This is a genomic window from Aquamicrobium sp. LC103, assembly GCF_001014615.2.
Taxonomy (GTDB): Bacteria; Pseudomonadota; Alphaproteobacteria; order Rhizobiales; family Rhizobiaceae; genus LBCQ02.
Genome location: NZ_LBCQ02000002.1, coordinates 396569 through 450711, shown reverse-complemented (window position 1 = coordinate 450711; position 54143 = coordinate 396569). Strand labels below are relative to the sequence as shown.

The following is a 54143-nucleotide window of genomic DNA, read 5'->3' as shown; positions in this document are numbered from 1 at the left end:
ATTATTACGACAATGGCTGGAACATGAGGGCGCTGGTCGCCTTCTTCATCGCGGCCGTCTTCTCGGTCGCCTCGGTATGGGTGCCCGCCCTCGCCGATCTCTCCGGCTTCGCCTGGCTCATCGGCGCGGCGCTCGGCGGCGGCCTGCACTACGTCCTGATGCGCGGACACACCGTCCTGGCGCCCGCGCAGTAAATCAGGTCGGGCCGGCGGGGAGTTCCCTCCGGCCCCTCTCCCGTCAATTCACCGAAACGGTCAGCTCAGGCTTGGTGTTGATCGTCTGAAAGACCACGCAATAGCGCTCCGTCAGCTTGAGGAGCGTGTCGATGCGTTCCTGCGATTCGTCAGTGTCGAGATCGAACGACAGACGTATCGCCCGGAAGCCGACCGGCGCGTCCTTCGCCACGCCGAGCGTGCCGCGAAAATCGAGGTCGCCTTCCGCCTCGACGCTGGCATTGCCGAGCTTGAAGTCGAGCGCCGTCGCGACCGCCTTCAAGGTGACGCCGGCGCAGGCGACCAGGGCTTCGAGGAGCATGTCGCCCGAGCAGAGTTCCAGGCCCGAGCCTCCGGTCGCCGGATGAAGACCGGCCACCGCGATCGCCTTGCCCGTCTCCACCTTGCAGGCGATCGCCTGTTCGTCGAGCGATCCCCTGGCGCGCAGGGTGACGAGCGCGCTTCCCGCATCCTCGCGATACCTGTCCTTGATCGGGCCCTGCATGGCCTTCAGTCCGTCGGCGTCCATCGGCTTCCTCCTCGTTGACGACTTAACCTTGTTAACACATGCGCCGTCGCCGGGCCGAAGCTTTTTGCCGGCCACGGCTGGCTGAATCGATGGATTTGCGTGGCGTAGCGCTGCGCCTCGGCGGCGGGCGTAATGTGCGCCGAATTCCCGCAGACAAGCCCGCCGGCCACGGCGCTCCCAGGATCGTCCGCAATGGCAGACACCACGATCGATACCGGCGAGAAGATCATGGCGGGGATTCTCCTGACCAGCTTCGCCTATTTCCTCTTCTCCGTGCACGACGCCGTGGTCAAGCTGCTCGTGGTCTCCGTCTCGGTGTGGCAGGTGATGTTCTTCCGCTCGACGACGATCCTCGTCGGCTGCGGCCTGATCGGCGGACGCAAGCTCTTCCGCGAATCAGTCGCCTCGCCCATCGTCAAATCCATGCTGCTGCGCTCGTTCCTGATCCTCGCGGCGTGGCTTTGCTTCTATACCGCCGCCCGCGACCTCCAGCTGGCCGAGCTGACGACGATCTATTTCGCGGCACCCGTCATCGTCACGGTGCTTTCGATCCTCATTCTCGGCGAGCAGGTTCCGGCGACGCGCTGGGTGGCTGTGCTGACCGGCTTCGTGGGCGTCTTCATCGCCTGCAACCCGCTTGATCTCGGCTTTTCCGGACCGGTCCTGCTGGTGCTCGCGGCCGCGGCCTTTTGGGCGCTGTCGATCGTGCTCCTGCGCCGCATCGCCACGCGCGAGCGCACCCTCGTCCAGCTCGTGCTGAACAATCTCTTTTTCGTCGTGGTCGCCGGCATCGGAACCGCCCTCACCTGGCATACGCCCGACCTTGGCGAACTCGCGCTGCTGCTGGGCGCCGGCATGCTCGGCGGCGTCGCCCAGTTCGCGCTCTTCGACGGCATGAAGCGCGCGCCGATCTCCATCATCGCGCCCTTCGAATACACGTCGCTGATATGGTCCTTCGTTCTCGGCTACCTGATCTGGAGCGATCTTCCGCGAACCGAGGTTTTCTACGGCGCGGCCCTCATCATGGCGGCGGGGTTGATCATCATCCTCGGCGAGCGGCGAAGACGGGCGGCCTGAGGTTCTCACGAAAGCTTTCATCCGCACATTGACGTAGAGCGCGCATCCGCTACCCTTTAGAGCTTGTCGGTGGCTTGGACCGCGGCGGACGAAATAGCTGGGAGGAGCAGCATGATCCTAGCCGGGACGATCGTGGCCGGTATCGCGGCGCTGTGGCTGGCCTGCGCGACCGTGCTGAAATCGAGACACGGGATTTCGCTGCGGCAGGCATTCTTCCTTGCCCCGCTTTCGCTTGCCTACCGCGTCGACGCCGCCGCGCTGCGCGACAAGCGCAACGAAAAGTCGGTCATATATGCGGTCTCGCACCAGTCGCGGCTCGAACCGGCACTGATGCTGAGCCTGCTGCCGGAAGACACGCTGCACATTCTCGACGAATATTCGGCCAAGGCGATCTGGCTCGAACCCTGGCGCGAGCTGGCGCGCACCATCGCCTTCAACGCGACCCATCTTTTCGTCAGCCGCCGCCTCGTCCGCCATCTGCGCGGCGGCGGAAAGCTCGCGGTCTATTTCCCGCCCGAGGTCGAGCCGGACCAGCGCACCTTCAGGCTCTATCGCGCGGTCGCCCGCATCGCGCTCAAGGCGGACGCTAAGATCGTGCCGATCTTCGTTTCAGGGTCCCGCAACTCCGTCCTTTCGCTCGCCGCGCGCGAGGATGCCCCGCGGCACCTTTTCCCGCGCCTTGCCGTCCATGCGCTCGAGCCGAGGACCATCACCGAATTGATGGAGAGGGCGGCGCCGGTTCCGATCACCGCCTCCAACGCGCTTTTCGACCGGGTCATGCAGACCCGCTACGAGGCGGCGGAGCGGTCGCGGACGCTGTTCGACGCGCTGCGCTCGGCAGGCAGGCTGCATGGCGGGACGCGCATCGTGCTGGAGGACACGCTCGGCGCCTCGATGAGCTACCGGACGATGCTGACCGGCGTGCGGGCGCTGGCGAAGCGTTTCGCACGGATCGGCGGCGACGGCGATGCCATCGGCCTCCTCTTGCCCAACGCCGCCCCCACCGCCATCGCCTTCTTCGCGCTCGGCTCGGCCGGCCGCGTCGCCGCGATGCTGAACTACACGGCGGGGCCCGCCAACCTGGCGGCGGCGATACGCACCGGCCGGATCGGAACGATCGTCTCCTCGCGCGGCTTCGTCGAAAAGGCCCAGCTCTCCGACGAGATCGCCGCCGTGGAGGCGGCCGGCGCGACGATCCTCTGGCTGGAGGACATCCGCGCCGAGATCGGCGGCATGGAAAAGGCCCTCGCCTATCTCCAGCGCAGGCGGGCCGTCGGGCGGCGCGATCCGGACCAGGCCGCCGTCATGCTGTTCACCTCGGGCTCCGAGGCGACGCCGAAGGGCGTGCTGCTGTCGCACGGCAACCTGCTCGCCAATGTGGCGCAGATCGAGGCGCGCGTGGAGTTCTCCCCGGCCGACAAGCTGCTCAACGTCCTGCCGGTCTTCCATTCCTTCGGACTGACGGGCGGGATGATCCTGCCGCTGGTATCGGGCGTGCCGCTCTACCTCTATCCCTCGCCGCTGCACTACAAGGCCATCTGCGAGACGGCGGCAAGGATCCGCCCGACGGTCCTGCTCGGCACCGACACCTTCCTTGCCGCCTATGCGCGCGTGGCGAAGGACGACGACTTCGCCAGCCTGCGGCTGGTGGTGGCGGGCGCGGAGCCGGTGCGCGGCGAGACGCGCCGCGTCTGGCGCGAGCGTTTTGGCACCGAGATCCTCGAAGGTTTCGGCATGACCGAGGCCGCTCCCGTCATCGCGCTCAATTCGGCGACGCATTCCCGCGACGCAACGGTCGGGCGTCTCCTGCCGGCCATGCGCGTGCGGATCGAGTCGGTGGAGGGCATCGAGGACGGCGGGCGGCTGCTCGTCGCCGGTCCGAACGTGATGATCGGCTACGCGGACCCGGCCGACGCGCCGGATGCCACCGAAGGCTGGCACGACACCGGCGACATCGTCCGCTTCGACCGCGAGGGCTTCATGACCGTGCGCGGCCGCGTGAAGCGCTTCGCCAAGATCGCCGGCGAGATGGTGTCGCTGGGCGCCGTCGAGATGCTGGCGCATGATCTGTGGCCGGACGCCAAGCATGCGGCGATCGCCGTGCCCGACGATCGCAAGGGCGAGCGCATCGTGCTTCTGACGACGGCCGGCGAAGCCGACAGGAACGCGCTGCGGCAGGCGGTCAGGAAGGCCGGCGCCGCGGAGGTCGTCACGCCGTCCGACATCGTGAAGGTGGAGGAGATACCCGTGCTCGGCACCGGCAAGACCGACTATGCCAGGGCGAGGCAGATCGCGCTCGACAGCCTCGGCCTCGATGAGGCGGCCGCCTGACCTACTCCGGCCCGGCCTCGCCGGAGGCGGCTTCCTCGCGCGCCGCCCGCCGCGCGAAGGCGCGGGCGCTGAACGGCAGGAAGATCAGATAGGCGATCGCGCTCGCCGCCATCGTGTGCCAGGTGTAGCTGAACAGCAGCGCGACATAGAGGACGATGGCGAGCATCAGCGGCATGACGATGTCGCGGCGGATGCGGATGCCGGACTTGCCGGAGTAGACCGGCAGGCGGCTGACCATCAGGAGCCCCACCCCGACGGCGAAGATCGCGGAGGCGACGGCGAAGCCGACGCCGAGCGGAACGCCGAGGAAGCCGATATAGATCGGCAGCATGACGAGCAAAGCGCCGGCGGGAGCCGGCACGCCGACGAAATAGTCGGCCTGCCAGGCCGGCCTGCTCGGGTCTTCCAGCATCACGTTGAAACGCGCCAGCCGCAGACAGCAGGCGATCGCGAAGAGGAGAGCGGCGATCCAGCCGATCGCTCCGGCGCCGTCGAGCACGAAGGCGTAGAGCACGAGGGCCGGCGCCACGCCGAAATTGACGATGTCGGCGAGCGAATCCATCTGCGCGCCGAATTTCGACGAGGCCTTGAGCAGGCGCGCTATGCGGCCGTCGACCGCGTCGAGCAGTGCCGCGATCAGCACCATCGCCACCGCGATCTCGAAACGCTGCTCGAAGGCGAGCCGGATGCCCGAAAGTCCGGCGCAGATGGCGAGCACGGTGATCAGGTTCGGGATGACGAGGCGGACCGGGATGCCGCGCAAACGCCTGCCCCGCTTGACGCCGTGAGGTTCGAACGGGGGGAACGGGGCCACGTTGCCGCCTTACGACACGCGCACGAGCGGCGAGGCGGCGGAGCCTCCGAATTCCGCGATGACGGTCTCGCCGGCCACTGCCGTCTGGCCGACGGCGACGCGGGGCGCGGCGCCTTCCGGCAGATAGACGTCGAGCCTGGAGCCGAAGCGGATGATGCCGAAGCGCTCGCCGATCGCCAGATCGTTGCCGGCGTCCGACCAGCAGACGATGCGGCGCGCGACGAGGCCCGCCACCTGCACGGTCGCGACAGTGCCGTTGGGGCTCTCGATGAGCAGGCTGTTGCGCTCGTTCTCGGAGCTCGCCTTGTCGAGGTCGGCGTTGAGGAACTTGCCCGGCCGGTATTCGATCCTCGAAATGCGGCCGCGCACCGGCGAGCGGTTCACATGGCAGGAGAAGACGTTCATGAAGACCGAGACGCGGGTCATCTCGGCTGAGCCGAGCCCCAATTCCTGCGGCGGCACGGCGGGGCCGACCATCGAGACCACCCCGTCGGCGGGGCTGACCACCAGACGGTCGTCGACCGGGGTCACCCGTTCGGGATCGCGGAAGAAATACGCGCACCAGCCGGTGAGGATGAGCCCGATCCAGAAAAGCGAGGTCGAGAAGATGCCGAGGACGATCGTGACGGCGGCGAAGCCCGCGATGAAGGGATAGCCCTCGCGATTGATCGGCACGAACGTGTTCTTGATTGTCTCGGTCAGGCTCATCCAGGCTCAATCGTCGCTAGTGAAGATGGGCCTGATTAGCCGAAACGGCCCCCGGCTGCAACGCGCGATTGGGCGAGCCTCATTCGCCCGGTTGCACCTCCTCGGTGCGGCGGCGCACGACGACGCCCAGTTCGTCGGTCTCGCGGGCGCGGCGCAGGCGCTCTTCCGCCTCCGTCGCCTCACGCTGGCGATCCCACATGGCGGCGTAGAGCCCGCGCGCGGCAAGAAGCTCGCCATGGCGGCCGCGCTCGGCGATCGCGCCGTCCTTGAGAACGATGATCTCGTCCGCCGAAATCACGGTGGAAAGCCTGTGCGCGATCACGAGCGTCGTGCGGCCGCGGCTCACCACGTCGAGCGCCGCCTGGATTTCCTGCTCGGTATGGGTGTCGAGCGCCGAGGTCGCCTCGTCGAGCATCAGGATCGGCGGTGCCTTGAGAATGGTGCGGGCGATCGCAACGCGCTGCTTCTCGCCCCCGGAAAGCTTCAGGCCGCGCTCGCCCACCATCGACTTGTAGCCTTCCGGAAGGCGCTCGATGAAGCCGCCGATCTGCGCCAGCTCGGCGGCGTGGCGAACCTCCTCCTCGGTCGCGGAGGGGCGACCGTAGCGGATGTTGTAGGCGATCGTGTCGTTGAAGAGCACGGTGTCCTGCGGCACCATGCCGATCACGTTGCGCAGGCTTTCCTGGGTGACGTCGCGGACGTCCTGGCCGTCGATGCGGATCGCGCCTTCCTGGATGTCGTAGAAGCGGAAGAGCAGCCGCGAGATCGTCGACTTGCCCGCGCCGGACGGACCGACGATCGCCACCGTCCTGCCGGCGGGAACCTCGAAGCTGACCCCCTTGAGGATCGGCCGGGTCGGGTCGTAGGCGAAGTGCACGTTCTCGAAGCGGATCGTCCCCTTGGAAACGACCAGCTCCTTCGCGTCCGGCCTGTCGCGCACCTCCTCCTTCACGTCGAGCAGGTCGAACATCTGCTCGATATCGGTCAGGCCCTGGCGGATCTCGCGATAGATGAAGCCGATGAAGTTCAGCGGGATGGAAAGCTGCATCAGCATGGCGTTGACGAAGACGAAGTCGCCGATCGTGTGGGTTCCGCGCGCGACCTCCCAGGCCGACAGCGCCATGGCGGCCGTCATGCCGAAGCCGAAGATCACGCCCTGGCCGAAATTCAGCCAGCCGAGAGAGGTCCAGGTCTTGGTGGCCGCCGCCTCGTAGCGCGCCATGGAGCGGTCGAAGCGCTCGGCCTCCATGTTCTCGTTGCCGAAATATTTCACCGTCTCGAAATTGAGCAGCGAGTCGATCGCCTTGGTGTTGGCGTCGGTGTCGCTGTCGTTCATCTCGCGGCGGATGGCGATGCGCCAGTCGCTCGCGCGCACGGTGAACCAGGTGTAGAGCCACACCGTCACCGCGATGATGGCGACATAGATCCAGCTATAGGCGACCGCGAAGATGATCGCCGTCAGGACGAATTCGAGGATCGTCGGCACCGTGTTCAGGATGGTGAAGCGGACGATCGTCTCGATGCCCTTCGTGCCGCGCTCGATGATGCGGGAAAGACCGCCGGTGCGCCGTTCCAGATGGAAGCGGAGCGACAGATTGTGCATGTGCACGAAGGTCTTGTAGGCGAGTTCGCGCACCGCGTGCTGGCCGACGCGCGCGAACAGGGCGTCGCGGAGCTGGTTCAGGCCCAGTTGCACGATGCGCACGACATTATAGGCCACGACCAGCATGATCGGACCGATCAGAATGACGGGCAGGTAGGCGGGCGGCTGGAACTCGCCGGCAAGCTCGTCCGTCGCCCATTTGAAGAAATAGGGGACGAGCACCAGGATCAGCTTGGCGATGACCAGGAAGAAGGTCGCCCACACGACCCGCATCTTCAGGTCGGCGCGATCGGCGGGCCACATATAGGGCCACAGGTTCGACAACGTCTTGAACGTCGTGCCCGACTCGGCGGAAACAGTCTTGCCTGCCAAAATTCTCGTCCTTGGTTCAGTCGGCGCGCTTGTCCGCCGGCGGGGCGCAGCAGGAAACGAGCAACTGGCCTACCGTCTGCGAAAGCTCGGCAAGAGCGGCGCGGTCGACCTCGTAGCGGGAGCGCTGGCGCTCCGGGGTAAGGCGCAGAAGCCCCGCATCGACCAGAACCCGCAGATGCTGCGAGACGGTGGACTGGGCGAGATCGAGCCGGTCGACGACCTCCTTGCAGCAGCAGGCTTCAACGCCGGCCAGATGCTGCAATATCTCGATGCGCGCCGGATGCGAGAGCGCGGCAAGCTTGTCCGCGATCGCCTTGCGTTCGCAGCACCCTTCCATTTCCCTGTCGCCGTGAAGTTTCATCGTAAATCGACGATATACGATGAAAGCCCATCGGACACAAGCCGCCGGAGAATAAAATTCTCCGCATTGCCGGCAAAACGGCAATCCGAACTCGCCAAGCGCCGCCGGTTTCCGCGATGAAGGAGCCTATCGGCTGACGGGAGCGGTGTCGCCCTCGGCACCCGGAACGGCCTGATCGGCCACCGCGCCCATGTCCGCGCGCTCGCCTTCCTCGGTCTCGCCCGGAACGGTGAAGACCTGCCCCGGCCATATACGGTCCGGATTGCGGATCTGATCCTGATTGGCGAGGTAGATCGTCGAATAGCGTACGCCGCGCCCATAGACGCGCCGCGAAATGTGCCAGAGCGTGTCGCCCCTGCGGATGATGACCGACCCGTCGACGCGCTGCAGCTTCGGCGCCGTCACATCCGCCTCGTCCGCCTCGCCGCCTTCGAGGCGGGCCGTCTTCGATACGCCGCCCGCCGCGGGCTCGCCTTGCGGAGCGGATGCGGCGGGATGGTCCTGCGGCCTCGGCTCGCCTGCGGTTTCCGGCGCGGCTTGACCCTGCGACGGCGCGGGAGGCGTTCCCTGGGCTTCGGGAGCGGCGTTGGCCTGCGGCGCGCGTCCGCTGGTCGCGCCGGGAGCGATCGCGGCTATCGACTCGCCCGGCTCGCGATAGAACGGCACCGCCGCGCGCGCCAGCACGCTGCCGTCGGCGTCGAGCAGATCGGCGCGAATGATATAATCCCCCACCGGAAGATCGCGCTTGGCCTCGACCAGGAAGCGTCCGCCTTGTTCGACCCGGGCATCGCCGAGCAGGATCTCGTTGGCATAGACGCGGACCGTCCCGCCGGCGGCGGCCGTTCCCGCGACGAACACCGTCCCGCCCTCGATCTCGACCGCTTCGACGGCGACGCGCGACAGATCGGCGGGGGGCGCGGCCGTCTCCGGTTCCTCGGTCTGCGGCGTGGCGGCGATCTGCGGTTCGGACGGTGCCGCGGGTTCGGTTTCATCCGCCGTCGCGGGCTCGCTTCCTTCTGCCTCGTCCGCGGGCTCTGCGTCAGGCTGCGCCGCCGCCTCGTCCTGCGGCGCGGGCGCCGCCTGCGCTTCCCCGCCTTCCGGTGCGGGCTTCGCCTCCGGCACGGTGATCAGTCTCGACGGCGCGCCCGGCTCCTCGACCAGCGCCAGCACCTGGCCATCGGCGTTATCGGGCACCGACACCACTGCCGTCTCGGTCGAGGTGGCGACGACATTCTCGGGGGCGGTCGAACGCAGCACGAGCTGGTAGTCGCCGGGCTTCAACGGGTCGTCGAGCGTGGCGACGAAATCCCCGCCTGCGTCCGCCTTCGTCGTCGCGAGCACCTCGGTGCCGGCGACGATCTCCACCGTCGAATTGGGAGCCGCGCGGCCGGCGATCACCAGCGAGCCGTCGGGCTCCACCCGCACGATATCGAAAGCCGGAACGACGATGGTCTTCGCCGCCTCCGGAGAGGCCGGGGCCTCGGGTTTGGGCTCCTCGGCTTTCGCGGCGGGCGCCGGCGCTTCCTCCTTGGCGGGAGGCACGGCGTTCGGCACCGCCGCGACGATGGGCGGCTTGTCGCCAAGCCACGGATCGAGCAATCCGGTATAGTAGGCCGTACCGGCCGCCGCCACGGCGCCGCCGCCGACAAACAAAAGCGCCTTCAACAAGGTCACGCCCATAGTCCAAGTTCCCTTAACCGCCTAAGGCGGGTCTAGCGCTTTTTAACAAGTGCTACAACAAAAAGCCCTGCGTATCTTGACCGCAGCCACGGACATATTCACCAATCGATCCATGAACCTGATTCGATCCGTCTGCGTCTATTGCGGTTCCTCGCCGGGCCTGAACGACATCTACATGGATGCGGGCTACGAACTCGGTCGCTCGATAGCCAAGGCCGGCCTGGGCCTCGTCTATGGAGGCGGCACGAGAGGCGTCATGGGCGCGGTCGCGCGCGGCACGGCGGAGGCCGGCGGCAAGGTGACCGGGATCATCCCCCGCTTCCTGATGAACAAGGAAGCGACCGAAACCGCGCTGCAGCGTCTCGACGAAGTGATCGTGACCGAGGACATGCACGCCCGCAAGCACACGATGTTCGAGAAATCCGACGCTTTCGTGGCCTTGCCGGGCGGCATCGGCACGGTCGAGGAGATCGTCGAGATCATGACCTGGGCGCAACTCGGCCGCCACCGCAAGCCGATGGTGTTCGCCAACATCGCCGGTTTCTGGAACCCGATGCTGCATCTGATGGATCACATGAAGGCCGAAGGTTTCCTCCACACCTCGCATCTCGTCCGCCCGATCGTCGTCAACGAGGCGAAGGAGATCGTGGCCGCGATCCTCTCGGCCGCCGCCTCGACCGACCTGCCGTCGGAAGGCGACCCGAAGGTCATCGACAAGATGTAGCGGCGGTCGGCGCCTTTGGGCGTCAGGCGCCCTTCCTGCCGAAGAACATCGACCAAGTATAGAGCGCCAGCGCGGTCCAGATCAGGCCGAAGGCGATCATTCTGTCCATCCCGAACGGCTCGCCGAAGACCAGCACGGCGATGATCGCGATCACCGTCGGCGAGATGTACTGCATGATGCCGATTGTCGATATCCGCAAAAGCTTGGCGCCGAAGGCATAGAGGATCAGCGGGATCGCGGTTGCCGGACCGGCGAAGAGCAGCAGGCCGACATTGCCGGCCGACGCCAGGAAATGCCCCTGCCCGGTGGTTTCCAGCCAGACGATATAGGCGAGCGCCGGCGCCGCGAGGATCAGCACCTCGAGGAAGAAGCCCTGGCTGGGTCCGACCGGCAGCGTCTTTCTCAGATAACCGTAGATGGCGAAGGAGAAGGCGAGCACCAGCGACACCCAGGGAAGCCCGCCCGCCTCCACGGTGAGCACCGCCACCGCGGCGGTCGCGAGCCCGACCGCGAGCACCTGGTAGCGGTTCAGCCTCTCGCCGAGGAAGACCGCGCCGAGCACGATCGTGACCAGCGGGTTGATGTAGTAGCCGAGCGCGGTCTCCACCGTGCGGTCGACCGCGATCGCCCAGACATAGACGCCCCAGTTGATGGTGATGATCGCCGCCGTCAGCGCCGCCATGAGAAGCGTGCGCGGCGAGCGCAGGGCGGCGGCGATGTCGGCGGTGCGCCCGAGCGCCAGCAATATCGCGCCGGCGACCGGCACCGACCACACGACGCGATGCGCCACCACCTCGGCGGCGGGAATGTGCGCAACCGCCTTCATGTAGAGCGGCAGGAAGCCCCACAGGCCATAGGCGCCCAGCGCGTACAGGAACCCGCGCGACGCGCCGGGAGAAGCGCTTTCCGCCGTCTGCTCGCCCGCCAGTTTTTCCTGCATCTGCGCTGCCTCTTTTCCGTGCAGACGGGTGGTAGCCCCTCAGCCCCGCCGCGACCAGCGCAAAAAACTGATCATGCCGCGAGAATCGTTGATGCCAGCGACCGGTCGGGCTATTCCGCCGCCAGGCTCGCGCCCTCGCGGTTCTTGACCAGCTTGAAGACGATGGAATCCATCAGCGCCTGGAACGAGGCGTCTATGATGTTGGTCGACACGCCGACCGTCCACCAGCGCGCGCCCGTCGAATCGTGGGATTCGATCAGCACCCGCGTTATCGCCTCGGTGCCGCCGTTCAGGATGCGCACCTTGAAGTCGACCAGCGTCAGGTCGGCGATCTCGTGCTGGAACTTGCCGAGATCCTTGCGCAACGCGATGTCGAGCGCGTTTATCGGCCCGTCGCCCTCCGCCACCGACATCTTTTCCTCGCCGTCGACCGTGACCTTCACGATCGCTTCCGAGACCGTCTTCAACTGGCCGTTGGCGTCGAAGCGGCGTTCGACCATGCAGCGGAAGGAATCGACGCGGAAGAACTCCGGCACGCTGCCGAGCGTGCGCCGCGCGAGAAGCTCGAAGCTGGCATCCGCCCCTTCATAGGCATAGCCCTCGGCCTCGCGCTCCTTGACCAGCGAAATCAGCGTGTCGAGGCGCGGATCGTCCTTGGCGACCGCGATGCCGCGGCGCTTGAGCTCGGCGATGAAATTCGACTTGCCGCCCTGGTCGGACACCATCACCTTGCGTGCATTGCCGACCGTTTCCGGCGGCACGTGCTCGTAGGTCTTGGGTTCCTTGAGCAGGGCCGAGGCATGGATGCCCGCCTTGGTCGCGAAGGCGAAGCTGCCGACATAGGGCGCCTGCGGCTCGGGCGCGCGGTTGAGCAGTTCGTCGAAATTGCGCGACAGCCGGGAAAGCCCCTCCAGCGCCTCGCGCGCGATGCCGGTCTCAAAGCGCTCGGCATAGGCGGGCTTCAGCATCAGCGTCGGGATGATGGTGACGAGATTGGCGTTGCCGCAGCGCTCGCCGATGCCGTTGAGCGTACCCTGCACCTGGCGCACGCCCGCCTCCACCGCCGCCAGCGAATTTGCGACCGCCTGCCCGGTATCGTCATGGGCGTGGATGCCGAGATTCTCGCCGGGAATCCCGCTGGCGATCACCTGGCCGACGATCTGCCGGATTTCCGATGGCTGCGTGCCGCCATTGGTGTCGCACAGCACCACCCAGCGCGCGCCGGCGTCATATGCCGTGCGCGCGCAGGCGAGCGCATAGTCCGGATTGGCCTTGAAGCCGTCGAAGAAATGCTCGCAATCGACCATCGCCTCCTTGCCTGCGGCGCGCGCCGCCTCGACGGAGGAGGCGATGCCCTCCAGGTTTTCCTCGTTGGTGCAGCCGAGCGCCACGCGCACGTGATAGTCCCAGCTCTTGGCGACGAAGCACACCGCATCCGACCGAGACTGCAGGATCGCGGCAAGACCGGGATCGTTGGAGGCGGAGATGCCCGCGCGCTTGGTCATGCCGAAGGCGACGAAGGTCGACCGCGCCGTGCGCTTCTCGGCGAAGAACCCCGTGTCGGTCGGGTTCGCGCCCGGATACCCGCCCTCGACATAGTCCATGCCGAACTCGTCGAGCATGCGGGCGATCACGATCTTGTCCTCGACCGAGAAGTCGACGCCCGGCGTCTGCTGTCCGTCGCGCAGCGTGGTGTCGAAGAGATAGATGCGTTGTTTCTTCATAGGAGTACCCGTCACCCCGCCCTCCCCGCAAACCCGTCCGTCGTCCGGATCAGCCGGTCGAGTATGCCGGGCTCCGAATAGGCGTGGCCGGCGCCCTCGATCAGGTGGAACTCCGCGTCCGGCCAGGCCTTGTGCAACCGCCAGGCATATTTCGCCGGGCACGGCATGTCGTAGCGACCGTGAACGATGGCGCCGGGGATGCCGGCAAGCCGGTGCGCGTCGCGCAGCAATTGCCCCTCCTCCAGCCAGCCGGCATGGACGAAGAAGTGATTCTCGATGCGGGCGAAGGCGAGCGCGAAATCGTCCTCGCCGAACTGGTCGCTGGTCTCCGGCTCGGGCAGGAGCGTTATCGTCTCACCCTCCCAGAGGCTCCACGCCCTCGCGGCCTCGACTTGCGCGGCCTTGTCGTCGCCCGTCAGGCGCTTGCGATAGGCCGCCATGAGGTCGCCGCGCTCGGCCTCGGGAATGGGCGCGATAAAACGCTCCCACTTGTCGGGGAACATCTCCGAGACGCCGAACTGGTAGTACCAGTCGAGCTCGGCCCTGGTGAGCGTATAGATGCCGCGAAGCACGAGCTCGCTGACGCGCTCCGGGTGCTTCTCGGCATAGGCGAGCGCCAGCGTCGACCCCCAGGATCCTCCGAAGACGAGCCATTCGTCGAAGCCCGCCATCTCGCGCAACCGCTCGATGTCGGCGACGAGGTGCCAGGTGGTGTTGGCCTCCAGCCCGGCATGGGGCGTGGAGCGGCCGCAGCCGCGCTGGTCGAACAGGATCAGGTCGTAGCGCGCGGGGTCGAAGAGCCGGCGGTACTTGGGCGAGATGCCGCCGCCGGGGCCGCCATGCAGGAAGACCGCGGGCTTGGCGCCCTTCGTGCCGACGCGCTCCCAGTAGACCACGTGACCGTCGCCGACCTCGAGCATGCCGGTCTCGAACGGCTCGATCTCGGGATAGAGGCTGCGCAATTCGCTCATAGTTTCAGGCCCTGGGACGGCCAGGCCGTCGTTTCATGGTCGGGATGCTGGAAGGAGATGATCGCCTCCTGCTGCGAATAATAGTCCGGGTCGTCGTATACTGGCTGGTCGAAGATCGTCTCCACCCAGGGCAGCCGCGCGGCGTGGTTGACCTGGATCCTCGGCGCGAGGTCGGAGCGGTCGTCGAAGGTGCCAATCGCGATCTCCAGCCCGCCAGGATGGCGGTAGGTGAGCGGTGTGCCGCAGCGCTGGCAGAAACCGCGATCGATATTGACCGAGGACTGGAAATAGCTCGGCTCCTCGCGGGTCCATTCGACGCCGTCCTCGGGCACCGTCACCAGCGCCGAGAAGAACGAGCCGAACTGCTTCTGGCACATGCGGCATTGGCAGATCGACGCCCGTCCCAGCTCTCCATGGATGCGGAAGCGCACCGCGCCGCACTGGCAGCCGCCCGTTCGAACCTTGTCGCTCATGATCTTTCCTCCGGTGGCCAGGTTTCGGTGTCGTGGTCGGGATGCTGGTGGGAGACCAGCGTGGAGAGGAACGAGGCGGCGTCCTGGTCGGCCATCGTGTCCTCGCCCGGCAGGCTCGGAATGCCGTCGACATAGGGCAGCTTCGCCTCGATGCCCCATTGGATCGCCGGCGCGATCTCCTCGGGATGGTCGAAGGCGCCGATGGCGAGCGCCATCCCGTCCGGCGCCTCATATGTCAGCGGCGTGCCGCATTCGGCGCAGAAGCCGCGGCGGGCGTGATTGGAGGACTGGAAGCGCTTCGGCTCCCCGCGCGTCCATTCCACGCGCGCCTGCCGCACCGAGACGAGCGGCATGTAGAAGCCGCCCGACGCCTTCTGGCACATCCGGCAATGGCACACCGAGGCGTCGCCGAGCGCGCCCTCGACATGGAAGCGCACCGCGCCGCACTGGCAGCCGCCGGAGTAGACGGGTCTGTTGTCGAGGCTCATCATCGGTCCGTCTCCTCCGTTCATCCCGGTCCGTGGCAGACGGCCTCGACATTGTTGCCGTCGGGGTCGAGGACGAAAGCGCCGTAATAGTCCGGATGGTAATGCGGCCGCAGGCCCGGCGCGCCGTTGTCCCTGCCGCCGGCGGCGATCGCCGCGGCGTGGAAGGCGTCGACCTCGGCGCGCGACCTCGCCGTGAAGGCGACATGCAGATGGTCGCGCGGCGTGTCGTTCTCGTGCAGCCAGAAGGTCGGCCGGTCGCGCCCGTAGCCGCCGACCTTGACGCCGCCGGTATATTCCGTCGGCACCATCATCAGCAGCGACGCGCCCAGCGGCGCCATCGCCTTGTCGTAGAACGCCTTCGACGCCTCGAAATCGGCGACCCTGATGCCCATGTGGTCGATCATCGCAAAACCTCCCTGTAAAGCGCGTTCGACGGTCCGCCTGCCGCCGCATCCGCGGCCGTCAGCCCGGCTGAAGCGACAATATGCGCGCAGACATTGTCGATGTCGTGCAAGACCGCGTCGTTCCAGAAACGGAAAGGGGTATTCCTCACCGCCTCGCCTCCCAGGTGGTGACGCGCTCGCCGGTCACGGGATCCTTGCCGTCCTTCAACTGGATTCCCTGCGCCAGCAGCTCGTCGCGGATGCGGTCGGCCTCGGCCCAGTTCTTCTCGCGGATGAAGGCGAGGCGTTTTTCGATCAGGCCGTGGTCGAACTCCGGAACACCGGCCTCGAGCCGCCGGACCCTCAGCCCCAGCAGCTCATAGGCCGCGCGGAAGCCCGCCGGGTCGAAGCCGGCCTCCTTGCGCCGGGCGAACAGCCAGTTGATGGCATTCGCCGTGTTCAGGTCGTCGGCGAGCAGGTCGAGGAACTCCGCCGGCACGTCGCCGGCCTCCACGCCGTCCATATATTCGCTCGCCCGGGCGATGAGGTTGTCGGCCTCTTCCAGCTTGCGCAGGCTGAAGTCGATCGGCTCGCGGTAATGCGTCGTCAGCATCGCCAGCCGCAGCACCTCGCCCGGCCATTTGCGGCCGCCGAAGCGCTCCGTGTTCAGCAATTCGTTGATGGTGACGAAATTGCCCTCGCTCTTGGCCATCTTCCTGCCCTCGACCTGAAGGAAGCCGTTGTGCATCCAGATATTGGCCATGCGCTCGGTGCCGAACGCGCAGCAGGACTGCGCGATCTCGTTCTCGTGGTGCGGGAAGACCAGGTCGATGCCGCCGCCATGGATGTCGAACATGTTCTTCGCCGGGTCGTCGCATCTCAGGCCGCCGCCGAAGGGCTCGAGCAGCTTCGCCATCGACATGGCCGAGCATTCGATATGCCAGCCGGGACGGCCGGACGCCGCAATTCCGGCGGGCGAAGGCCAGCCGGGCTCGCCCGACTTCGACGGCTTCCAGAGCACGAAATCCATCTCGTCGCGCTTGTAGGAGGCGACGTCGACGCGCGCGCCGGCCAGCATCTCGTCGAGCGGGCGGCGCGATAGCGCGCCGTAGCGCGGGCCCTTGCGCGCGTTCATCGCCGAGGGCGAGAACAGCACGTGATCCTCGGCGACATAGGCGACACCGATCTCGACCAGCCGGTCGATCATGGCGCGCATCCCGTCGATATGCTCGGTGGCGCGCGGCTGGCTGTCGGGCGGCAGGCAGCCGAGCGCCTCGACATCGGCCTGGAACTGGGCGTTGGTGGTCTCGGTGACCTTGCGGATCGCCTCGTTCAGCGGCAGGTCGGGATGGTCGCGCGCCGCGCGCGCGTTGATCTTGTCGTCGACGTCGGTGATGTTGCGCACATAGGTGACGTGGTCCTGGCCGTAGACGCGGCGCAGCAGGCGGTAGAGCACGTCGAAGACGATCACCGGGCGCGCATTGCCGATATGGGCGTAGTCGTAGACGGTCGGCCCGCACACATACATGCGCACGTTCCCGCGTTCGAGCGGGACGAACTCCTCCTTCGATCGCGTCAGCGTGTTGTAGAGCCTCAGTCGCGTGGCGGCGTCAGACATCAAATCTCCCCTTGGCCAGCCGGCCTGGGCGTTTTTCGTTTCGATGTCGTGAAGGCGAAAACGTCCGGACCAGCGTTATGCGCTAGCCAATAATGCAAATGCCGATGATGGCGAAGGACGTTTTCATGGCGTGCTTTATCGCGCCCGGCGCATGGCCCGTCAAGGGCGGAAAAGCGCCGATTGCAAGCGATGATTGCGTGGCCTGAAGGCAACACTGCGCGGATCGATAGTATTTTATTAAACATGTCCGCAGATATGCGGGCACAAGCGCACGGAATTACCCTGCTCCAGCCAAGTTTTTGTCCCATTCGATACCCATCTCGTTAGGTGTCGAGGACGAAAACGACGTTGAGGGAGAACCCGATGGCCAACACTGCACTCGAAGCCGAATACGAGCGCGCCAAGCGCGCGCAATACGAGACCCTTACGACCCATTATCGCGAGATCGGACCCGCCTCGCTTCTGGCGGCGCTGATCTGCGCGCACCGGCTGAACGAAAGCAAGGAAAAGCAGGCGCGGGCGGCCTGAACCGCGAGGCGACGCTAGAACAGCGTCAACTGGCCTTCGTCGGGTCTCGGCTTCTCGTCCGTCCTTGCATCCTGCAGCATCTCGGGACCGAGCGGCTCCTGAACATCGGGGCCGGTATTGGCGACCTTGTTGACCTTTTCCGATACGGGGATCGCCTCGAAGAACTCCTCCTCCACCGGTGCCATCAGCGGCACCACGTCGCGCGGCTCGTTGCGCACGCAATCGAGCCATTCGCGGAAATGCCCGGGCCGGATGACGACCGGCATGCGTTCGTGAATATGCGCGATCCGGCTGTTCGCCGCCGTCGTCAGGATCGCGGCGGTGTCGATTTCCGAGCCGCCCGGCTCGGCATAGGTTTCCATTAGCCCGCCGAAGGCGATCAGCCCGCCTGTTTTCGGCCTCACCCAATAGGCTTGCGACTTCCGCGTGCCTTCCCGTTTCCATTCATAGAAACCGCTAGCCGGAATCAGCACCCGGCGATGGCGCATCGCGGCGCGGAACGAGCTCTTCCCGGCGGCGGTTTCGCTGCGCGCATTGATCAGCAGCGGAAACTGCCGCGTATCCTTCACCCAGGACGGCACGAAGCCCCAGCGCGCCAGCATGGCGACGCGGTCGGGCCGGTTCGAGCCCGGTTCCCTTCTCGGGCCCGCGACGACCACATGGATCGGCTGTGTCGGCGCGATGTTGAAACGCGGCGGGAAATCTTCGATTTCGACGACGCCCAGGACATCCTCGAATTCGGCCGGCGTGGCCGTCAGCGCAAATCGTCCGCACATGGTCTTTCCGTCACGATCTTCCGCTCCGATACGTCGTCGCATGGAGGTCATGGCCGCGTTCCGCGTCCCACGGCCGCCATGCGCGGCAATGGCACACTCTTCGCCATGACGATTTCTTCCACCCCATCGCCGGACAGTTTGACCTCCCGGGCAACTCGCTGCAATAGGTTTCGTGGGCGGTGCGCGTCCGCTGGTCTTGCGCGCCGCCGCCGGGTTAGGGTTCGATCGATGCCGTCTGCACCACAGCGCGCGGTTTCCGCCGCCATATTCGACAAGGGGCGCTTCCTGCTCGTCAGGCGAGGACGACCGCCCGCCTTCGGCCTCTACGCCTTTCCCGGCGGGCGGGTCGAGGAAGGCGAGACGCTGGAGAACGCCGTCCGCCGCGAGGTGATGGAGGAGACCGGCGCCATGCTCCGCGAGATCCGGCATGTGGTGGACCTGGAAGTCGGCTCGGAGGAGGAGGAACAGCGGATCGAATTCATCCTGAGCGTGCATGCCGCCGCCTTCGCCGGCGGAACGATTCAGGCAGGAGACGACGCCGACGCGGCCGGCTGGTTCACGATCGAGGAGATGGAACCCCTGCCGCTCGCCGGTTCGGTTCTGGAAATCGCCCGGCAGCTCGCGGCCGAGCCAAGGCCCGCCTCGAACGAGGATACGCCTTGCAGCCGCTCGAATTCCGACGGATCAATTACGCAATGAAGACCCGTCTCCGATGCGCCGTCATGCTTGTCGCGGTCGCCGCCATCTGCGGCACCGCCCCGGCGCGCGCCGCCGAATCGCCCTTCGAGGGGCAGTTGCTGAGGTTGTCGGAAATCCTCGGATCGCTGCATTTCCTGCGCAATCTCTGCGGCGAGACGGGCAGCACCTGGCGCGACCGGATGGAAACGCTGCTGGAGGCGGAAAACCCCGATGCGGAGCGGCGCGCCCGCTTCATTGCCAGCTTCAACCGCGGCTATCGCGCCTTCGAGGGGAGCTACGGAAGCTGCACGCCTTCGGCGATATCGGCGATTGAGCGCTACATGAAGGAAGGGGCCGAGCTGACGAAGGACACGGCGGTCCGCTTCGGCAATTAGCAGACTGTTAACTTTTACACTATTGGGGCAGCGTTTGCCGCATTTGGTGTGCTAGAACCCTTAATGGGACATTAAAAAGGGACTTCTGTCGCGCCGGCATATCCGACGGCGCCGGAGACGGGTGGAAGCATGGATCGGGGTATTACCGACATCGACACGCTGATTCGCGAGGAAAAGCGCCTCACCGCTGTCGAAAGCTACGAGGAAGCGTGGGCCGAGGGACTGTCCGCGGGGATAGAGCCCGAGATCATGGCGGAAGCCGCCATCGCCACCGCCATCGCCGAGTTGCGGCGCACGAGCGGCGAGGAATCGATCCTCGCATTGCTGGAGCGCATGGGAGAGCGCGTGGTGTCGGGCGAGTTCGATCCCGATCGGCGCTTTCACTAGGCGGCATCCCCGCGCTGTCCTGCCCCATCACGCCGGGCGCGTTTTTGCACTATAGTGGCGCCGCGAGATTTTGGGCGCACGCATGGCGAGGAAACGAAGGCGATATGAATCGGGCGGAGCGGGATATGCGATATAGGCCGGCGGAAGGGCTTTTCAGGTCGGCGGTCGCATTTTCCTTCCTCCTTTGCCTGGCGGGAGCGGTGCTGGTCGCGGAAAGCCGGCCGGCCTCGGCCCTGAGCGAGATCAAGCGCGAGGAGGTTCCTCCGTCCACTTCCGGCCGGAGCGGGGAAACCGCGCCACCGAACGTCACCGCGCCGGTTCCCCTGCCCGATCCGATCGTCAGCCCGAGGAATCCCGAGGGCCAGCCGCAAGGCGGCGACGATGAGGAGGATTTCCAGCTGGACGATTCCGACAGCGCCGAGGAGAAGAACGCGCCGACACCGGAAGTGTCCCACGATTTCAATGCTTTGCCTGAGCCCGTGCGACGCATGCGCGAACTCATCATGGAGGCTGCCGCCTCCGGCGACATCGAGCGGCTGCGCCCGCTGGTCGGCAGCGGCGAGACGATGACGCAGCTTTCGCTCGGCGGCATCACCGGCGATCCGATCCAGTTCATGAAGGAGCTTTCGGGCGACAGCGAGGGCCAGGAGATCCTCGCGATCCTCTACGAGGTGCTCGACACCGGCTATGTCCATCTCGAGCCCGGCACCGACGACGACATGTATGTCTGGCCCTATTTCTTCGCCGTGCCGCTCGACGAGCTCGACGAGCGCCAGCGCTTCGAGCTCTTCAAGATCGTCACCGCCGGCGACTACGAGGACATGAAGAACTACGGCTCCTACATCTTCTATCGCGTCGGCATCTCGCCGGAAGGCAAATGGCTGTTCTTCGTCGCGGGTGACTGAGGCGGCGACCGCCGCACCCTTCCCCCTCCGAGACGTCGGCCCCCGGGCGTCAGGCCGGCAGGGCCTCCGAAAACAGCACCGGCTGCCCCTGCCCCGGCGTCGTGATCTCGCCTTCCCACATCACGCGCGCGCCGCGCACGATGGTTCCGACCGGCCAGCCGGTGACCTGGCGGCCGTCATAGGGCGTCCAGCCGGCCTTGGAGCCGGCCTGCGCGTTGGTGATCGTTTCCCTGCGCTTCATGTCGACGACCGTGAAGTCGGCGTCGTAGCCGGCCGCGATCCGGCCCTTGCGGGCGATGCCGAACAGCCGGTTCGGGCCGTGGCTCGACAAATCGACGAAGCGCTGCAACGTCAGCCGGCCGGCGTTCACATGATCGAGCATGATCGGCACCAGCGTCTGCACGCCGGTCATGCCGGAAGGCGACGCCGGATAGGTTTTCGCCTTCTCCTCCAGCGTATGCGGCGCGTGGTCGGAACCGAGCACGTCGACGATGCCGTCGGAAATGCCGCGCCAGACGCCGTCGCGATGGCGTTTGTCGCGCACCGGCGGGTTCATCTGGATGAGGGTGCCGAGGCTTGCATAGTCGTCCGCCGAAAGGGTCAGATGATGCGGCGTCGCCTCGCAGGAAGCGACATCCTTGTGGTTCTCCAGGAAACCGATCTCCTCGGCGGTGGAGATGTGGAGCACGTGGATGCGCGCGCGCGCCTGGCGCGCGATCCGCACCAGCCGCTCGGTGCAGCGCAGCGCCGTGATCTCGTCGCGCCAGACCGGATGCGAGGCGGGATCGCCCTCGACCCGCTCGCCGAGGCGTTCGCGCAGCCTGAACTCGTCCTCCGAATGGAAGGCGGCGCGGCGGCGCGTGTTGCGCAGGATTTCCAGCACCCCCTCGTCGTCCTCGACGAGCAGATTGCCGGTGGAGGATCCCATGAACACCTTGATGCCCGCGGCGCCCGGCAGGCGCTCCAGCTCGCCGACATGAGGCGCGTTCTCGCGCGTGCCGCCGACCCAGAAGGCGAAATCGCCGTGCATGCGGTTGGTCGCCCGCGCGATCTTGTCGGCGAGCGCCTGCTCGCTGGTGGTGAGCGGATTGGTGTTCGGCATCTCGAAGACGGTGGTGACGCCGCCCAGCACCGCGGCCCGCGATCCCGTCTCCAGGTCCTCCTTGTGCTCCAGTCCCGGCTCCCTGAAATGCACCTGGCTGTCGATCACGCCGGGCAGCACGTGAAGGCCGGTGCAGTCGATCGTTTCGCCGGCGCTCGAAGCCGACAAATCGCCGATGGCGGCGATGCGGCCGGCACGGACGCCGACGTCGCGCAAACCCTCTCCATCATGGTTGACCACCGTCCCGCCCTTGAGAATGAGATCGAAGGTTGCTGTCATGACGATATCCCGTTGCTTGCGATTGGTCTTGCCGGTGCCTGCCGGGCGGCTTACGTAATGGCCACATCAAAAGCAAGCTTGGACGCGGATTCTTCATGCCGGCAGCTCATCTCATCGACCGCGCGCTCGTCGTTCTCGACGGACCCGATGCGGAACATTTCCTGCAGAACATCCTCACCACCGATCTCGACATGCTGAAGCCGGGCGAGGCGAAGCCGGGAGCGCTGCTCACCCCGCAGGGCAAGATCATGTTCGATTTCCTCGTCTCGCGGACCTCTGCGGGCGCGATGCGGCTCGAATGCCGCGCGGACGTCGCCGACGATTTCATCCGCCGGCTGATGCTCTACCGGCTGCGGGCGAAGGTGGAGATCAGAAAGGAAGATCAAGCACTTGTCGCGGCGAGCTGGGATTCCGATTCCGGTTCCTCGGAAAATGATTCAACCTTTGCCGATATGCGTTTCGCGTCCGAAGCCAATGTCCGCCGGCACTATGGCGAGCTGCCGCAGGCAACCGCGTCCCTCGATGACTGGACGCGTCTGCGCATCATCCATGGCGTTGCCGAAAGCGGGACCGACTACCAGCTCGGCGACGCCTTCCCGCACGACGTGCTGCTCGACCAGAACGGCGGCGTCGGCTTGAAGAAGGGCTGCTATATCGGCCAGGAGGTCGTGTCGCGCATGCAGCATCGCGGCACGGCGCGGCGCCGCGTGATGATCGCCAGGGGCGCGTCCGCCCTGCCCGGTCCCGGCGCCGAGATCACCGCGAACGGCCGCACGATCGGCGCGCTCGGCTCGATGCTGGGATCCGACGCCATCGCGATCGTGCGCATCGACCGGGTGAAGGACGCGCTCGATGCGGGCAACGAGATATCGGCGGGGGACGTGCCGCTTTCCCTCTCGATCCCATCCTGGGCGACATACACGCTGCCGCGGGACGCCGCAGGGGCGGGAGAGGCCTGATGGCGAACGACGCCTCGGCGCAGGCGCGCGCCTGGCAGCGCATGCTCTCGGGCCGGCGGCTCGACCTCCTCGATCCGTCGCCGCTCGACGTCGAGATCACCGACATCGCGCACGGGCTCGCCCGCGTGGCGCGCTGGAACGGCCAGACAAACGGCGATCACGCCTTCTCGGTCGCCCAGCACTGCCTGCTGGTCGAGCAGATATTCGAGATCGCGACGCCGGACGCGGATGCCGACTGCCGGCTGGCGGCGCTGCTTCACGATGCGCCCGAATATGTCATCGGCGACATGATCTCGCCCTTCAAGGCCGTCGTCGGCGGCGGCTACAAGGCAGTCGAGCACAGGCTGCAGGTGGCGGTCCATCTGCGCTTCGCCCTGCCGCCCGAGCTGCCGGAAAAACTGAGGAAATCGATCAAGCGGGCCGACCAGATCGCCGCCTATTTCGAGGCGACGCGGCTCGCCGGTTTCGCCGAACCCGAGGCGGCGCGCTTCTTCGGACGCCCGCGCGGCTTCTCGGCGGACGCGCTTGCCATCGCCCCCCTGCCCGCCAGGCAGGTGCAGAAGAAGTTCCTCGAACGCTTCGGGGCACTCGAGAAATCGCGCAATCGCTAGGGCCCGACGTCAGCCGGTCGGCGAAGGAAGGCTCTTGTCGGCCTTGCAGCGCGCCAGCGGCAATGTCCCGCCGGAAAGAACCCTGGTTACCCGCTCCTGCCTGGCATTGGTTTCCACCCGAACGCAGGCGCAGCCGTAGCCGTAGTCCATCTCGGGCGCCTGCGTCTTGACGAACTGCCTTGGATCGAAGTCGGGCGTGTTCTCCGCGCCGGCGGCATCCGGCCCGTTCGCCTCCATCTGGGACGTGATGTTCCACGTCGCATCCTTGTCGATGAGAAACAGGTTGCCGGGTGTCGGATTTATCAGCCAGCCACAGCGCTGCTCGGCCGCATGCGTCTGCGATATCGCGAGCGAAAGGCCAAGCGTGAACGCGCCCGCGGCCAGAAAGAGATTGGAAACGGCCATGCCGGCCCTCCTTCCTGCCTGTTGCGAAGCGCAAGAGAACACGACGCCCGCGGCGGCGCAAGCAGCGGCCTGGTTCCTGGTTATCGGCCCGAGTGTTCCAGCCGATCGATGAACCACTGGGTGAGCCGCACCCAGACTTCGTCCTTCTCGCCCGAATCCTCGCAGCCATGGTCGAGATTGGGATTGTCGTTCACCTCGATCACATAGACGCCGTCCGCCGTCTCCTTGAGGTCGACGCCGTAGAGCCCGTCGCCGATGCAGCGCGCGGCCTTCACGGCGGTCTCCACAACCACGCCCGGCGTGTTCTTCAGCGTGAAGGTGCGGAACCCGCCCTCGTCCGGCTTGCCCCGGCGCTCGTGATTGACGATCTGCCAGTGCTTCTTGGCCATGAGGTAGTGGACGGCGAAAAGCGGCTCGCCGCCGAGAACGCCGACGCGCCAGTCGAATTCCGTCGGAACGAACTTCTGCGCGATCAGCAGGTCGGAATCCTCCAGCCATTTGGTCGCGAGCGCCTTCAGCTCCTCGAAATTCGACGCCTTCTTGACACCGCGCGAGAAGGCGCTGTCGGGGATCTTCAGGACCAGCGGAAAGCCGAGCCTGTCGGCGGCGAGCTGCAGGTCGCCGGTTCCCGCGATCATCACGGTCGGCGGCACCGGCACCTTGTTCGCGGTCATCAGCTCGTTGAGGTAGACCTTGTTGGTGCAGCGGATCATCGACAGCGGGTCGTCGATGACGGGCATGCCTTCCTGCTCGGCACGGCGCGCGAAGCGGTAGGTATGGTTGGAGATTGACGTCGTCTCGCGAATGAAGAGCGCATCGTAATTGGCGAGCCGGGCGAGATCCTTCCGGCCGATCGGCTCCACCTCGACGCCCATCTTGCCGGCGACGCGCGACCAGTGCTTCAGCGACTGGATGCTCGAAGGCGGCAGTTCCTCCTTCGGGTCGACGAGCGTGGCGAAGCTGTACCTGGCCGGCGTGCGCGCCTTGGTGTCGCGCCATTCGCGGTTGGTGTAGGTGGTGAGGCAGTCGACGAAGCGCGCCTTCTCGTCGTCGCTCATGCGGGCCAGCGGCAGGAATCCGATGCGGGAGATCGTCGCCCAGCCGTCGCCATCCTTGACGGTTATCTCCAGCGCCGGCGCGCGAAACCAGTCGAAGAGCAGCCGCGAGAAACGGTCCCACACCTTGGAAGGGCCGATCCCGAAGAACACCGCCACCCGATGCGGGAAGCTTCCGCCGAGTTCCTTGCGCGCCTTGTTCAGCGCCTGCTCCAGTTCCGGCAGGGCGTTCTCGTAGAGCTTGCGTTCCGAAAGGTCGATCATCGTCTCGACGGTCGGGATCACGCGATGACCGCGCGAGCTGGCCAGCAGCGAGGCGTAGTAGCCGCGGCTCTGATAGGCGTAGCTGTTGGACAGGTTGATGACCTTCGGGCGCTGCCCCTTGAACAGCGAGGGATGGGCGAGGTAGTCCCGGTTGGTGATGATCTTGTGCGGGGTGGCGAACTGGTCGAGATCGTTCTGCCGGCCGGTCAATATGACCCAGGTCATGTTTCCGTTCTTTTCCCGAGAATGACGGCGCTGCGCAGCGCCGGGCGCCCGAACTGCGCCATCTGGCTGAAAATGTCGTAGGGGATGGGAATGCTGGCGGCATCGGCGGCGGTTTCGCGCTGGTCGTCCTCCACCCACGGGTCGTGGATGACGATGTGCTCCCCGTCGTCGCCGATCGCCAGCACCCAGTGCGGCACCTTCTTGCCGAACATGACGAAGCCGCTGACCAGCACGATCGCGAGCTTGCCGGCCGCGAGCGCGGCACGAATATCGTCGAGCTCGAAGGCGCGGTATTCGACCGGGATGCCGTATTCCTCGGCGCGGCGGCGGAAGTCGACCTGCGCCAGTTCCATCACCCGGCGTTTCTCCTCGCTGCGCACCGATTGCAGGAAGAGCGCGCCGTGGACGGAAACGACGATTTCCGCCGAAAGCCCGCCCTCATGCGCCGAAACGGCGAGACCGAAGGGCTCGCAGCCGCCGGGCCCCGACATCATGAAGACGGTGGTCGCCTCCCGCCACAGCCTGATCTCGGTCACCGCGTCGGCGGTGAACCCGGGATCGTAGAAGCCGCGCGCCATCATCAGGCAGCACGGGCCGCAGGTGAAGTCGGCCGTCTGCTGGTAGTAAGGCACGCCGGTGACGATCGGCGCCGAGCCGCGCAGCAGCTTCTCCATCCGGATCGCAGCCGCGCCGTCCTCGTAATAGCCGGGCTCGACGCCGATGCGGCGATAGCCGCTCTGCTCGTAGAGCCGGATGGCGCGGGCGTTCTCCTCGCGCACCTCGAGCCGCAGGAGCAGCCTGCCATGCTCGTAGGCGGCGGCTTCGGCCGCCTGCAGCAGCGCCCGCCCCAGCCCCGAGCCGGACCGGTCCGGATCGACCGCGATCGAATAGAGCCGCGCCACGCCGCTGCCCTTGCGGAAAAGCACCATGCAATAGCCGGCGATCCCGCCGCCGAGCTCGGCCACGACGGTTTCGGCGGTCTCCCGCTCGATCAACTGGCGGAAGGAACGGCGGGAGATGCGGTCGGACTGGAAAACGCGGTTCTCGATCGCCACCAGGCGCTCGATATCGGACGCGCTTGCGGGACGTAGCTGAGGTGCCATCCTGGCTTGAGAAACCTCGGAATTGAAGGCTTGAACCCGCGCTCCTCGCGAGCTTGCGATTCGCCTTCTTCCGCGCAAGCCCATAGCCGCTATCGCTCTTCAATTGAGGCTGAATTTTGGCAAGGGCGCCGCTGGCTCTCGGCAACGCGCGAGCTGGCACATATCGTGGGCGGGTCGCCTGAAGCACTGTTTTTACAAAGTGCCCTTCTCCGTTCTATCCTTGCCGAGCGGGAGCGGCCAGGCAAGGAGTGGCGCGCGACAATGGAAGAGCTCCAGACCAACACCGCCGAGATGATCACGGCCGGACAGGCGATGCTCACCGAGCTTCAGCAACTGGCCGTCGCCTATTCCTTCTCGGTGCTCGGCGCCATCATCCTGCTGATCATCGGCTATATAGCGGCGAACCTGCTGGAGCGCTCGGTCTATTCTGGGATGAAGCGCTTTCGCGGCTTCGACGAGACGCTGCGGAAGTTCTTCTCCAAGATCGTCCGCTATGCGGTGCTGGTCCTCGTCGGCGTCACGGTCCTCGCCCAGTTCGGCGTGCAGACCGCCAGCATCATCGCCGCGCTCGGCGCGATCGGCCTTGCCATCGGCCTCGCCTTGCAGGGAACGCTCCAGAACATCGCCGCCGGCATCATGCTCCTGGTGCTGCGGCCGTTCCGGGTCGGCGAGGCGATCACCGCCGGCGGCATCTCCGGGACCGTCGAGGAGATCGGCCTCTTCGCCACCGAGCTGAAGACCGCGGACGGGCTCTACGTGCTCGCGCCCAACAGCCAGCTCTGGGGCACGCCCGTCACCAACTTCTCGCGCAACGCCACGCGCAGCAACGACCTGGCGGTCGGCATCAGCTACCGCGACGACATCCAGCTGGCTCAGGCGACGATGCTGAAACTCGTCGGCGACGACGAGCGGGTGCTGGAGGAACCGGCGCCGGCCTTCTTCGTCTCGCAGCTCGCCGACAACTCGATCATCGTCACGACGCGCTACTGGACGTCGTCGGCCAATTGGTGGCAAACGAAGCTGGACCTGACGAAGGCGGTGAGGCTGACCTTCGATGCAAAGGGCATCTCCGTGCCTTTGCCTCAGCAGCAAGTGCTCTATGTTCCCACGGAAACCCCGAAGGCAGCGCCCTCGAAGACAGCGTCCCCGAGGACAGCGTCTAGGACGAGGCGGCCGAAAACCGACAAGTGAACACGATGCGAAAGCGACCGATCCGCACCATTCTGACGAGGCTCGCCGCCGGCGCGGCGCTGTGCCTGCCCGCCCTGGCGTACGTTTCGCCCGCCGCCGCGCAGGACGATTGCGGCGGCAAGGTCGGCGTGCGCTACGGCGACACCGTTTCCTCGATCGCGCAGGCCTGCGGCGTCAACGTCCAGACCGTCCTGCAGGCGAATCCGGGCCTTACGGCCGACAATCTCAAAAGCGGCACCTACATCATCGTGCCGCCGCCAGCGCTTCCCTCGCCGATGAACGGCATCGGCCGGCCGCTGGTGCGCCAGGCGCCGAGCCTCGTGCCGCCGGTCAGCATCGGGGCGCCCTCGAGCGTGATCCTGCCGCCGCCGCAGCCGCCCATACCGCAGCAGCACATCTTGCGCGGTTTCGGCGACGAGCCCGGCCAACTGCCGCTGCCGCCCGGCCATTACATCAAGGTTCCGTAGCGCCGCTCCGGAAAAGGTGGAATCGTTGCTGCCGACAACGCCCCCTCCGGCCCTTCGGGCGACCTCTCCCGCGAAGCGGGGGAGGACAAAAACCTGAAGCGATCAGGAACCGGCGCGCACCGCGAAATCGGACTGCGGGCAAAGGAGACAGTTCAAGGGAATTGATCCTTGAATGGAACGTATTCATTTCCTCTTCAGCGGCCGATTGCGCTAGATTGAACGACCAAGTCGTCAGGAACTCCCCATGTCGCAATCCGCCACCGCCTCCCGCCATCAGGCAGCCCTGCCCTGGCTCATCATCATCTGCGGCTGTCTCATCGCCGCGTTGACGTTCGGCCCGCGCTCGGCCATGGGCTTCTTCCAGCTGCCGATGCTGGCGGAAAAGGGTTGGGACCGCACCACGTTCGGGCTCGCCATGGCGATCCAGAACCTCGCCTGGGGCATCGGAACGCCGATCTTCGGCGCGCTTGCCGACAAATACGGCACCTGGCGCGTGCTTGCGCTCTCGGGTGTGATGTATGCCGCCGGCCTGGTGCTGATGGCGGCGGCCACCACGCCCGGCATGCTGCATATGAGCGGCGGCGTTCTCGTCGGGCTCGGCGTCGCCTCGGGCTCGTTCGGCATCGTGCTCGCCGCCTTCGCCCGCAACGTTCCGGCCGAAAGCCGCAGCTTCGTCTTCGGCCTCGGCACGGCCGCCGGCTCGGCCGGCATGTTCCTGTTCGCGCCGCTCAGCCAGGGGCTGATCTCCTCCTATGGCTGGCACGACACGCTGGTGATCATGAGCGTGATGATGCTGATCATCCCTGTGCTCGCGATCCCGCTGCGCGGAAACTCCTCCTCAGGGGCCGCGCAGCAGGCGGTCTACGAGCAGACGGCGGGCGCGGCCCTGCGCGAGGCGATGGCGCACAAGAGCTATCTGCTGCTCGTCTCCGGCTTCTTCGTCTGCGGCTTCCAGGTGGCCTTCATCACCGCGCATTTCCCGGCCTATGTCGCCGACCTCGGCATCGACGCGCGCTATGCCGTGATCGCGCTCGCCCTGGTCGGCTTCTTCAACATCATCGGCTCGCTCGCCGCCGGCGTCATCGGCCAGCGCTATTCGAAGCCGATGTTCCTCGTCTGGATCTATCTCGGCCGCTCGATCATCGTGACGGCCTTCCTTTTGTTCCCGCAGACGCCGACCACGATCATCGTGTTCGCGATCCTGATGGGCCTGCTGTGGCTTTCGACCGTGCCGCCGACCAACGCGCTGGTCGCCATCATGTTCGGCACCAGGCATCTCGGCATGCTCGGCGGCATCGTCTTCTTCTCGCACCAGATCGGCTCGTTCCTCGGCGTCTGGCTCGGCGGCTATCTCTACGATCTCTTCGGAACCTACGATCCGGTCTGGTGGCTCGGCGTGCTCCTCGGCCTGTTCGCGGCGGTGGTGCACTGGCCGATCAGGGAGAAGCCCGTCGATCGGCCGGCGCTCGCGGCGGCGGAATAGCCGGGTCAGCGCGGGGCGAGGTTGCCCACGGGAAAGATCGAGCAGGTTTCGGTGCCGAAGGCGAGCAGCTTGCCCGCCTCGTCGAGAAGCCTCGCCTCGGAGACGGCGAGCGTGCGCCCCTTGTGGACGACGGTGCCCTCGCAGACCACGATGCCGGTCTTCGGGGTGATCGGCCGGGTCAAATTCACCTTGAACTCGGCCGTGGTGTAGGCCTCGCCCTTGTCCAGTGTGGTGTGCACGCAGCAGCCCAGCGCCGAGTCCAGGATGGTGGCGGCCCAGCCGCCATGCACGCCGCCCAGCGGGTTGAGATGGCGTTCGCTCGGCAATCCCTTGAAGACCGCCCTGCCCGCGCCGACCTCCACCAGCGCGAAATTCATCCGCTCGGCGATGCTCGGCGCCGGATAGAGCCCGTCGACCACCCGCTGCAGGAGTTCGAGGCCGGTATAGCGCATGACGTCCTCATGCGGGATCGTGCCCAGGCCCAGTCGCGAGACATGGCCCGGGAACAATTCGATTTCGCTCATGCGGCGTGCTCTCCGTTTCGGCTTTGGTTGTTGAAGGATTTGCGCAACGCGCCGAGAAAGCCGGCGCGCGCCTCCGGCTCGGCCAACCCGCGCGGTTCGTAGACATGGCGCAGGAAGAAATAGCCGGTGAGGCGAAACGCCTCCTCCATTGCGGCGAGATCGCCCCTGAGGCCGGAACCGCGCCGCAGGAAGGCGGGCAAGGGCAGCAGCTTGTCGGCCCAGGGCGCGCCGGCGTCGCGCGAAACCGCGCGGCCGGTCTTCGGCGAGACATAGACGAGATCGTCGCTCGCCCCGCCGCCCGCGCATTTCGAAAGGTCGAGCCCGAAGCCGAGCTCGTCCAGGATCAAAAGCTCGAAGCGGACGATGAGCTCGCCCGCCGAGCGCGGATCGTCGATATATTGGAGAAGCAGCTCCAGCGTCTCGAAGAGATTGGCGTGCGGGTCGCGCTCGGGCAGCAGGCGCAGATGCGCGGCGATCGTCTGCAGGCCGTAGACGGCGGCGGCGCTGTCGAAGAGGCGGGCGGCGTGAAGCTCCAGCGGTTCGATCTGGAAGAGGCCGAGATGCTCGTCGAGGCGCGCCCGCCAGACGAGGTCGACGCGGTTTCCCGGCTGGAGCACGGGCTGCATCTTACGCGAGCGGCCGCCCCGCACCATGCCGAGATGACGGCCGTGGGCGCGCGTCATCACCTCCAGTATGGCGCTGGTCTCGCCATGCTTCCTCGTTCCGAGGATGATGCCTTCGTCACGCCATTCCATTGTTCAATGTTGAACGTTTATCTGGGGAATTCAAGCCCCATTTCGCGGTAGCGCTCCGGATCGTCGCCCCAATTCTCGCGCACCTTGACGAAAAGGAAAAGGTGCACCGGCTGCTCGAGGATATCACCGAGCTCCGTGCGGGCGGCCTGGCCGATGGCGCGGATCGTCTCGCCCTTGTGGCCGAGCACGATCTTCTTCTGGCTGTCGCGCTCGACATAAATGACCTGCTCGATGCGCACCGAGCCGTCCTTCTTCTCCTCCCATTTCTCGGTCTCGACATGGGAGGAATAGGGAAGCTCCTGGTGGAGCCTCAGATAGAGCTTCTCGCGCGTGATCTCGGCGGCGAGCTGGCGCATCGGAAGGTCGGAAAGCTGATCCTCCGGATAGTACCAGGGGCCGGCGGGCAGCCTCTCGGCGAGATAGTCGAGGAGATCGGCGCAGCCGGACCCGGTCAGCGCCGAGATCATGAAGGTGCGCTCGAACTCGACGCGCGTGTTCGCCTCCGCCGTGAGCGCGAGGAGCGTTTCGCGCTTGACGCGATCCACCTTGTTGAGGATCAGCACCTTGGGCTGGCGCACGCCGGCGAGGTTTTCGAGGATCGCCTCGGCGTCGCCCCTGATGCCGCGTTCGGCGTCGATCAGCACGAGCACGATGTCGGCATCCTTGGCGCCGCCCCAGGCGGTGGTCACCATCGCCTCGTCGAGCCTGCGGCGCGGCTTGAAGATGCCGGGCGTGTCGACGAATACGATCTGGGCGTTGCCGTGAGTGGCGATGCCGCGCACGACGGCGCGGGTCGTCTGCACCTTGTGGGTGACGATCGACACCTTTGCGCCGACGAGCTGGTTGACCAGCGTCGACTTGCCGGCATTGGGCGCGCCGATGAGCGCGACGAAACCCGACCGGGTTTCAGGCGTTTGCGGAGCCGTTTCGCTCATTGCGTGTTCTCTTCTTCCTGCCAGACGCCTTCGCGCACCAGAATGTCGGTGGCGGCCGCCTGCTCGGCCTCGCGCTTCGAGCGCCCGATGCCGACGCCTGCTTCAAAACCGTCCACGATGGCGCTGACCGTATAGACCGGATCATGATCCGGTCCCTCCCGCTTGTCGACCGAATAGACGGGCACGGCCTTGGACATCTGGTGCGCCCATTCCTGCAATTCGGTCTTGGCGTCGCGGCGGGCCGCGGTCTCAGCCTTCGAACGGCCTTCCCAGTAGCGGCGGATGAAGCCCCTCGCCGCTTCGAGACCGCCTTCCAGATAGACCACCGCGATCACCGCCTCCATCACGTCGGCGCGCAGATTGATGCGCTTGCGGGCCGAAAGCGACCTGATCTCGCTGCCGGCCTGTATCAGCTCCGAAATGCCCGCCTCGTCGGCGATCTCCGCCAGCGTTTCCGCGTTCACCAGCGCGTTGAGCCTGACCGACAGCTCGCCCTCCGCTGCCTTCGGATTGGCGTCGAACACCATCTGCGCGACCACCAGGCCCAGCACCCGGTCGCCCAGGAACTCCAGCCGCTGGTAGTCGCCCGCATGCGCCCCGCGCGCGCTGGCGTGGGTGAGCGCACGGCGCAGGCGCTCGGCGTCGCGTACCGGGCAGCCGGCGATCGCCTCGACCGCGCTCGCGAGCGTTTCGTTGTTCTGCGGCTTCGCGGCCATCACGCCATGATCCGGGGATCTTTGCCTGAGCATCGGGACAGTCCGAAAACCGGAGCCACTGTTCGGTCCGATGCTCTAGCGGACAGCGGAGAAAATGCGCGTGGGACGCATCGCGGTCGGCCATTTCCAGATTTCGAGCGGGCTCGCGCCCTCGGAAATCGAGAAGAAGATGATGTTGGCGCGGCCGACGAGATTCTCCTCCGGCACGAAGCCGACCGAGAAGCGGCTGTCGGTGGAGTTGTCGCGGTTGTCGCCCATCATGAAGTAATGGCCGGCGGGAACGACGAATTCGCGCGTGTTGTCGCCGATCGAGTTCGGCGTCAGATCGAGCGTGTCGTAGGAGACGCCGTTGGGCAGCGTCTCGCGATAGACGTCGACCGGCCGGTTCATCTCGGTGATGTCCGGATTGTTGATCTCGCCGACCTTTTCCCGCGGCACCGCGTCGCCATTGATGAAGAGCTGGCCGTCGCGCATCTGGACGCGGTCGCCCGGCAGGCCGATCACGCGCTTGATGTAGTCGAGCGACGGATTGGGCGGGAATTTGAAGACGACGACGTCGCCCCGCTCGGGCGCGCTGCCCCAGATGCGGCCGGAGAAGAGATTCGGCGAGAAGGGCAGCGAATGGCGCGAATAGCCATAGGCCCATTTCGTCACGAAGAGATAGTCCCCCTCGAGCAGGGTCGGGCGCATCGAGCCCGACGGTATCGAGAAGGGCTGGAACAGGAAGGTGCGTATGACGAGCGCAAGCAGCAGCGCCTGCACGATGACGCTGACGGTCTCGCCAAGGCCACCGGATTTCTTCTGCGATTTGTCGGCCACGCTCATCTCTTCCTCGATTGCAAGTTGAGACCGTCTTAGCGGCTTGATCCGCGCTGGGCAACGCCATTGCCGGCTTGATCAGACGAGTGTGGCGCTTGTTCGGCGGGCAAGGCCTCGATGATGACAAACGCCTGGGCGAGCGGGAAATCGTCCGTGATCGTCAGGTGTATGGCCGCGCGGTGCCCGTCGGGCAGCATCTCGGCGAGGCGCTTTGCCGCGCCGCCGGTGAGTTCCATCGTCGGCTTGCCGCTCGGCAGGTTCACCACGCCCATGTCGCGCCAGAAAACGCCGCGCGCAAGGCCGGTCCCGAGTGCCTTGGCGCATGCCTCCTTGGCTGCGAAGCGCTTGGCGTAGGAAGCCCCGCGTTCCTTGCGCCGTTCGGACTTCGCCTGCTCGACATCGGTGAAGACGCGCCGCACGAAGCGCTCGGGATGGCGCGAGAGGGTTTTTTCCACCCGCCTGATGTCGATCAGATCACTGCCGATGCCGATGATCATCGCTCGATGTCCTATATGTTCCGGCTCCCCGGCTTGACCGCCGGGATCGCCGCCAGTTCCGGCGGGAGCTGGTCGGCGGGATAGGATGGCACCTCGTATTCGGCGAGCGCCACCAGCGGCACGCCGACGTCGGCCTTGCCGGCCGAGCGGTCGATGATGCAGGCGGCGGCGGCCACCTCGGCGCCGAGCTTGCGCATGCACTCGACCGTCTCGCGGATCGAAAGCCCGGTCGTCACGATGTCCTCGACGATGACGACGCGCGCGCCCTCGGCGATCTCGAAGCGGCGCAGGCGGAACTCGCCGTTCTCGCGCTCGACCCAGATCGCGGGCACGCCGAGATGGCGCGAGGTCTCGTAGGCCGGGATCAGGCCGCCGACCGCGGGGCCGACGACATAGTCGATGCGGCCCGGCACCTCCTCGCGGATGCGCGCGGCGAGCGCCTTGCAGAGCCTCTCGGTCTTGTCGGCGTGCATGAACACGCGCGCCTTCTGCAGGAAGGTCGGGCTGCGCAGCCCCGAGGTCAGGATGAAATGGCCCTGCAGGATGGCTCCCGCCTCGCGGAATGTCGCGAGCACCTCTTCAGTGTTCATGCTTGTCGTCCTTCCTTGCTTTTCCGGTGAGGCTCAGCCGTTGACCCGGCGAACCGCGCTCACGCTCGGATTTTCCTTCAACTGGGATATCAGCCGGTTGAGATGTTTCAAATCCCAGACTTCCAGGTCGAAGATCATTTCGGTGAAGTCGGGCGCCGTGCGGACCATCGAAAGCGTGTGGATATTGGCGTCGTTCGAGGCGATCGTCTGCGAGATGTTGGCAAGCGAGCCCGGTTCGTTGATGGCCGTCACCGACACACGCGCGGGAAAGCGCTCCTTCATGTCCTCGTCGATGTCCCAGCGCACGTCGATCCAGCGTTCCGGCTGGTCGTCGAAGGCGGTGAGCGAGGGGGACTGTATCGGATAGATGGTGATGCCGGCTCCCGGCTGCAGGATGCCGACGATGCGGTCGCCCGGCACCGCGCCCTCGGGAGCGAAGCTCACGGGAAGATCGCCGCGCACGCCGCGAATCGGCAGCGCCTCCTCCTTCTTGTTCGTCTTCTTGCTCTTGCGCGAGGACGAACGGCCCGGAATCTGGAACAGCATGCCGGCCGCGTTGCGCAGGTTGAACCAGCCCTCCTCGCGCGACTTGGCCGCGACCTGGCCGGCGCGCTCGTCCTTGTGATCGGGATAGACCGCCTTCATGACGTCGAGCGAGGAAAGCTCGCCGCGGCCGACGGCGGCGAAGACGTCCTCGATGTCCTTGCGCGCCAGCCGGTGCAGCACCGCCTTCACCGCATCCTTGGAGAAGCTCTTGCCCGAGCGCTCAAAGGCGCGTTCGAGGATGCGGATGCCGAGGCCGGAATATTGCTTGCGGATCGCGTTCTTGGTGGCGCGGCGGATCGCCGAGCGCGCCTTGCCGGTGACGACCACCGATTCCCAGGCGGCGGGCGGCACCTGCGCCTTGGAGCGGATGATCTCCACCTCGTCGCCGTTCTTCAGCTCCGTCATCAGCGGCATGATGCGGCCGTTTATCTTGGCGCCGACGCAGGTGTCGCCGACATCGGTGTGGACGGCGTAGGCGAAGTCGATGGGCGTGGCGCCGCGCGGCAGCGCGATAAGGCGGCCCTTCGGCGTGAAGGCGAAGACCTGGTCCTGGAAAAGCTCGAGCTTGGTGTTCTCGAGGAAGTCCTCGGGATTGTCGCCCTCCGACAGCGCCTCGATCGTCTGGCGCAGCCACGCATAGGCGTTGGTGTCCTTGGAGATGGAATGGCCGGCGCCGTTGTGCTTGACGCCGTCCTTGTAGATGGAATGAGCGGCGACGCCGTATTCGGCGATCGCATCCATTTCCCTGGTGCGGATCTGCAGTTCCACGCGCTGGCGCGAGGGGCCGACGATGGTGGTGTGGATCGAGCGGTAGTCGTTCTGCTTCGGCGTCGAGATATAGTCCTTGAAACGTCCGGGCACCATCGACCATGTCGTGTGGATCGCGCCCAGCGCCCGATAGCAGTCCTCGACGCTGTCGACGACCACCCGGAAGCCGAACAGATCCGACAATTGCTCGAAGGAAAGCGCCTTCGCCTCCATCTTGCGGAAGACCGACCACGGCTTCTTCTGGCGGCTCTTCACGAGTGCCTCGATATGATATTTCTCGAACAGGCCCGAAAGCGCGTGCTCGATCTCGCCGATGACGCCGCGATTGCGTTCGAAAATCTCCGCCAGCCGCTCGGTGACGGCCTTGTAGGCCTCCGGATTGATGTAGCGGAAGGCGAGCTCCTCCAGCTCCTCGCGCATGTCCTGCATGCCCATGCGGCCGGCCAGCGGCGCATAGATGTCCATCGTCTCCTCGGCGATGCGCAGCCGCTTGTCGGCGCGCATGTGGTCGAGGGTGCGCATGTTGTGCAGGCGGTCGGCGAGCTTGACGAGCAGCACGCGCACGTCGTCGGAGATCGCGAGCAGCAGCTTGCGGAGATTTTCGGCCTGCTCCGCCTTCTTCGATACGAGATCCAGCTTCTTGAGCTTGGTCAGCCCCTCGACCAGCTTGCCCATGTCGGGACCGAAGAGCTCGTCGATCTCCTGCCTGGTGGCGGTGGTGTCCTCGATCGTGTCGTGCAGAAGGGCGACGGCGATCGTCGCCTCGTCCATGCGCATGTCGGTCAGGATCGCGGCGACTTCCAGCGGATGGGAGAAATAGGGGTCGCCCGAAGCGCGCTTCTGGTGGCCATGCTTCTGCATGGCGTAGACATAGGCTTTGTTGAGCAGTGCCTCATTGACGTCCGGCTTGTAGCGCTGAACACGCTCGACAAGCTCGTATTGACGCATCATGGGCCGCAATCCTGATCTTCAGACGAACGAAAACATGCGCCACGTTTGCAACGAGGCGCATGTTCTTAGATAGACATGATTGCCAAGCCACGAAAGTGGCGACGATCAATCCAAGACTTAGAAATCGTCGCTTTTTTCCGGCGGAACGAGCCCTTCGATGCCGGCGAGAAGGTCTTCCTCGCTCATGCGGTCGAAAGTGATGTTCTCTTCCTCGCCTTCGGCCTCGATCGTCGTCGCCGCGTCGGAAGCGTCGGCGGTGACTTCCGGCAGATCGGCTTCTGGCTCGTCGACCTCGACATGCTTCTGCAGCGAATGGATCAGGTCTTCCTTGAGGTCGCCGGGCGAAAGCGTCTCGTCGGCGATCTCGCGCAGCGCCACCACCGGGTTCTTGTCGTTGTCGCGATCGACGGTGATCGGCGCGCCTTGCGAGATCAGGCGGGCGCGATGGCCGGCAAGCAGCACCAGCTCGAAGCGGTTCTCGACCTTGTCGATGCAATCCTCAACAGTTACGCGGGCCATTCATCGCCCCTTTCATGCATGGATGTGTTGGAAGAATTAGGCGGTCCATAACGCGAACGACGTCCAAACTCAAGCTTTATGGTGAGACGGCGGCGACACAAGGCGGCGCATCATACGCCACCTTGCACGGTTTTCGCAAAAACGTGATCGATTTTGGGGCTTGCGGGCACGGTCCCCTTGGAACCAAGATTCGCGGGCGTTATTTCATAGTATGTACGATGCATGTCCATGAACGCGTTTTTTGACCGCCGATATTGCCGACAAGGAATTTGAACATGTTCGATTCAAGGGAAAAAATCGCCCTCTTCATAGACGGCGCAAATCTTTACGCCACCTCGCGCGCCCTGGGGTTCGACATAGACTACCGCAAGCTGCTGGCGAGCTTCCACAAGCATGGCTATCTCCTGCGCGCCTACTACTACACCGCGCTCGTCGAGGATCAGGAATATTCCTCGATCCGCCCGCTGATCGACTGGCTGGACTACAACGGCTACAAGGTCGTCACCAAGCCGGCCAAGGAATTCACCGATTCCGCCGGCCGCCGCAAGATCAAGGGCAACATGGACATCGAGCTGACCATAGACGCGCTCGAACTGTCCGACGTGGTCGATCACTACGTCATCTTCTCCGGCGACGGCGATTTCCGCACGCTGGTTGAAGCGCTGCAGCGGAAGGGCCGCAAGGTCAGCATCGTTTCCACCATGAGTTCGACCCCGCCGATGATCTCCGACGACTTGCGCCGTCAGGCCGATCACTTTATCGACCTTGCCTCATTGAGAAGCGAGGTTGGTCGCGAGCCGTCCGAAAGGCCGCAAAGGCGCAGCGACCCGACGGAAGACGAAGAAGACTATTGATGCAGACATCGCCGGCCGAGGCGGAGCCGCCGCGCAACTGCGCGCTCTGCCCCCGCCTCCACGACTTCATCGGGCTGTGGCGCGAGCGCGAACCCGACTGGTTCAATGCGCCCGTCCCGACCTTCGTCGCGCGCGGCGGCGACAAGAGCGTGCGCTTCCTAATCGTCGGGCTGGCGCCCGGCCTGCGCGGCGCGAACCGCACCGGCCGGCCCTTCACCGGAGACTATGCGGGCACCCTGCTCTACGGCACGCTGAAACGCTTCGGTTTTTCGAGCGGCGAGTTCCAGGCCCGGCCCGACGACGGCGTCGAGCTGATCGGCACCGCCTTGACCAATGCCGTGCGCTGCGTGCCGCCCGAGAACAAGCCGGTGGGCAGCGAGATCAACACCTGCCGGACCTTCCTTGAGCCGACGATCGCCCGCTTCCCCGATCTCGCGGCCATACTGACGCTGGGCACGATCGCGCATCAGTCGACGGTGCGCGCGCTCGGCAAGAAGGTCGCCGACTTCCCCTTCGCCCACGGAGCGATGCGGAATGCCGACGGCATCGGGCTTTTCTCCAGCTACCACTGCTCGCGCTACAACACCAACACCGGCAGGCTGACCGAGGAGATGTTCGTGGAGGTGTTCGGACGGGTGCGCGCGTTCCTCGACGGCGCGTGACGAACCGACGACCGTACCGGGCAGCGGCACACGCTGGAACTACTTGCCGCCGATGCTGACAATGACGCCGAAACTCTTCGACGCCATGGACTTCGGTACGTTGGGAATGGGCGGAAGCCGCTCGAAGGTTCGAGCGACAATCTTGCTCAATTCCGGCGAAACCGAGCTTTTCAAGATCCGAACGTCCTTGATTGCTCCGTCCTGACCAATCCGAAAGAAGACCTTGACCGGCCTTGCATCCGGGCGCCAGGCCGCCTGACCGAGCTTGAGATCGAAACGAACCTGGTTCACGTGCTCGCTCACGCGCTTCACATATTCCTGGCTCGTTTCGGCCAAGGATATCTGCGTTCCGAAAAGGAACAAAACGCCGATCAGAAAGAATCGCATGGGCCCCCACCCTTCTGCCTCAAGTAGAGGGGAGAAGCCGTTTTCTGTCAATTCGCTTCGGGAACGCCCGCCATCTCCTTCGAAGCGGAGCAGGTTTTTCTCAACGAGCCATTGCTAGTTGCCGGCGATGAAAGGCACAGCGGCAGTGAGCGGCGGTTTCACGCTTTGGGTCATGCAGGAAACGGCAGGCGCCTTCATATCACCTTCACGCTCCGCTACGACGCGCGCCTGATCCGCGTCATTTCCGCCCGCGACATGAGCCGAAAAGAGAGAGCCGTCTATGACCAGCAAGATTAGGCAACCGCTCCCGGAATTTCGGGACGAAGCAGAGGAACGGCGCTTCTGGGAAACGCACGATTCCGCGGATTACATCGAGTGGAGCAAGGCGGAGCGAGTGCGCCTGCCCAATCTCAAGCCGTCGACCACCTCGATTTCGCTGCGGCTTCCCGTGTCGTTGCTGGAGCAGATCAAGATCGCGGCAAACAAGCGCGGCATGCCCTACCAATCACTCATCAAGGCTTGGCTTTCCGAGAAAGTGGACATCCGCTAGGCGGGGCCAAGCCCCCTACCCCCGCTCCTTCAGGAGCCGGCTCTTCTCGCGGTTCCAGTCGCGCTGCTTCTCGGTCTCGCGCTTGTCGTGCAGCTTCTTGCCGCGCGCCACCCCCAGGAGCAGCTTCGCCCTGCCGCGATCGTTGAAATAGATCTTCAACGGCACCATCGTCATGCCCTCGCGCTCCACCGCCTGGGCGAGCCTCGCCATCTCCTTCTTGTTGAGAAGGAGCTTGCGGCGGCGGCGCGGCTCGTGGTTGAAGCGGTTTCCCTGCAGATATTCCGGCAGGTAGGAGTTGATCAGCCAGACCTCGCCGCCCTCGACGGAAGCGTAGGATTCCTGGATGTTCGCCTGGCCCTCGCGCAGCGACTTCACCTCCGTCCCGGTCAGCACGAGACCCGCCTCGAAAGTGTCGAGCACCTCGTAGGAGAAGCGGGCCTTGCGGTTTTCGGCAACGGTCTTGTTGTTCGGATTCTTTTCTTTAGCCATGTTCCATTCGAACGCGCCCGGGGCGCGTCAGTTCAACAGGCCCGCATGCACCATGGCCGCGTCGATCTTCTCGGCGGTCGACGCCTCGACCTGGACCAGCGGCAAGCGGACGACATTTTCGATTCTGCCGAGGCGCGAGAGGGCATATTTGGTGCCCGACACGCCCGGCTCGATGAACAGCGCCTTGTGAAGCGGCATCAGCCTGTCCTGCAGTTCCAGCGCGCGCTCCCTGCTGCCGGAAAGCGAGGCTTCCTGAAATTCGGAGCAGAGGCGCGGAGCGACGTTGGAGGTCACCGAAATGATGCCGACGCCGCCATGGGCGTTGAAGCCCAGCGCGGACGCATCCTCGCCCGACAACTGGACGAATTCCTTGCCGCAGGTGATGCGCTGCTCGGAGACGCGTTCGACCTTGCCGGTGGCATCCTTGACGCCGACGATGTTCTTGAAGTCGTTCGCCAGGCGTCCCATCGTCTCCGGCGCCATGTCGATCACGGAACGCGGCGGGATGTTGTAGATGATGATCGGCAGGCTGGTCGCCTTCGCGACCGCGGCGAAATGCTCGTAGAGCCCGCGCTGGGTGGGCTTGTTGTAATAGGGCGTGACCACGAGCACGGCATTGGCGCCCGCCTTTTCCGCGTGACGCGCCAGGCTGACCGCCTCGGCGGTGTTGTTGGAGCCGGCGCCGGCGACGACCGGAACCCTGCCGGCGGCGATCTCGACGCAGGCCTTCACCACTTCGTGATGCTCGTCATGCGTGAGCGTCGGCGATTCACCGGTGGTGCCGACCGGCACGAGACCCTTGGTGCCCTCGGCTATCTGCCATTCGACGAAGTCGCGGAAAACCGCTTTGTCAAAGGATCCATCCTTCGCAAAAGGCGTTACCAGCGCTGTGAAGGACCCTGTGAACATGTCGTGTTTGCTCCCGGAAATTTCCGTATGGAATGCGGATATCTGACGATTTTCGCCTTCTAACCCAAGGCGAGGCGGCGCACCATAGTCTTGCCACGAGAATGCGGCAAGCGACGTTCGCTGGATAAGGAAAATTGCAAACGACGTCGCTAACCTTTCATTAACTTACTCTTCACCGGCCATTGGTAGGTTCACAGCACATCCGCGCTGAATTAGTATCTCGTTTACCAGGGGCTTGGTCATGAAGAGAGGGAATCCGCAAATCCGAACGCTCGCAGCAACCATTGCCGTGACATTGCTGCCCGGCCTGGCCTTCGCCCAGCCGGCGCTTCCGGATACGCCTCCGCTCCCCTTCGACCGGCCGGGAACCCCGATCGCGGCCTCGGCGATCGACAGCGTGATCACCACGGGCTCCGTGGCCGCCTATTCCGCCGGCATGGCCTCCGATCTCGTCAGAACCGGCAGCGTCGAGAAGCTGAAGAGCGGGCTCGACGCGCTTTCCTCCGGCGACGTCGCCCGCGCCCGCGTCGTTCGCGACAATCTGCCGGCGAATTCGCTCGACCGGCATATTCTGATGTGGGCGATCGCCGTCAGTGGCGGATCGGGCGTGCCCAGTGGCGAGATCGCGCAGGCCGCTCACACGCTTTCCGGCTGGCCCGGCATGAGCACGCTCCGCGAGAACAGCGAGAAGGCGCTTTACCGCGAAAATCCCGGCCCGCGCGCCGTGCTGCAGGCGTTCGGCAATTCGCGCCCGCAAACCGCGGAAGGCACGATCGTGCTGGCCCGCGCGCATCTGGCGACCGGAAACACGCAGGCCGCGCGCGCCGTGCTCTCGCCCTTCTGGCGCAAGGAGCGGCTGGAGGCGGCGGAGGAAGCCGCGATCATCAAGGAATTCGGCGGCATCATCCCCAAGGCCGACCATCGCGCCCGCATGGAGCAGATGCTGCACCACGACCGCATCACCTCGGCCGAGCGCGTCGCCGGGCTTGCCGGCGCGCGCGAGCTCGCCGCCGCGTGGGCGGCCGTCACCCGCAACGAGAAGAACGCCGGACGCCTGCTCGACGCGGTGCCGTCGAACCAGCGCGCCGCCGGCTTCATCTTCGCGCAGTCGCGCCATCTGCGCCGCAACGGCATGTACAAGGAAGCCGCCGCCGTCATGCTCAAGGCGCCGAAGGACGCGGCCTCGCTGGTCGATCCCGACGCCTGGTGGATAGAGCGGCGCGTGCTGTCGCGCGAGCTTCTCGATATCGGCGATCCCGCCACCGCCTACAAGCTCGCCGCCGCGCATTCGGCCGAGAGCCCGGCGCGCGCCGTCGATGCCGAGTTCCACGCCGGCTGGTACGCGCTTCGCGGCCTGCGCGACGCCAGCACCGCGTCGCGGCACTTCGCGAAAATCGCCGAGATCGCCGACGGTCCGATTTCGCTGTCGCGCGCCTATTACTGGATGGGCCGTTCGGCGGATGCCGGCGGACCGGGCAACGCGCGCAGCTATTACGAGCGGTCGGCGAGCTACGGCACCGCCTTCTACGGGCAGGTTTCCGCCGCCAAGCTCGGCCGCAACGCGATTTCGGCCAGCTACCCGTCGCCGAGCAATGCCGACCGGCAGAATTTCGAGCGCCGCCAGGCGGTGCAGGCGATCCGCAGGCTCGAGCAGGCCGGCCACGAGCGACGCGCCGAAAGCCTCTATCGCGGCCTCGCCCAGGAGCTGGCGAGCCCCGGCGAGCTGGCGATGCTGGCGGTGATGGCGGAGCGGCAGGGGAACCACTTCCTCGCCCTGCGCGTAGGGAAATGGGCCGCCGCGCGCGGGCTCGACGTCGGGGCACTGGCGCATCCGACCGGCGCGATACCGGCCAATGCCAACATTTCCGGCTCGGGCAAGGCGCTGGCCTATGCGATCGCCAGGCAGGAGAGCGAGTTCAACGTTTCGGCGCGCTCCGGCGCCGGCGCGCTCGGCCTCTTGCAACTGCTTCCCGGCACGGCGAAGGAGATGGCGCGCAAGGCCGGCCTTTCCTACTCGCAATCGAAGCTGACGACGGATCCCGGTTACAACGCCACGCTGGGCGCCGCCTATCTCGGCGAGCAGCTCGCCCGCTTCTCCGGCTCCTACGTGCTCACCTTCGCCGGCTACAATGCCGGCCCGCGCCGGGCGCAGGAATGGGTCGAACGCTACGGCGATCCGCGCGGCAAGGATATCGATACCGTCATCGACTGGATCGAGCGCATCCCCTTCCACGAGACGCGCTCCTACGTGCAGCGCGTGATGGAGAACTACCAGGTCTACAAGATGCGGCTGACCGGCCAGACCAACATCGCATCGGACCTCATTTCGGGCCGCTAGCGAGCGAACGGCCGGCACGGCGGGGGTCGAAGATGACGGGCGGGCGGCACCTGCCCCGACGCGTCGTCATCCCCGGGTCCGGAACCGAACGGGGTGAGGTGGAGGACCCCGGGAAGCCATGCCTGAACCGCGAGGTGAGGCGGCACGGGCACGAGATCCCCGCCCTCCCCAACCGTTCGGGCTTCGCCCCGAACTGACGAAGACGACCCCATTGTTAAGGCTGGGGATGGAAATTGGGGGGAATCCGCATGCGATCGCTCGGCGGCACCGAAGGCGAGGATTTCCATTATTCCGCCGCCGACGGCTTGCGGCTTCACGCCCGCATCCATGGCGGCGGCGATCGCGATGCCCTGCCGGTCGTGTGTCTGCCCGGACTGACACGAAACGCACGCGATTTCGACGCGCTCGCGCTCCATCTCTCCCGGAACGCGGCAAGGCCGCGGCGGATCGTCTGCTTCGATTACCGGGGACGCGGCAAGTCGCAACATGATCCCGACTGGCGGAACTACAATGTCGCCGTCGAGGCCGGCGACGTGCTCGCCGGGCTTGCCGCCCTCGGCATCCGACACGCCGCCTTCATCGGCACCTCCCGCGGCGGATTGATCGTCCATGTCCTGACCGCGATGCGGCCGACGATCCTCAAGGCCGTCGTGCTCAACGATATCGGGCCGGTGGTGGAAAATACGGGACTGGCACAGATCCGCGCCTATCTTTCGAACGCGAGGAAACCGCGCGACTTCGCCGAGGCGGCAGCCATCCAGAAAGAGATTCACGGCGAGGCGTTTCCGGCGCTCTCGGACGACGACTGGCGCCGCATGGCCTGGGCAATCTACCGCGAGGACGAGGGAATTCCGGTCGCCGATTTCGACCCTGCCCTGCTGAACACGCTCGCCATGCTCGATCTCGACAAGCCGCTGCCGGCGCTATGGCCGCAATTCGATGGGCTGCGGCACGTGCCGATCCTCGCGATTCGCGGAGCGAACTCGAAGCTGCTTGCGGCCGGGACATTGGCGGAGATGGCGCGCCGCCATCCCGATATCGAAACCGCCGAGGTCGAAGGCCAGGGCCATGCGCCGTTTCTGGAGACGGGCGGCCTGCCGGGCCTGATCGAGCGCTTCTTGGACCGGGCCGATCCCGAACACGGCTGATCCCGGCCCCGCTCCTTCCTGGAGCATTGCCGGATGAGGTGGAACGTCGCCGCTGCGAACAGCGCGCTCCGGCGCTTCCGACCTGAAACGATCCGACGATTTTCGCCCGCTAGGGGGTGTTTCGGTGAAAACCTGAACTGCCCTAAACAAAAAAACCCGGCGGTTGCCCGCCGGGTTTCTCAAATCAGCTTTGAAGCCGATTAGAAGTCGCGCTGGAAGCGAAGGAAGCCAGCGAAACCGTCCTGATCGTCGAGCTCTTCGCTGAGGTCGGAGTAGTAGCGACCTTCAGCCTTGACGACGAGGCTGTTGTTGCCGAACGGGCTGTAGGCAACCTGAGCACCGATTTCGTAGGTCTCGCTCTCGAAGAAGTATTCGCCAGCGAGGCCGAGGCGAACCTGCGGCGACACGGTGTAGCCGAGGTCACCCATGACGGCCCAGTCGGTCGGACGACCGGCGGAGTCGAGAACGGTGTAGGTGCCTTCGCGATCGTCGTGATCCGAGTAGAACACGCCGAGCTCGGCGTACCACGGACCGGCGGTGTAGTCGACCACGCCGCGAACACCCCAGGTCTCGGTGAAGTCGTCGTAACCGGCGATCACACCGATGAACGAGCCGGCAGCGAAGTCGTAGCGCAGACCGCCTTCGACGTTCGGCATCCAGTTGGTGTCTTCCTCGTCCTCGACGAGAGCGACGATACCGGAGAAGGCGCCCGAGGTGAAGGTGTAGCTGACTTCACCAGCCTGGTTGAAGGCGTAGTTACCGCTGTCAACCCAGCCCGAGTGACCGAAGCCGAGGAAACGCGACCACGGCGATTCCGACATACCGACGCGGAGCACGCCGCCCGGATTGCCGACTTCGATGAAGCCGTAGAGCAGGTTGGTGCTCTGGCCGTATTCAGAGCGATAGCTGCCGTCGTCGAAGCGCTCGTAGCCGGAAAAGCCCCAGTCGAACTCGAGCTCGGCGTAGCCGCGCAGGGTACCCCAGGCGGTTTCGGTGCGAACGTCGAAGTTCGGAGCGAAGCGGGCCAGCTTGATATAGCCGTCTTCCGGCGCGCCAATGCGGTCGGCATAGGCTTCGTCAAACGCGGTGATCTGGTAACGGAAGTAACCGCCGATCTTCAGGCAGTTCTCGGTTCCCGGAATGTAGAAGAAACCAGCGCCGTACACGTCGCAGACGCGAACGTATTCCATCGGCTCGGGCTCCGGAATGACGATCGCGTCAGCAGCGCGAGCGCCGGTCGCAGCGACTACTACCGCTGCCGAGCCGAGAAGAAGGCTCTTGATGTTCATTTCTGACCTCCAGTCAAAAGTTTAAAGTACGGGTCTGGGTTCTTATTTTGCTGAAGGACAGCGTTCCCTGCCCCATCCCCACTATGAAAAAGACGCGGTGAACGCCCCTTCTTCGATCATGACAATACGCATGCCGCCGCGCCGTTCAACCAGGATTGCCGTTCCCCGGGGATTGCGCACGCTCTATCCAAATCCGCTGTTGCACAAATGACACGATTTAAGGAGGGGCGGAAAGCATTCGTTAACCATGGGGCCTTGCCACCGCCCATCCGACCCGCCCCGAAGGCCGCGAATCTTCGTGAAAAGCCGGTTGCGGCGCGGAATCGGCAACCAATCGGCGAAATCCGATTCGTCATTGATTCCCTCGCCTCGACGGACCGGCGGAAGGGAACATCGGCGCCACCGGGCAGTTGCTCTACGCATAGTGACCAGGAGGCCGCCATGGGCAAGGACGTCGAACGAAAGACCGATTGGCTGGAGGAGGATGGCGCCGTCGACGCCGAAATCCGCTATCTGGCGGAACACACCGACCTTTCTCCCAACCAGGCGCGCGAGCTCGTGCGCGAGCACGGCACGGATCGCGGGAAGCTCATGGAGATCGCCCGCACGCTGAAAGCGGAAGGATAGGCGCAGCCGACCGCGCCGCTGGCCCGACCGGCGGGCCAGCGGAACGCAAGGGCCTATCGGGATTCCCGCAGGGCGGAGAGGAGCCTGCCGTAGGTCGGGGCGAGCTTCCGCAGAATGGCAGCCGCCTCGACATCGCGCCCGACCGTCAGCGGATATTGCAGCGCCCCGACCAGCAGCGCCTGTTCGGACGCGATTTGCGATGCCTCGCGGCAGCCGATCCGCGCGAGGCACGTCGCTGCATCGGCGAGCCGCCGGGCGCCGACACGCACCGCGAAATGAATCAGGTGGCCACGCAGGTCGTCGTCGCATCCGTTCTCGACCGTGCGGGCGAGAGCCTCGGCCGCCTCGCCGTTGCCGATGGTGCCTCCGGGCAGATGTCGCGAGCACTGCATCGACAGCAACCGAACCGCGTGGGGCAACGAGGCCCTGATCACGTCGGCCTCACGAACCTCGCGCACGCGCCGGAAACCGGTCCGCATCGTGTAGGGCTCGCCGTAATCGACGGTCCGCGCCCGCCACGCGGCCATGAAATCGTCGAGCGGCAAGCATGCGAAGGGGTGGCCTTCCGGATCATGCATCCTCACCCGACCATCCTCGACCGCGAGCGCCACGACGTAGTGATCGGCCCCGATCGGGCCGTTCCTGCCCGGCTGATGCCGCAGCCACCCCATTTCCACCGGGCCGACCCAGGCCGGACCTTCGGCAAGCGCCGCCACGAGCCGCCGGAGCGCCTCTTCCGCGCTCCCGCCCCTCGTGCGGGTCGAGGTCCAGCCCATCGCTTCGAGCGCGTTGTCGACGCCCGCCTCGGGCGTCCACCCGTAGGGATCGAAGAATGGCAGGGTGCCGCCGACGATCTGCATTCCGAACGGACTGCCCGTGACGAACTCGATGACAGCCGTGGCTGGCGCATCTCCGCCGAACATCATGGCGAGCGAATTGGAGTAGCAATACGGACCGGAGCCCGTATACGCGAAATGTTTCATGAAACTACCTCCGATGAAAATTCGAGAGGTAGAGCAAGAAGGACAATTTAAAAAATATTGTCAACTGTACTTTTGATTGGCGCTGATTGAAAAGAAAAATTCGATCCGTTCGAAATTAAATCCAATTATTTTCTGAAATAGTTCCAAAAAATATTTCAATTTTTGGAACGCCCTCCTCCGGCCTCTTCGGCGTCGTTCTGACGGCTCCAGCCCGGCTCGGTTCTGACGGCCGCCCAGTCATGGCGTGCGCCCATAAGCCCTAGCGATGTGCGGCGTCTAATCGCCCGGGATCGCCGGCGTTACATTGCTGTTCATCCATTCGGCTGGCTGGCGCGCTGTGCGTCACGGGCCGGGTTTCTCCTCTCTCCACACGGCAAGGAGCCACTTTGATGAACAACCCAGTCAACCGCAGAACGATGATGCAGGGTTCCCTCGTTACCAGCACCGCAATATTGGCGGCCGCGCGTTCCGCGTCTGCTCGGCCGGCCCCTGCCCCGACGAACGAACACGGCCTTCAACTGACCGAGGATTGGGACAAGACCTTTCCGAGAAGCGAGCAGGTCGATCACCGCAAGGTGACGTTCAGGAACCGCTACGGCATCGCCCTGGCCGCCGACCTATATACGCCTAAGGACCGCGGCGAGCGGAGGCTGGCGGCACTCGCGGTCAGCGGCCCCTTCGGCGCGGTCAAGGAGCAGTCCTCCGGCCTCTACGCGCAGACCATGGCGGAGCGCGGCTACGTCGCGCTGGCGTTCGACGCGTCCTTCACCGGCGAGAGCGGCGGCGAGTTCCGCAATCTTGCATCCCCCGACATCAACACCGAGGATTTCAGCGCGGCCGTCGACTATCTCGGATTGCTGCCTTCGGTCGACCGGGAGCATATCGGCGTCATCGGCATCTGCGGCTTCGCCGGAATGGCCCTGAACGCGGCCGCGGCGGACAAGCGCATCAAGGCCGTCGTGACCACCAGCATGTATGACATGTCCCGCGTGATGGCCCGTGGCTATTACGACAGCCTCACCGCGGAACAACGCGCCGAGGCGCTGGAAAACATGAGCCGACAGCGCTGGGTCGACGCCGAACGGGGCTTTCCAGCTTCCGGCCCGCGGATTCTGCCCGAAACGCTGGATGGCGTCACCGATCCCGTCGTCCAGATGTACTTCGATTACTACCGCACGCCTCGCGGCTTCCACCCGCGGTCGCCCAACTCCACCGCGGCCTGGACCGCGACCTCGGCGATGTCGTTCATGAACATGCCGCTGCTGACCTATATCGACGAAATCGCGCCGCGGCCGATCCTGCTGATTGCCGGTGAAAATGCGCACTCGCGCTATTTCAGCGAGGACGCGAACCGGGCGGCGGCGGACCCCAAGGAACTTGTCATCATCGACGGCGCCGACCACGTCGACCTCTACGACCGCGTGGACGTGATTCCTTTCGACAGGATCGCCGATTTCTTCAACGGCAATCTGGCCTGACCGCCGACGAGAAGGCCGGGCGCGGGCGAAACCCAGCCCCGGCCATTTGCGGCACGCGCTCGGCAATCACGGCCTGGCACATGGGCGACCCCGGCCCGGCCGGAGCGGTTTGGACGCGCATGGACCTGGCCGACGACGCAATTCCGCGTCATGGCAACGAAAAGCACGCGTTGAGGACGCCTTGGCCCTCCTGAATGGAGATGGAAGCAAACAGCGCGTTCGAATTGCCGCCGCTGACTATCAGGTAAGTCGATACGCATCACTGTCCAACGCGGCCGTCACGCGCAACAGTAGGCTTTCTCGATCATCGCCTTCGGTTGCCAGCACGTGCCGCTCGAGAGGACCGAGCGCGGAGAACTGCTGGTAAAGCGCCGTGATGGGTTCGGGATCGGATAGTGTATCGCCTCCTCGGTCGCGACAGCGTTCGATCGCAGTTTCCAGGGCCGGGCGAAGCACGATATAGTGAACAGGAAGGCTGAGGCCGATCTTTGCGAAAGCTTCAAGGAACCACGGCCCGACGATGCCGTCGACGATGACGAAGTAACCGCCTTTGGCATAGCCGGCTGCGACGTTTGCCAGAACGTCAAGCACCACCTCGTTCTGGTGATGCGCTTCTGGAAGATAAGGTTGGATAGCCCCGTGCCTTATGAAATGCCAGAAGTCGTCTGCATGCAGATGCACCTTGGACGACCCGTCCAAGGCTGCCAGAGCAGAGGCGGTGGTTGTTTTGCCTGCTCCTGGGGTTCCAGTCAGGATAAGGATTTCACCTCTGTGATCGATGCTCAACGATATTTCTCACTACTCGATACGCACTGCTGCGTTGTGGCAGCTCGTAGATGATAGTTCGAACGCATTCAACGTCTCGGAAGGGGTCGTTGTTGACCGGCAGTTCTGGGGTCGGGCTCCAACCGGCAGGCCAAAAGCAGCCCTAGTTGCGCGACGAAGCAAGCCGGTTACTTCGAGGCGTTCGACTGCAAACGATTCAGGACGATCCGCAAGAGGACACCCAGGACGCCGGCGAAGCTCAGCAGATATCCGATAGGGATCAATGCAAATGGTTCGCGCAGGATACCCTCGTCGTCGACATATGCCCCGATCAAACTCAGGGCGATGAAACAGGCGATGCCGAACCCGAGCAGGGTTGCGCTGACGATCCACCATACCCGATGCGCCTTGTCGTGGACGATCATCCATGCGCAAAACGCCATTAACGAAAGCACGGCGATCGCCGCCGCCAAAAATACTGCAGTCACTGTGCCCACGGTGCTCTTAGCGCTCCGTTTTTCGCAAAAATTGCCGCAGCCTGCGACAAGCCCATGCCTTTTCTACGATAAATGTGCTCCATGCCACCAGTCGCCCGTGATGTCTGCTTTCGCCGGTCGCTTCGCGCGATGAGCTAGGAGCAGACTTCGCGCCCGGTCCGATTGTTCGAAGCCTTTCCAATCACGCCCTATTCGCCCGGAGCAGCGGTCACATCCTTCCAGCGTCAAACCGCTCCTGGGCGGCCCTGATGTCCGTCATCCGATTGCCTATCCAATCCGAAATCGCCCGCATGGGCATCGACACTTCCTTTCCAAGCGGCGTTAGCTCATAGGATACACGGGGTGGTATGGTAGGCTCGACATGGCGTGACACCATTCCGTCGCGAACGAGCGTCCTGAGGCTTTGCGACAGCATCTTTTCGCTGACGCCCTCGACCCGGTCGCGCAAGGCATGGAATCGCAACCTGCCATCGCCCAGGGCCACAAGCACCAGCAGCGACCACCTGCTGGTGAGATGCTCGAAGACCGTCCGGCAGGGACAGTCGGCATTCATCGGACTTTCTTTCACCGCATCGCGACCAGCCACGGGCTTACCTCAAGGTACGTTCTTGCAAAAACATATGAGCTTACAAATAGTAAGTCCAGATGACCACGAGCCATATGCAGGAGCCTCTCCATGGAAGCAGCCTCGTTCTTCTCCATCATCGACTACGCCGTCGATAATCCCGAAACGCAGCAAGCCATAATAGACGCCTTCGCGGAGGTGCAGCGGACCTGGGTCGCCCATCATCAGGGCTATGTCTATGCCAAGTTCTTCGCAAGCACCGACGGTATCCGCGTTACCAGTATCGTCGCCTGGAAGAGCGAGGCCGATTTCGTTCGGTTCGAGGAAGCTCCAGATGGACCTGAACGCCTGGCCGCGATCCGGCGGGCCCTGGACGGTCTCTCCTGCAGGGGCGAGCGTCGCTCTTTCACCCTCGCTCGTGCGGTTGAGCCACGCCCAAACTCCTGACGCGGATGGATGACATCAATATCTCTCTCTTTGCTGACGTCATCTGTCCCTGGAGCTATATCGGCAAGCGCCTCATCGAGGCGACGCAGGCTTCCGGCACCTCGCACTGAAGGCGCGAACGTCGGGGGATGAGGTCGCAAGCCACCATCGCTGCACCAAATATATCGGGCTACGGCGTGGAGTCGGCGGTTCTATCCCATTTCGTGGCGATGCGGTGACCGGCGCAATATCGGACCATAGAGGGTCATCGGGGAAAATGGCGGAGAGGATGGGATTCGAACCCACGAGAAGCTTTTGACCTCTACTCCCTTAGCAGGGGAGCGCCTTCGACCACTCGGCCACCTCTCCGGTGCACCGCTGGATAAAGAAATCCGTGCTCACAATCAATAAGCGATATGCGGTTGCCCGGATATATATAAGACGGCTTCGGGCCGCCAGTACCGTCGAGCGGATTCTTTCGCCCGCATTTCCACCGCCGGACGCCGGCCGGACGACACCGAGACGGAACGATGCCTCCGCGAGTTCCGTTGAGATGGGGACGGAGCCGGCGCCTGGAGGCAGGATGACGAAGGCGGGCAGGATACGGATCGGCATTTCCGGCTGGACCTACGATCGCTGGCGCGGCGTCTTCCATCCGAAGAGCCTGCCCCCGCAGGCAGGAACTCCCCTACGGGGCGCGCCGCCTCCGCGCCATCGAAATCAACGGCACCTTCTACTGCCTGCAGCGGCCGGAAAGCTTCGGCCGCTGGCGCGCGCCGGCCGACTCGGCGGCGCTTGCCGAAAGGCTCGGCGCGTCGCCTCAGGCACGCAATCAAAACGTCCGAAGACACGCCTGAGTTGTCCATCGCGGAAAATCTTATTGCTTAGGAGCCTATACTTTTCCTGAACAATTTATGTGCAGCAAGTACCGCAGGTTGAGCAGGAAAAATGCAGAATAGGCAAATTGCACATTTGACCGTCATCAAATCGTAGCATTTTAGCAACAGCAGAACTGGCTTCCATGAGCAACCGGTGAAATTAAGCTCAATCATATTGAAACACCGGGGAAAATCGCTGACAAAAATCGGGTGATTTGCGGGGCGTTCGCGATCGCTTCCAGTTGCGGGCATCTTGATTATTTCTTTTCAACGGAGACTTCCATGAAATTGAGGGGACTTCTTCTTGGATCGGCGGCGGCGGTCATGGCTGTTTCCGGCGCGCGCGCGGCCGATGCGATCGTCATTCCCGAGCCCGAGCCGATGGAATATGTCCGCGTCTGCGACGTCTATGGCGCGGGCTTCTTCTACATTCCGGGCACCGAGAACTGCCTGAAGATCGGCGGCTACTTCCGCTACGAGGTGCGCACCGGCGACGACGAGTACGGCGGCGACATGACCAAGCTCGCCCGCTTCGCTCCGAATTTCGACGTCCGCACCGAGACCGCCTGGGGCACGCTGCGCGGCTTCGCCGAAATGGAATTCGACTGGTACTATGACGCCGACCTCGGCGGCTACACCCAGTCCACCAACATGCTCTACGGCTTCATCGAGGTCGGCCAGCCGAGCGGCGTGCTGCGCGTCGGCGTCGCCGAGAGCCCCTACAGCCGCTTCCTCGACTTCGCCGGCCCGACGCTGTGGGAAGGCCGCTACGCCTACAATCTCTCCTCGGAGGTCAGCTACACCTTCACCTTCGGCAACGGCTTCACCGCCATCGTCGCCGCGGTGGAGGACACCGAGGACACAGACTGGATGCCCAATTTCGAGGGCGGCCTGAAATACGAGCAGGATTGGGGCTCGATCGGCGCGATGGCCGGCTATGACGATTTCAGCGAAAGCTGGGGCGCCCGCGCCACCGCCCGCTTCAACGTCCCCAACACCGGGATCGAGGCGAGCCTGCACGGCTTCTATTCCAGCGACGACGGCATCGGCGTCTACACCGTCACCGATCCGGCGGGCGAAGCCACCGAATGGTCGGTGCTGGCCGGCGCCAGCGTCGCATTCAGCGAGCAGATCGGCCTTTCCGGCACGGCCCAGTGGTTCGACACGAACGAGTGGGAATTCAGCGCCAACCTGCCCTGGACGCCCGTCGACGGCTTGGCCATCACGCCGGAAATCGTCTACGCAACGACTTCGGGCGACGGCGACGACACTTGGAACGGCCGCATCCGCTTCCAGCGCTCGTTCTGAGCGCTGCACCAACCGATTTTCCGGAACCCGGCGGGAAACCGCCGGGTTTTTTGTTGACCGCCATTTGCCGGCCGGCCTATCCGCTTTGAGGCGGACCGCCCCTGGCGGTCCGGGCAGCAACAGACGGAGCCTCGACAGATGAGCATTTCCTTCTCCCGCGCCGACGTCACCCTGGAAAACTGGCGCCTGCATCCGTTCAGCCGCTTCAGCTTCCAGAACGTGTCCGAATTCGTTCCCACCGCGACGATCGTGGAGCCCGGGGAACCCGAGCCCGCCTCGCCGGGCATCGGGGCGCTGGCGGAAATGACGCTGAGCGACACCGGCGGCGGCGAGATTTCGGCGATCGGCCATCTGGAAAGGTCCTATGGCGATCATTTCGTGGTCATGCGCGACGGCGAGATCATCGCCGAATGGGTCGCGGGCCACGCCGATCCGCGCAAGCCGCACGTCGTCTTCTCGATCTCGAAATCGGTGACCGGCCTGCTCGCCGGCATCGCCGCCGGCGAGGGCAAGCTCGACCCGGAAGCGAAAGTTCCCACCTACGTCCCC

At 65.1% G+C, this 54143-nt stretch carries 60 protein-coding genes, 1 tRNA gene and 1 pseudogene (2 of these 62 running past the window's edge); 26 read left to right on the top strand and 36 right to left on the bottom strand.

The window, feature by feature from the left end:
* A protein-coding gene (locus XW59_RS05605; RefSeq protein WP_047143741.1) for an NCS1 family nucleobase:cation symporter-1 crosses the window boundary here: on the top strand, nt 1-194 show its final stretch. Its footprint begins 1258 nt before the window's first position; the window shows 194 of its 1452 coding nt (coding positions 1259-1452); the start codon falls outside the window, past its left edge; the stop codon is at nt 192-194.
* A 43-nt stretch (nt 195-237) separates the two neighbouring features.
* Here the strand turns inward: XW59_RS05605 and XW59_RS05600 are convergent, their stop codons facing one another.
* Nucleotides 238-741: an OsmC family protein gene (locus tag XW59_RS05600; protein ID WP_047143740.1), complete on the bottom strand. Its 504-nt coding sequence runs from the start codon at nt 739-741 to the stop codon at nt 238-240.
* Between the two features lie 192 nt (nt 742-933).
* On the opposite strand from XW59_RS05600, the gene XW59_RS05595 reads away from it, so the two are divergent.
* On the top strand, nt 934-1818 hold the full coding sequence (locus XW59_RS05595) for a DMT family transporter (protein ID WP_047143739.1): 885 nt from the start codon (nt 934-936) through the stop codon (nt 1816-1818).
* A 111-nt stretch (nt 1819-1929) separates the two neighbouring features.
* On the top strand, nt 1930-4149 hold the full coding sequence (locus XW59_RS05590) for an AMP-binding protein (protein ID WP_047143738.1): 2220 nt from the start codon (nt 1930-1932) through the stop codon (nt 4147-4149).
* 1 nt (nt 4150) lies between these two features.
* On the opposite strand, the gene pssA is transcribed toward XW59_RS05590, so the two are convergent.
* The 5 genes from pssA to XW59_RS05565 all read right to left on the bottom strand — a co-directional run bounded on the left by pssA (nt 4151) and on the right by XW59_RS05565 (nt 9687).
* The gene (gene pssA / locus XW59_RS05585) at nt 4151-4963 is read right to left on the bottom strand and encodes a CDP-diacylglycerol--serine O-phosphatidyltransferase (RefSeq protein ID WP_047143737.1); all 813 of its coding nucleotides are present in this window, start codon (nt 4961-4963) and stop codon (nt 4151-4153) included.
* Nucleotides 4964-4972: 9 nt separating this feature from the next.
* Nucleotides 4973-5671 (bottom strand): phosphatidylserine decarboxylase, encoded by a 699-nt coding sequence (locus XW59_RS05580; protein ID WP_047143736.1) that lies wholly within the window; start codon nt 5669-5671, stop codon nt 4973-4975.
* 79 nt (nt 5672-5750) lie between these two features.
* Nucleotides 5751-7646, bottom strand: a complete 1896-nt coding sequence (locus tag XW59_RS05575; protein ID WP_047143735.1) for an ABC transporter ATP-binding protein/permease — start codon at nt 7644-7646, stop codon at nt 5751-5753.
* 16 nt (nt 7647-7662) lie between these two features.
* Nucleotides 7663-8007 (bottom strand): metalloregulator ArsR/SmtB family transcription factor, encoded by a 345-nt coding sequence (locus tag XW59_RS05570; RefSeq protein WP_047143734.1) that lies wholly within the window; start codon nt 8005-8007, stop codon nt 7663-7665.
* A 126-nt stretch (nt 8008-8133) separates the two neighbouring features.
* A complete protein-coding gene (locus XW59_RS05565) occupies nt 8134-9687 on the bottom strand; it encodes a LysM peptidoglycan-binding domain-containing protein (protein ID WP_137326984.1) in 1554 nt (517 codons plus the stop codon).
* A 112-nt stretch (nt 9688-9799) separates the two neighbouring features.
* Here XW59_RS05565 and XW59_RS05560 point away from each other — a divergent pair, with 112 nt between their 5' ends.
* Entirely contained in the window at nt 9800-10411 is a 612-nt protein-coding gene (locus tag XW59_RS05560) for a TIGR00730 family Rossman fold protein (RefSeq protein ID WP_047143732.1), read from the top strand.
* Between the two features lie 22 nt (nt 10412-10433).
* On the opposite strand, the gene rarD is transcribed toward XW59_RS05560, so the two are convergent.
* The 7 genes from rarD to cysS all read right to left on the bottom strand — a co-directional run bounded on the left by rarD (nt 10434) and on the right by cysS (nt 17008).
* Nucleotides 10434-11351, bottom strand: a complete 918-nt coding sequence (gene rarD / locus XW59_RS05555; RefSeq protein WP_047143731.1) for an EamA family transporter RarD — start codon at nt 11349-11351, stop codon at nt 10434-10436.
* Nucleotides 11352-11461: 110 nt separating this feature from the next.
* Nucleotides 11462-13075: a citramalate synthase gene (gene cimA, locus XW59_RS05550; protein ID WP_047143730.1), complete on the bottom strand. Its 1614-nt coding sequence runs from the start codon at nt 13073-13075 to the stop codon at nt 11462-11464.
* A gap of 11 nt (nt 13076-13086) precedes the next feature.
* Nucleotides 13087-14046 carry a prolyl aminopeptidase gene (gene pip / locus XW59_RS05545; protein ID WP_047143729.1) on the bottom strand — a complete coding sequence of 320 codons (960 nt, stop codon included), beginning with the start codon at nt 14044-14046 and terminating at the stop codon, nt 13087-13089.
* On the bottom strand, nt 14043-14519 hold the full coding sequence (locus XW59_RS05540) for a GFA family protein (protein ID WP_136067958.1): 477 nt from the start codon (nt 14517-14519) through the stop codon (nt 14043-14045). Before XW59_RS05540 ends, pip begins: the two co-directional genes overlap by 4 nt.
* Entirely contained in the window at nt 14516-15007 is a 492-nt protein-coding gene (locus XW59_RS05535; RefSeq protein WP_047143917.1) for a GFA family protein, read from the bottom strand. Before XW59_RS05535 ends, XW59_RS05540 begins: the two co-directional genes overlap by 4 nt.
* A gap of 20 nt (nt 15008-15027) precedes the next feature.
* The gene (locus XW59_RS05530) at nt 15028-15411 is read right to left on the bottom strand and encodes a VOC family protein (RefSeq protein WP_047143728.1); all 384 of its coding nucleotides are present in this window, start codon (nt 15409-15411) and stop codon (nt 15028-15030) included.
* A 145-nt stretch (nt 15412-15556) separates the two neighbouring features.
* Nucleotides 15557-17008 (bottom strand): cysteine--tRNA ligase, encoded by a 1452-nt coding sequence (cysS, locus tag XW59_RS05525; protein ID WP_047143727.1) that lies wholly within the window; start codon nt 17006-17008, stop codon nt 15557-15559.
* 363 nt (nt 17009-17371) lie between these two features.
* On the opposite strand from cysS, the gene XW59_RS05520 reads away from it, so the two are divergent.
* A complete protein-coding gene (locus XW59_RS05520; protein WP_136067956.1) occupies nt 17372-17536 on the top strand; it encodes a transcriptional regulator in 165 nt (54 codons plus the stop codon).
* Between the two features lie 14 nt (nt 17537-17550).
* Here the strand turns inward: XW59_RS05520 and XW59_RS05515 are convergent, their stop codons facing one another.
* The gene (locus XW59_RS05515; RefSeq protein ID WP_047143726.1) at nt 17551-18312 is read right to left on the bottom strand and encodes an SOS response-associated peptidase; all 762 of its coding nucleotides are present in this window, start codon (nt 18310-18312) and stop codon (nt 17551-17553) included.
* A gap of 228 nt (nt 18313-18540) precedes the next feature.
* Here XW59_RS05515 and XW59_RS05510 point away from each other — a divergent pair, with 228 nt between their 5' ends.
* The 4 genes from XW59_RS05510 to XW59_RS05495 all read left to right on the top strand — a co-directional run bounded on the left by XW59_RS05510 (nt 18541) and on the right by XW59_RS05495 (nt 20677).
* Complete coding sequence (locus XW59_RS05510; RefSeq protein ID WP_136067954.1) at nt 18541-19011, top strand: NUDIX hydrolase; 471 nt, start codon at nt 18541-18543, stop codon at nt 19009-19011.
* A gap of 23 nt (nt 19012-19034) precedes the next feature.
* On the top strand, nt 19035-19385 hold the full coding sequence (locus tag XW59_RS05505; protein ID WP_047143915.1) for a TIGR02301 family protein: 351 nt from the start codon (nt 19035-19037) through the stop codon (nt 19383-19385).
* A 129-nt stretch (nt 19386-19514) separates the two neighbouring features.
* A complete protein-coding gene (locus XW59_RS05500; RefSeq protein WP_047143725.1) occupies nt 19515-19772 on the top strand; it encodes a hypothetical protein in 258 nt (85 codons plus the stop codon).
* 125 nt (nt 19773-19897) lie between these two features.
* Complete coding sequence (locus XW59_RS05495; protein WP_047143914.1) at nt 19898-20677, top strand: hypothetical protein; 780 nt, start codon at nt 19898-19900, stop codon at nt 20675-20677.
* Between the two features lie 49 nt (nt 20678-20726).
* On the opposite strand, the gene XW59_RS05490 is transcribed toward XW59_RS05495, so the two are convergent.
* Nucleotides 20727-22058: a dihydroorotase gene (locus XW59_RS05490; RefSeq protein WP_047143724.1), complete on the bottom strand. Its 1332-nt coding sequence runs from the start codon at nt 22056-22058 to the stop codon at nt 20727-20729.
* Between the two features lie 95 nt (nt 22059-22153).
* On the opposite strand from XW59_RS05490, the gene XW59_RS05485 reads away from it, so the two are divergent.
* Entirely contained in the window at nt 22154-23017 is an 864-nt protein-coding gene (locus XW59_RS05485) for a folate-binding protein YgfZ (protein ID WP_047143723.1), read from the top strand.
* Nucleotides 23017-23628 carry an HD family hydrolase gene (locus tag XW59_RS05480; protein WP_047143722.1) on the top strand — a complete coding sequence of 204 codons (612 nt, stop codon included), beginning with the start codon at nt 23017-23019 and terminating at the stop codon, nt 23626-23628. The genes XW59_RS05485 and XW59_RS05480 overlap by 1 nt, the downstream gene beginning before the upstream one ends.
* 9 nt (nt 23629-23637) lie before the next feature.
* Here XW59_RS05480 and XW59_RS05475 read toward each other — a convergent pair whose 3' ends face one another.
* The 3 genes from XW59_RS05475 to XW59_RS05465 all read right to left on the bottom strand — a co-directional run bounded on the left by XW59_RS05475 (nt 23638) and on the right by XW59_RS05465 (nt 26680).
* Nucleotides 23638-24033 carry a DUF4087 domain-containing protein gene (locus XW59_RS05475; protein WP_047143721.1) on the bottom strand — a complete coding sequence of 132 codons (396 nt, stop codon included), beginning with the start codon at nt 24031-24033 and terminating at the stop codon, nt 23638-23640.
* Between the two features lie 80 nt (nt 24034-24113).
* Nucleotides 24114-25577, bottom strand: coding sequence for a RimK family protein (locus XW59_RS05470; RefSeq protein WP_047143720.1), 1464 nt, complete (start codon nt 25575-25577; stop codon nt 24114-24116).
* On the bottom strand, nt 25574-26680 hold the full coding sequence (locus XW59_RS05465; protein ID WP_047143719.1) for a GNAT family N-acetyltransferase/peptidase C39 family protein: 1107 nt from the start codon (nt 26678-26680) through the stop codon (nt 25574-25576). The genes XW59_RS05470 and XW59_RS05465 overlap by 4 nt, the downstream gene beginning before the upstream one ends.
* A 261-nt stretch (nt 26681-26941) precedes the next feature.
* Between XW59_RS05465 and XW59_RS05460 the strand changes: the two genes are divergently transcribed.
* The 3 genes from XW59_RS05460 to XW59_RS05450 all read left to right on the top strand — a co-directional run bounded on the left by XW59_RS05460 (nt 26942) and on the right by XW59_RS05450 (nt 29821).
* Entirely contained in the window at nt 26942-27871 is a 930-nt protein-coding gene (locus tag XW59_RS05460; protein WP_047143718.1) for a mechanosensitive ion channel domain-containing protein, read from the top strand.
* Between the two features lie 5 nt (nt 27872-27876).
* The gene (locus tag XW59_RS05455; protein WP_136067952.1) at nt 27877-28338 is read left to right on the top strand and encodes a LysM peptidoglycan-binding domain-containing protein; all 462 of its coding nucleotides are present in this window, start codon (nt 27877-27879) and stop codon (nt 28336-28338) included.
* A 244-nt stretch (nt 28339-28582) separates the two neighbouring features.
* A complete protein-coding gene (locus XW59_RS05450) occupies nt 28583-29821 on the top strand; it encodes an MFS transporter (protein WP_047143716.1) in 1239 nt (412 codons plus the stop codon).
* A 5-nt stretch (nt 29822-29826) separates the two neighbouring features.
* On the opposite strand, the gene XW59_RS05445 is transcribed toward XW59_RS05450, so the two are convergent.
* The 9 genes from XW59_RS05445 to rpoZ all read right to left on the bottom strand — a co-directional run bounded on the left by XW59_RS05445 (nt 29827) and on the right by rpoZ (nt 37441).
* Nucleotides 29827-30345 (bottom strand): PaaI family thioesterase, encoded by a 519-nt coding sequence (locus XW59_RS05445; RefSeq protein ID WP_047143715.1) that lies wholly within the window; start codon nt 30343-30345, stop codon nt 29827-29829.
* Nucleotides 30342-31100, bottom strand: coding sequence for a DNA repair protein RecO (gene recO, locus XW59_RS05440; protein ID WP_047143714.1), 759 nt, complete (start codon nt 31098-31100; stop codon nt 30342-30344). Before recO ends, XW59_RS05445 begins: the two co-directional genes overlap by 4 nt.
* Before the next feature lie 17 nt (nt 31101-31117).
* Nucleotides 31118-32035, bottom strand: a complete 918-nt coding sequence (gene era, locus XW59_RS05435; protein WP_047143713.1) for a GTPase Era — start codon at nt 32033-32035, stop codon at nt 31118-31120.
* Nucleotides 32032-32784 carry a ribonuclease III gene (gene rnc, locus XW59_RS05430; protein ID WP_082137408.1) on the bottom strand — a complete coding sequence of 251 codons (753 nt, stop codon included), beginning with the start codon at nt 32782-32784 and terminating at the stop codon, nt 32032-32034. Before rnc ends, era begins: the two co-directional genes overlap by 4 nt.
* 42 nt (nt 32785-32826) lie before the next feature.
* The gene (gene lepB / locus XW59_RS05425; RefSeq protein WP_047143712.1) at nt 32827-33576 is read right to left on the bottom strand and encodes a signal peptidase I; all 750 of its coding nucleotides are present in this window, start codon (nt 33574-33576) and stop codon (nt 32827-32829) included.
* Nucleotides 33577-33605: 29 nt separating this feature from the next.
* On the bottom strand, nt 33606-34067 hold the full coding sequence (gene acpS, locus XW59_RS05420; RefSeq protein WP_047143711.1) for a holo-ACP synthase: 462 nt from the start codon (nt 34065-34067) through the stop codon (nt 33606-33608).
* A gap of 11 nt (nt 34068-34078) precedes the next feature.
* Nucleotides 34079-34657, bottom strand: coding sequence for an orotate phosphoribosyltransferase (gene pyrE / locus XW59_RS05415; RefSeq protein WP_047143710.1), 579 nt, complete (start codon nt 34655-34657; stop codon nt 34079-34081).
* 33 nt (nt 34658-34690) lie between these two features.
* A complete protein-coding gene (locus XW59_RS05410; protein WP_047143709.1) occupies nt 34691-36922 on the bottom strand; it encodes a bifunctional (p)ppGpp synthetase/guanosine-3',5'-bis(diphosphate) 3'-pyrophosphohydrolase in 2232 nt (743 codons plus the stop codon).
* Between the two features lie 117 nt (nt 36923-37039).
* The gene (gene rpoZ / locus XW59_RS05405; protein ID WP_047143708.1) at nt 37040-37441 is read right to left on the bottom strand and encodes a DNA-directed RNA polymerase subunit omega; all 402 of its coding nucleotides are present in this window, start codon (nt 37439-37441) and stop codon (nt 37040-37042) included.
* Between the two features lie 275 nt (nt 37442-37716).
* On the opposite strand from rpoZ, the gene XW59_RS05400 reads away from it, so the two are divergent.
* Both XW59_RS05400 and XW59_RS05395 read left to right on the top strand, forming a co-directional pair.
* Nucleotides 37717-38295 carry an NYN domain-containing protein gene (locus tag XW59_RS05400; protein ID WP_047143707.1) on the top strand — a complete coding sequence of 193 codons (579 nt, stop codon included), beginning with the start codon at nt 37717-37719 and terminating at the stop codon, nt 38293-38295.
* Nucleotides 38295-38957: a uracil-DNA glycosylase gene (locus XW59_RS05395; protein ID WP_047143706.1), complete on the top strand. Its 663-nt coding sequence runs from the start codon at nt 38295-38297 to the stop codon at nt 38955-38957. The genes XW59_RS05400 and XW59_RS05395 overlap by 1 nt, the downstream gene beginning before the upstream one ends.
* Before the next feature lie 39 nt (nt 38958-38996).
* Here XW59_RS05395 and XW59_RS05390 read toward each other — a convergent pair whose 3' ends face one another.
* Complete coding sequence (locus XW59_RS05390) at nt 38997-39395, bottom strand: TonB C-terminal domain-containing protein (RefSeq protein WP_136067950.1); 399 nt, start codon at nt 39393-39395, stop codon at nt 38997-38999.
* A 21-nt stretch (nt 39396-39416) separates the two neighbouring features.
* Between XW59_RS05390 and XW59_RS05385 the strand changes: the two genes are divergently transcribed.
* Both XW59_RS05385 and XW59_RS05380 read left to right on the top strand, forming a co-directional pair.
* On the top strand, nt 39417-39641 hold the full coding sequence (locus tag XW59_RS05385) for a BrnT family toxin (RefSeq protein WP_082137407.1): 225 nt from the start codon (nt 39417-39419) through the stop codon (nt 39639-39641).
* Nucleotides 39625-39894 (top strand): BrnA antitoxin family protein, encoded by a 270-nt coding sequence (locus XW59_RS05380; protein ID WP_047143704.1) that lies wholly within the window; start codon nt 39625-39627, stop codon nt 39892-39894. The genes XW59_RS05385 and XW59_RS05380 overlap by 17 nt, the downstream gene beginning before the upstream one ends.
* A gap of 15 nt (nt 39895-39909) precedes the next feature.
* Here XW59_RS05380 and smpB read toward each other — a convergent pair whose 3' ends face one another.
* Both smpB and dapA read right to left on the bottom strand, forming a co-directional pair.
* The gene (gene smpB / locus XW59_RS05375) at nt 39910-40383 is read right to left on the bottom strand and encodes an SsrA-binding protein SmpB (RefSeq protein WP_047143703.1); all 474 of its coding nucleotides are present in this window, start codon (nt 40381-40383) and stop codon (nt 39910-39912) included.
* A 27-nt stretch (nt 40384-40410) separates the two neighbouring features.
* Entirely contained in the window at nt 40411-41292 is an 882-nt protein-coding gene (gene dapA, locus XW59_RS05370) for a 4-hydroxy-tetrahydrodipicolinate synthase (protein ID WP_047143702.1), read from the bottom strand.
* 241 nt (nt 41293-41533) lie between these two features.
* Between dapA and XW59_RS05365 the strand changes: the two genes are divergently transcribed.
* Together XW59_RS05365 and XW59_RS05360 are read left to right on the top strand one after the other, a co-directional pair.
* Nucleotides 41534-43630: a lytic transglycosylase domain-containing protein gene (locus XW59_RS05365; RefSeq protein WP_082137406.1), complete on the top strand. Its 2097-nt coding sequence runs from the start codon at nt 41534-41536 to the stop codon at nt 43628-43630.
* Nucleotides 43631-43878: 248 nt separating this feature from the next.
* Nucleotides 43879-44778 (top strand): alpha/beta hydrolase, encoded by a 900-nt coding sequence (locus XW59_RS05360; protein ID WP_047143701.1) that lies wholly within the window; start codon nt 43879-43881, stop codon nt 44776-44778.
* A 200-nt stretch (nt 44779-44978) separates the two neighbouring features.
* On the opposite strand, the gene XW59_RS05355 is transcribed toward XW59_RS05360, so the two are convergent.
* A complete protein-coding gene (locus XW59_RS05355; protein WP_052957985.1) occupies nt 44979-46067 on the bottom strand; it encodes a porin in 1089 nt (362 codons plus the stop codon).
* A 441-nt stretch (nt 46068-46508) separates the two neighbouring features.
* Here XW59_RS05355 and XW59_RS05350 point away from each other — a divergent pair, with 441 nt between their 5' ends.
* A complete protein-coding gene (locus XW59_RS05350; protein WP_047143700.1) occupies nt 46509-46694 on the top strand; it encodes a hypothetical protein in 186 nt (61 codons plus the stop codon).
* A 53-nt stretch (nt 46695-46747) separates the two neighbouring features.
* Here the strand turns inward: XW59_RS05350 and XW59_RS05345 are convergent, their stop codons facing one another.
* Nucleotides 46748-47677, bottom strand: a complete 930-nt coding sequence (locus XW59_RS05345) for a hypothetical protein (protein WP_047143699.1) — start codon at nt 47675-47677, stop codon at nt 46748-46750.
* A gap of 389 nt (nt 47678-48066) precedes the next feature.
* On the opposite strand from XW59_RS05345, the gene XW59_RS05340 reads away from it, so the two are divergent.
* The gene (locus XW59_RS05340; RefSeq protein WP_047143698.1) at nt 48067-49155 is read left to right on the top strand and encodes an alpha/beta hydrolase; all 1089 of its coding nucleotides are present in this window, start codon (nt 48067-48069) and stop codon (nt 49153-49155) included.
* Nucleotides 49156-49395: 240 nt separating this feature from the next.
* Here XW59_RS05340 and XW59_RS05335 read toward each other — a convergent pair whose 3' ends face one another.
* From XW59_RS05335 to XW59_RS05325, 3 genes are all read right to left on the bottom strand, one after another.
* Nucleotides 49396-49935 carry an AAA family ATPase gene (locus tag XW59_RS05335; protein ID WP_047143910.1) on the bottom strand — a complete coding sequence of 180 codons (540 nt, stop codon included), beginning with the start codon at nt 49933-49935 and terminating at the stop codon, nt 49396-49398.
* A gap of 173 nt (nt 49936-50108) precedes the next feature.
* Nucleotides 50109-50417 (bottom strand): DUF3955 domain-containing protein, encoded by a 309-nt coding sequence (locus XW59_RS05330; protein WP_246666005.1) that lies wholly within the window; start codon nt 50415-50417, stop codon nt 50109-50111.
* 208 nt (nt 50418-50625) lie between these two features.
* Nucleotides 50626-50970: a helix-turn-helix domain-containing protein gene (locus tag XW59_RS05325; RefSeq protein WP_047143696.1), complete on the bottom strand. Its 345-nt coding sequence runs from the start codon at nt 50968-50970 to the stop codon at nt 50626-50628.
* Between the two features lie 123 nt (nt 50971-51093).
* Between XW59_RS05325 and XW59_RS05320 the strand changes: the two genes are divergently transcribed.
* Complete coding sequence (locus tag XW59_RS05320) at nt 51094-51429, top strand: antibiotic biosynthesis monooxygenase (protein ID WP_047143695.1); 336 nt, start codon at nt 51094-51096, stop codon at nt 51427-51429.
* Between the two features lie 257 nt (nt 51430-51686).
* On the opposite strand, the gene XW59_RS05315 is transcribed toward XW59_RS05320, so the two are convergent.
* A tRNA-Ser gene (locus XW59_RS05315) sits at nt 51687-51777 on the bottom strand.
* Nucleotides 51778-51991: 214 nt separating this feature from the next.
* On the opposite strand from XW59_RS05315, the pseudogene XW59_RS05310 reads away from it, so the two are divergent.
* From XW59_RS05310 to XW59_RS05300, 3 genes and pseudogenes are all read left to right on the top strand, one after another.
* Nucleotides 51992-52181, top strand: a pseudogene (locus XW59_RS05310) (DUF72 domain-containing protein); the annotation flags it as partial.
* Nucleotides 52182-52568: 387 nt separating this feature from the next.
* Complete coding sequence (locus XW59_RS05305; RefSeq protein ID WP_052957984.1) at nt 52569-53594, top strand: porin; 1026 nt, start codon at nt 52569-52571, stop codon at nt 53592-53594.
* A gap of 138 nt (nt 53595-53732) precedes the next feature.
* On the top strand, nt 53733-54143 hold the 5' end (the start) of the coding sequence (locus XW59_RS05300) for a serine hydrolase (protein ID WP_047143694.1). Its footprint extends 765 nt past the window's final position; 411 of the gene's 1176 nt are visible here — the first part of the coding sequence; it begins with the start codon at nt 53733-53735; the stop codon falls past the right edge of the window.

Coding starts and splice junctions, on each gene's coding strand:
- XW59_RS05600 (WP_047143740.1), bottom strand. CDS start 741: ATGGACGCCGACGGACTGAAGGCCATGCAGGGCCCGATCAAGGACAGG.
- XW59_RS05595 (WP_047143739.1), top strand. CDS start 934: ATGGCAGACACCACGATCGATACCGGCGAGAAGATCATGGCGGGGATT.
- XW59_RS05590 (WP_047143738.1), top strand. CDS start 1,930: ATGATCCTAGCCGGGACGATCGTGGCCGGTATCGCGGCGCTGTGGCTG.
- XW59_RS05580 (WP_047143736.1), bottom strand. CDS start 5,671: ATGAGCCTGACCGAGACAATCAAGAACACGTTCGTGCCGATCAATCGC.
- XW59_RS05570 (WP_047143734.1), bottom strand. CDS start 8,007: ATGAAACTTCACGGCGACAGGGAAATGGAAGGGTGCTGCGAACGCAAG.
- XW59_RS05565 (WP_137326984.1), bottom strand. CDS start 9,687: ATGGGCGTGACCTTGTTGAAGGCGCTTTTGTTTGTCGGCGGCGGCGCC.
- XW59_RS05560 (WP_047143732.1), top strand. CDS start 9,800: ATGAACCTGATTCGATCCGTCTGCGTCTATTGCGGTTCCTCGCCGGGC.
- rarD (WP_047143731.1), bottom strand. CDS start 11,351: ATGCAGGAAAAACTGGCGGGCGAGCAGACGGCGGAAAGCGCTTCTCCC.
- cimA (WP_047143730.1), bottom strand. CDS start 13,075: ATGAAGAAACAACGCATCTATCTCTTCGACACCACGCTGCGCGACGGA.
- pip (WP_047143729.1), bottom strand. CDS start 14,046: ATGAGCGAATTGCGCAGCCTCTATCCCGAGATCGAGCCGTTCGAGACC.
- XW59_RS05540 (WP_136067958.1), bottom strand. CDS start 14,519: ATGAGCGACAAGGTTCGAACGGGCGGCTGCCAGTGCGGCGCGGTGCGC.
- XW59_RS05535 (WP_047143917.1), bottom strand. CDS start 15,007: ATGAGCCTCGACAACAGACCCGTCTACTCCGGCGGCTGCCAGTGCGGC.
- XW59_RS05530 (WP_047143728.1), bottom strand. CDS start 15,411: ATGATCGACCACATGGGCATCAGGGTCGCCGATTTCGAGGCGTCGAAG.
- cysS (WP_047143727.1), bottom strand. CDS start 17,008: ATGTCTGACGCCGCCACGCGACTGAGGCTCTACAACACGCTGACGCGA.
- XW59_RS05520 (WP_136067956.1), top strand. CDS start 17,372: ATGGCCAACACTGCACTCGAAGCCGAATACGAGCGCGCCAAGCGCGCG.
- XW59_RS05515 (WP_047143726.1), bottom strand. CDS start 18,312: ATGTGCGGACGATTTGCGCTGACGGCCACGCCGGCCGAATTCGAGGAT.
- XW59_RS05510 (WP_136067954.1), top strand. CDS start 18,541: ATGCCGTCTGCACCACAGCGCGCGGTTTCCGCCGCCATATTCGACAAG.
- XW59_RS05505 (WP_047143915.1), top strand. CDS start 19,035: ATGCTTGTCGCGGTCGCCGCCATCTGCGGCACCGCCCCGGCGCGCGCC.
- XW59_RS05500 (WP_047143725.1), top strand. CDS start 19,515: ATGGATCGGGGTATTACCGACATCGACACGCTGATTCGCGAGGAAAAG.
- XW59_RS05495 (WP_047143914.1), top strand. CDS start 19,898: ATGCGATATAGGCCGGCGGAAGGGCTTTTCAGGTCGGCGGTCGCATTT.
- XW59_RS05490 (WP_047143724.1), bottom strand. CDS start 22,058: ATGACAGCAACCTTCGATCTCATTCTCAAGGGCGGGACGGTGGTCAAC.
- XW59_RS05485 (WP_047143723.1), top strand. CDS start 22,154: ATGCCGGCAGCTCATCTCATCGACCGCGCGCTCGTCGTTCTCGACGGA.
- XW59_RS05480 (WP_047143722.1), top strand. CDS start 23,017: ATGGCGAACGACGCCTCGGCGCAGGCGCGCGCCTGGCAGCGCATGCTC.
- XW59_RS05475 (WP_047143721.1), bottom strand. CDS start 24,033: ATGGCCGTTTCCAATCTCTTTCTGGCCGCGGGCGCGTTCACGCTTGGC.
- XW59_RS05470 (WP_047143720.1), bottom strand. CDS start 25,577: ATGACCTGGGTCATATTGACCGGCCGGCAGAACGATCTCGACCAGTTC.
- XW59_RS05465 (WP_047143719.1), bottom strand. CDS start 26,680: ATGGCACCTCAGCTACGTCCCGCAAGCGCGTCCGATATCGAGCGCCTG.
- XW59_RS05460 (WP_047143718.1), top strand. CDS start 26,942: ATGGAAGAGCTCCAGACCAACACCGCCGAGATGATCACGGCCGGACAG.
- XW59_RS05455 (WP_136067952.1), top strand. CDS start 27,877: ATGCGAAAGCGACCGATCCGCACCATTCTGACGAGGCTCGCCGCCGGC.
- XW59_RS05450 (WP_047143716.1), top strand. CDS start 28,583: ATGTCGCAATCCGCCACCGCCTCCCGCCATCAGGCAGCCCTGCCCTGG.
- XW59_RS05445 (WP_047143715.1), bottom strand. CDS start 30,345: ATGAGCGAAATCGAATTGTTCCCGGGCCATGTCTCGCGACTGGGCCTG.
- recO (WP_047143714.1), bottom strand. CDS start 31,100: ATGGAATGGCGTGACGAAGGCATCATCCTCGGAACGAGGAAGCATGGC.
- era (WP_047143713.1), bottom strand. CDS start 32,035: ATGAGCGAAACGGCTCCGCAAACGCCTGAAACCCGGTCGGGTTTCGTC.
- rnc (WP_082137408.1), bottom strand. CDS start 32,784: ATGCTCAGGCAAAGATCCCCGGATCATGGCGTGATGGCCGCGAAGCCG.
- lepB (WP_047143712.1), bottom strand. CDS start 33,576: ATGAGCGTGGCCGACAAATCGCAGAAGAAATCCGGTGGCCTTGGCGAG.
- acpS (WP_047143711.1), bottom strand. CDS start 34,067: ATGATCATCGGCATCGGCAGTGATCTGATCGACATCAGGCGGGTGGAA.
- pyrE (WP_047143710.1), bottom strand. CDS start 34,657: ATGAACACTGAAGAGGTGCTCGCGACATTCCGCGAGGCGGGAGCCATC.
- XW59_RS05410 (WP_047143709.1), bottom strand. CDS start 36,922: ATGATGCGTCAATACGAGCTTGTCGAGCGTGTTCAGCGCTACAAGCCG.
- rpoZ (WP_047143708.1), bottom strand. CDS start 37,441: ATGGCCCGCGTAACTGTTGAGGATTGCATCGACAAGGTCGAGAACCGC.
- XW59_RS05400 (WP_047143707.1), top strand. CDS start 37,717: ATGTTCGATTCAAGGGAAAAAATCGCCCTCTTCATAGACGGCGCAAAT.
- XW59_RS05395 (WP_047143706.1), top strand. CDS start 38,295: ATGCAGACATCGCCGGCCGAGGCGGAGCCGCCGCGCAACTGCGCGCTC.
- XW59_RS05380 (WP_047143704.1), top strand. CDS start 39,625: ATGACCAGCAAGATTAGGCAACCGCTCCCGGAATTTCGGGACGAAGCA.
- smpB (WP_047143703.1), bottom strand. CDS start 40,383: ATGGCTAAAGAAAAGAATCCGAACAACAAGACCGTTGCCGAAAACCGC.
- dapA (WP_047143702.1), bottom strand. CDS start 41,292: ATGTTCACAGGGTCCTTCACAGCGCTGGTAACGCCTTTTGCGAAGGAT.
- XW59_RS05365 (WP_082137406.1), top strand. CDS start 41,534: ATGAAGAGAGGGAATCCGCAAATCCGAACGCTCGCAGCAACCATTGCC.
- XW59_RS05360 (WP_047143701.1), top strand. CDS start 43,879: ATGCGATCGCTCGGCGGCACCGAAGGCGAGGATTTCCATTATTCCGCC.
- XW59_RS05355 (WP_052957985.1), bottom strand. CDS start 46,067: ATGAACATCAAGAGCCTTCTTCTCGGCTCGGCAGCGGTAGTAGTCGCT.
- XW59_RS05350 (WP_047143700.1), top strand. CDS start 46,509: ATGGGCAAGGACGTCGAACGAAAGACCGATTGGCTGGAGGAGGATGGC.
- XW59_RS05345 (WP_047143699.1), bottom strand. CDS start 47,677: ATGAAACATTTCGCGTATACGGGCTCCGGTCCGTATTGCTACTCCAAT.
- XW59_RS05340 (WP_047143698.1), top strand. CDS start 48,067: ATGAACAACCCAGTCAACCGCAGAACGATGATGCAGGGTTCCCTCGTT.
- XW59_RS05325 (WP_047143696.1), bottom strand. CDS start 50,970: ATGAATGCCGACTGTCCCTGCCGGACGGTCTTCGAGCATCTCACCAGC.
- XW59_RS05320 (WP_047143695.1), top strand. CDS start 51,094: ATGGAAGCAGCCTCGTTCTTCTCCATCATCGACTACGCCGTCGATAAT.
- XW59_RS05305 (WP_052957984.1), top strand. CDS start 52,569: ATGAAATTGAGGGGACTTCTTCTTGGATCGGCGGCGGCGGTCATGGCT.